This is a genomic window from Streptococcus sp. ELY_137 (assembly GCF_058314515.1).
This window is the reverse complement of sequence record NZ_JBZFUL010000004.1, coordinates 1-57,671: the sequence shown is the minus strand read 5'-3', so window position 1 is coordinate 57,671 and position 57,671 is coordinate 1. Positions and strand designations below refer to the sequence as shown.

At 42.2% G+C, this 57,671-nt stretch carries 56 protein-coding genes, 1 tRNA gene and 1 other RNA gene (1 of these 58 running past the window's edge); 17 read left to right on the top strand and 41 right to left on the bottom strand.

Features of this window, described 5'->3' with window-relative positions; genetic code table 11:
* The 6 genes from AC4HAO_RS04340 to AC4HAO_RS04315 all read right to left on the bottom strand — a co-directional run.
* Window positions 1-2,576, bottom strand: partial view of a glycoside hydrolase family 66 protein gene (locus tag AC4HAO_RS04340; protein WP_491134758.1) — the 5' portion only. 1,042 nt of this gene lie to the left of the window's left edge; the window shows 2,576 of its 3,618 coding nt (coding positions 1-2,576); it begins with the start codon at window positions 2,574-2,576; the stop codon falls past the left edge of the window.
* Between the two features lie 355 nt (window positions 2,577-2,931).
* A complete protein-coding gene (dtd, locus tag AC4HAO_RS04335; protein ID WP_491093514.1) occupies window positions 2,932-3,375 on the bottom strand; it encodes a D-aminoacyl-tRNA deacylase in 444 nt (147 codons plus the stop codon).
* Window positions 3,376-3,440: 65 nt separating this feature from the next.
* On the bottom strand, window positions 3,441-5,663 hold the full coding sequence (locus tag AC4HAO_RS04330) for a RelA/SpoT family protein (RefSeq protein WP_491134687.1): 2,223 nt from the start codon (window positions 5,661-5,663) through the stop codon (window positions 3,441-3,443).
* 285 nt (window positions 5,664-5,948) lie between these two features.
* Window positions 5,949-6,692 carry a 16S rRNA (uracil(1498)-N(3))-methyltransferase gene (locus AC4HAO_RS04325; protein ID WP_491093516.1) on the bottom strand — a complete coding sequence of 248 codons (744 nt, stop codon included), beginning with the start codon at window positions 6,690-6,692 and terminating at the stop codon, window positions 5,949-5,951.
* A complete protein-coding gene (gene prmA, locus AC4HAO_RS04320) occupies window positions 6,693-7,646 on the bottom strand; it encodes a 50S ribosomal protein L11 methyltransferase (protein WP_491093517.1) in 954 nt (317 codons plus the stop codon).
* 31 nt (window positions 7,647-7,677) lie between these two features.
* Window positions 7,678-8,148, bottom strand: a complete 471-nt coding sequence (locus AC4HAO_RS04315; protein ID WP_491093518.1) for a DUF3013 family protein — start codon at window positions 8,146-8,148, stop codon at window positions 7,678-7,680.
* 150 nt (window positions 8,149-8,298) lie between these two features.
* On the opposite strand from AC4HAO_RS04315, the gene AC4HAO_RS04310 reads away from it, so the two are divergent.
* From AC4HAO_RS04310 to yaaA, 9 genes are all read left to right on the top strand, one after another.
* The gene (locus AC4HAO_RS04310) at window positions 8,299-9,567 is read left to right on the top strand and encodes a replication-associated recombination protein A (RefSeq protein ID WP_491134686.1); all 1,269 of its coding nucleotides are present in this window, start codon (window positions 8,299-8,301) and stop codon (window positions 9,565-9,567) included.
* A 72-nt stretch (window positions 9,568-9,639) separates the two neighbouring features.
* Window positions 9,640-9,831, top strand: a non-coding RNA gene (gene ssrS / locus AC4HAO_RS04305) — 6S RNA.
* Window positions 9,832-9,904: transfer RNA gene (locus tag AC4HAO_RS04300), tRNA-Lys, on the top strand.
* A 59-nt stretch (window positions 9,905-9,963) separates the two neighbouring features.
* Window positions 9,964-10,572 carry a DUF4947 domain-containing protein gene (locus tag AC4HAO_RS04295; RefSeq protein WP_491134685.1) on the top strand — a complete coding sequence of 203 codons (609 nt, stop codon included), beginning with the start codon at window positions 9,964-9,966 and terminating at the stop codon, window positions 10,570-10,572.
* Window positions 10,573-10,864: 292 nt separating this feature from the next.
* Window positions 10,865-11,563 carry a 2,3,4,5-tetrahydropyridine-2,6-dicarboxylate N-acetyltransferase gene (gene dapD / locus AC4HAO_RS04290; protein WP_491134684.1) on the top strand — a complete coding sequence of 233 codons (699 nt, stop codon included), beginning with the start codon at window positions 10,865-10,867 and terminating at the stop codon, window positions 11,561-11,563.
* Between the two features lie 90 nt (window positions 11,564-11,653).
* Window positions 11,654-12,790 carry an N-acetyldiaminopimelate deacetylase gene (locus tag AC4HAO_RS04285; protein WP_491093522.1) on the top strand — a complete coding sequence of 379 codons (1,137 nt, stop codon included), beginning with the start codon at window positions 11,654-11,656 and terminating at the stop codon, window positions 12,788-12,790.
* A gap of 100 nt (window positions 12,791-12,890) precedes the next feature.
* On the top strand, window positions 12,891-13,430 hold the full coding sequence (locus AC4HAO_RS04280; protein ID WP_491134683.1) for a 5-formyltetrahydrofolate cyclo-ligase: 540 nt from the start codon (window positions 12,891-12,893) through the stop codon (window positions 13,428-13,430).
* Window positions 13,414-14,100 (top strand): rhomboid family intramembrane serine protease, encoded by a 687-nt coding sequence (locus AC4HAO_RS04275; RefSeq protein WP_491134682.1) that lies wholly within the window; start codon window positions 13,414-13,416, stop codon window positions 14,098-14,100. The genes AC4HAO_RS04280 and AC4HAO_RS04275 overlap by 17 nt, the downstream gene beginning before the upstream one ends.
* A 34-nt stretch (window positions 14,101-14,134) precedes the next feature.
* On the top strand, window positions 14,135-14,869 hold the full coding sequence (gene yaaA / locus AC4HAO_RS04270) for a peroxide stress protein YaaA (RefSeq protein ID WP_491134681.1): 735 nt from the start codon (window positions 14,135-14,137) through the stop codon (window positions 14,867-14,869).
* A gap of 146 nt (window positions 14,870-15,015) precedes the next feature.
* Here the strand turns inward: yaaA and nrdG are convergent, their stop codons facing one another.
* The 13 genes from nrdG to AC4HAO_RS04205 all read right to left on the bottom strand — a co-directional run bounded on the left by nrdG (window position 15,016) and on the right by AC4HAO_RS04205 (window position 25,998).
* Window positions 15,016-15,615 carry an anaerobic ribonucleoside-triphosphate reductase activating protein gene (gene nrdG, locus AC4HAO_RS04265; protein WP_491093526.1) on the bottom strand — a complete coding sequence of 200 codons (600 nt, stop codon included), beginning with the start codon at window positions 15,613-15,615 and terminating at the stop codon, window positions 15,016-15,018.
* Window positions 15,608-16,129: a GNAT family N-acetyltransferase gene (locus AC4HAO_RS04260; RefSeq protein WP_491093527.1), complete on the bottom strand. Its 522-nt coding sequence runs from the start codon at window positions 16,127-16,129 to the stop codon at window positions 15,608-15,610. The genes nrdG and AC4HAO_RS04260 overlap by 8 nt, the downstream gene beginning before the upstream one ends.
* A gap of 233 nt (window positions 16,130-16,362) precedes the next feature.
* Window positions 16,363-16,503 (bottom strand): hypothetical protein, encoded by a 141-nt coding sequence (locus tag AC4HAO_RS04255; RefSeq protein WP_491093528.1) that lies wholly within the window; start codon window positions 16,501-16,503, stop codon window positions 16,363-16,365.
* A 42-nt stretch (window positions 16,504-16,545) separates the two neighbouring features.
* Window positions 16,546-16,827, bottom strand: coding sequence for an IreB family regulatory phosphoprotein (locus tag AC4HAO_RS04250; RefSeq protein ID WP_491134680.1), 282 nt, complete (start codon window positions 16,825-16,827; stop codon window positions 16,546-16,548).
* Between the two features lie 26 nt (window positions 16,828-16,853).
* Window positions 16,854-19,055 (bottom strand): anaerobic ribonucleoside-triphosphate reductase, encoded by a 2,202-nt coding sequence (gene nrdD / locus AC4HAO_RS04245; protein ID WP_491134679.1) that lies wholly within the window; start codon window positions 19,053-19,055, stop codon window positions 16,854-16,856.
* 101 nt (window positions 19,056-19,156) lie between these two features.
* Window positions 19,157-20,755, bottom strand: a complete 1,599-nt coding sequence (locus AC4HAO_RS04240; RefSeq protein ID WP_491134678.1) for a DUF2079 domain-containing protein — start codon at window positions 20,753-20,755, stop codon at window positions 19,157-19,159.
* 337 nt (window positions 20,756-21,092) lie between these two features.
* Entirely contained in the window at window positions 21,093-21,392 is a 300-nt protein-coding gene (locus AC4HAO_RS04235) for a DUF1292 domain-containing protein (RefSeq protein WP_447452584.1), read from the bottom strand.
* 91 nt (window positions 21,393-21,483) lie between these two features.
* Window positions 21,484-21,903: a Holliday junction resolvase RuvX gene (ruvX, locus tag AC4HAO_RS04230; RefSeq protein WP_447452585.1), complete on the bottom strand. Its 420-nt coding sequence runs from the start codon at window positions 21,901-21,903 to the stop codon at window positions 21,484-21,486.
* Window positions 21,903-22,169, bottom strand: a complete 267-nt coding sequence (locus AC4HAO_RS04225; protein ID WP_447452586.1) for an IreB family regulatory phosphoprotein — start codon at window positions 22,167-22,169, stop codon at window positions 21,903-21,905. Before AC4HAO_RS04225 ends, ruvX begins: the two co-directional genes overlap by 1 nt.
* A gap of 81 nt (window positions 22,170-22,250) precedes the next feature.
* Window positions 22,251-22,832: an SP0191 family lipoprotein gene (locus AC4HAO_RS04220; RefSeq protein WP_491093531.1), complete on the bottom strand. Its 582-nt coding sequence runs from the start codon at window positions 22,830-22,832 to the stop codon at window positions 22,251-22,253.
* 90 nt (window positions 22,833-22,922) lie between these two features.
* The gene (gene spx, locus AC4HAO_RS04215) at window positions 22,923-23,321 is read right to left on the bottom strand and encodes a transcriptional regulator Spx (RefSeq protein WP_447452588.1); all 399 of its coding nucleotides are present in this window, start codon (window positions 23,319-23,321) and stop codon (window positions 22,923-22,925) included.
* 224 nt (window positions 23,322-23,545) lie between these two features.
* Window positions 23,546-24,691 (bottom strand): recombinase RecA, encoded by a 1,146-nt coding sequence (gene recA, locus AC4HAO_RS04210; RefSeq protein WP_447452589.1) that lies wholly within the window; start codon window positions 24,689-24,691, stop codon window positions 23,546-23,548.
* Window positions 24,692-24,726: 35 nt separating this feature from the next.
* Window positions 24,727-25,998 (bottom strand): competence/damage-inducible protein A, encoded by a 1,272-nt coding sequence (locus AC4HAO_RS04205; protein ID WP_491134677.1) that lies wholly within the window; start codon window positions 25,996-25,998, stop codon window positions 24,727-24,729.
* Between the two features lie 388 nt (window positions 25,999-26,386).
* Between AC4HAO_RS04205 and AC4HAO_RS04200 the strand changes: the two genes are divergently transcribed.
* Window positions 26,387-28,300 (top strand): ABC transporter ATP-binding protein/permease, encoded by a 1,914-nt coding sequence (locus AC4HAO_RS04200; protein WP_491134676.1) that lies wholly within the window; start codon window positions 26,387-26,389, stop codon window positions 28,298-28,300.
* 488 nt (window positions 28,301-28,788) lie between these two features.
* Here the strand turns inward: AC4HAO_RS04200 and AC4HAO_RS04195 are convergent, their stop codons facing one another.
* The 15 genes from AC4HAO_RS04195 to AC4HAO_RS04125 all read right to left on the bottom strand — a co-directional run bounded on the left by AC4HAO_RS04195 (window position 28,789) and on the right by AC4HAO_RS04125 (window position 43,127).
* Entirely contained in the window at window positions 28,789-29,361 is a 573-nt protein-coding gene (locus AC4HAO_RS04195) for a DNA-3-methyladenine glycosylase I (RefSeq protein WP_491094169.1), read from the bottom strand.
* Window positions 29,362-29,584: 223 nt separating this feature from the next.
* The gene (gene ruvA / locus AC4HAO_RS04190) at window positions 29,585-30,178 is read right to left on the bottom strand and encodes a Holliday junction branch migration protein RuvA (RefSeq protein ID WP_491094168.1); all 594 of its coding nucleotides are present in this window, start codon (window positions 30,176-30,178) and stop codon (window positions 29,585-29,587) included.
* Window positions 30,179-30,526: 348 nt separating this feature from the next.
* Entirely contained in the window at window positions 30,527-32,491 is a 1,965-nt protein-coding gene (mutL, locus tag AC4HAO_RS04185) for a DNA mismatch repair endonuclease MutL (protein WP_491134675.1), read from the bottom strand.
* Window positions 32,492-32,545: 54 nt separating this feature from the next.
* Window positions 32,546-35,110, bottom strand: a complete 2,565-nt coding sequence (mutS, locus tag AC4HAO_RS04180) for a DNA mismatch repair protein MutS (protein WP_491134674.1) — start codon at window positions 35,108-35,110, stop codon at window positions 32,546-32,548.
* Entirely contained in the window at window positions 35,097-35,450 is a 354-nt protein-coding gene (locus AC4HAO_RS04175) for a YlbF family regulator (RefSeq protein ID WP_447452596.1), read from the bottom strand. The genes mutS and AC4HAO_RS04175 overlap by 14 nt, the downstream gene beginning before the upstream one ends.
* Window positions 35,450-35,878, bottom strand: coding sequence for an arginine repressor (argR, locus tag AC4HAO_RS04170; RefSeq protein ID WP_447452597.1), 429 nt, complete (start codon window positions 35,876-35,878; stop codon window positions 35,450-35,452). Before argR ends, AC4HAO_RS04175 begins: the two co-directional genes overlap by 1 nt.
* 344 nt (window positions 35,879-36,222) lie before the next feature.
* On the bottom strand, window positions 36,223-37,614 hold the full coding sequence (locus tag AC4HAO_RS04165) for an oxaloacetate decarboxylase subunit alpha (RefSeq protein WP_491093066.1): 1,392 nt from the start codon (window positions 37,612-37,614) through the stop codon (window positions 36,223-36,225).
* 116 nt (window positions 37,615-37,730) lie between these two features.
* Window positions 37,731-38,279 carry a citrate lyase holo-[acyl-carrier protein] synthase gene (gene citX / locus AC4HAO_RS04160; protein ID WP_491134673.1) on the bottom strand — a complete coding sequence of 183 codons (549 nt, stop codon included), beginning with the start codon at window positions 38,277-38,279 and terminating at the stop codon, window positions 37,731-37,733.
* On the bottom strand, window positions 38,272-39,807 hold the full coding sequence (citF, locus tag AC4HAO_RS04155) for a citrate lyase subunit alpha (RefSeq protein WP_491093068.1): 1,536 nt from the start codon (window positions 39,805-39,807) through the stop codon (window positions 38,272-38,274). Before citF ends, citX begins: the two co-directional genes overlap by 8 nt.
* Before the next feature lies 1 nt (window position 39,808).
* The gene (citE, locus tag AC4HAO_RS04150; protein WP_491093069.1) at window positions 39,809-40,696 is read right to left on the bottom strand and encodes a citrate (pro-3S)-lyase subunit beta; all 888 of its coding nucleotides are present in this window, start codon (window positions 40,694-40,696) and stop codon (window positions 39,809-39,811) included.
* Window positions 40,684-40,989 (bottom strand): citrate lyase acyl carrier protein, encoded by a 306-nt coding sequence (gene citD / locus AC4HAO_RS04145; protein WP_491093070.1) that lies wholly within the window; start codon window positions 40,987-40,989, stop codon window positions 40,684-40,686. Before citD ends, citE begins: the two co-directional genes overlap by 13 nt.
* A gap of 78 nt (window positions 40,990-41,067) precedes the next feature.
* On the bottom strand, window positions 41,068-41,196 hold the full coding sequence (locus AC4HAO_RS04140; protein ID WP_491093071.1) for an OadG-related small transporter subunit: 129 nt from the start codon (window positions 41,194-41,196) through the stop codon (window positions 41,068-41,070).
* A 21-nt stretch (window positions 41,197-41,217) separates the two neighbouring features.
* A complete protein-coding gene (locus AC4HAO_RS04135) occupies window positions 41,218-42,339 on the bottom strand; it encodes a sodium ion-translocating decarboxylase subunit beta (protein WP_447452603.1) in 1,122 nt (373 codons plus the stop codon).
* 29 nt (window positions 42,340-42,368) lie between these two features.
* Entirely contained in the window at window positions 42,369-42,764 is a 396-nt protein-coding gene (locus tag AC4HAO_RS04130) for an acetyl-CoA carboxylase biotin carboxyl carrier protein subunit (protein ID WP_491134672.1), read from the bottom strand.
* Between the two features lie 18 nt (window positions 42,765-42,782).
* Complete coding sequence (locus AC4HAO_RS04125; RefSeq protein ID WP_491134671.1) at window positions 42,783-43,127, bottom strand: hypothetical protein; 345 nt, start codon at window positions 43,125-43,127, stop codon at window positions 42,783-42,785.
* A 255-nt stretch (window positions 43,128-43,382) separates the two neighbouring features.
* On the opposite strand from AC4HAO_RS04125, the gene AC4HAO_RS04120 reads away from it, so the two are divergent.
* The 3 genes from AC4HAO_RS04120 (at window position 43,383) to citG (ending at window position 46,691) form a co-directional block, all read left to right on the top strand.
* On the top strand, window positions 43,383-44,786 hold the full coding sequence (locus AC4HAO_RS04120; protein WP_491093074.1) for a CitMHS family transporter: 1,404 nt from the start codon (window positions 43,383-43,385) through the stop codon (window positions 44,784-44,786).
* Between the two features lie 322 nt (window positions 44,787-45,108).
* Window positions 45,109-45,801: a GntR family transcriptional regulator gene (locus AC4HAO_RS04115; RefSeq protein ID WP_447452607.1), complete on the top strand. Its 693-nt coding sequence runs from the start codon at window positions 45,109-45,111 to the stop codon at window positions 45,799-45,801.
* Window positions 45,798-46,691, top strand: coding sequence for a triphosphoribosyl-dephospho-CoA synthase CitG (gene citG, locus AC4HAO_RS04110; protein WP_491093075.1), 894 nt, complete (start codon window positions 45,798-45,800; stop codon window positions 46,689-46,691). Before AC4HAO_RS04115 ends, citG begins: the two co-directional genes overlap by 4 nt.
* 102 nt (window positions 46,692-46,793) lie before the next feature.
* Here the strand turns inward: citG and AC4HAO_RS04105 are convergent, their stop codons facing one another.
* Window positions 46,794-47,876, bottom strand: a complete 1,083-nt coding sequence (locus AC4HAO_RS04105) for an AbrB family transcriptional regulator (protein WP_491093076.1) — start codon at window positions 47,874-47,876, stop codon at window positions 46,794-46,796.
* Between the two features lie 172 nt (window positions 47,877-48,048).
* Here AC4HAO_RS04105 and citC point away from each other — a divergent pair, with 172 nt between their 5' ends.
* Complete coding sequence (gene citC, locus AC4HAO_RS04100) at window positions 48,049-49,095, top strand: [citrate (pro-3S)-lyase] ligase (protein ID WP_491134670.1); 1,047 nt, start codon at window positions 48,049-48,051, stop codon at window positions 49,093-49,095.
* A gap of 112 nt (window positions 49,096-49,207) precedes the next feature.
* Complete coding sequence (gene argS / locus AC4HAO_RS04095) at window positions 49,208-50,899, top strand: arginine--tRNA ligase (protein ID WP_491134669.1); 1,692 nt, start codon at window positions 49,208-49,210, stop codon at window positions 50,897-50,899.
* A gap of 293 nt (window positions 50,900-51,192) precedes the next feature.
* On the opposite strand, the gene AC4HAO_RS04090 is transcribed toward argS, so the two are convergent.
* From AC4HAO_RS04090 to hisS, 5 genes are all read right to left on the bottom strand, one after another.
* On the bottom strand, window positions 51,193-51,549 hold the full coding sequence (locus tag AC4HAO_RS04090) for a hypothetical protein (RefSeq protein WP_491093079.1): 357 nt from the start codon (window positions 51,547-51,549) through the stop codon (window positions 51,193-51,195).
* Window positions 51,550-51,749: 200 nt separating this feature from the next.
* Window positions 51,750-52,691 carry a YitT family protein gene (locus AC4HAO_RS04085; protein WP_447452613.1) on the bottom strand — a complete coding sequence of 314 codons (942 nt, stop codon included), beginning with the start codon at window positions 52,689-52,691 and terminating at the stop codon, window positions 51,750-51,752.
* Window positions 52,684-54,432 carry an aspartate--tRNA ligase gene (gene aspS, locus AC4HAO_RS04080; protein ID WP_491134668.1) on the bottom strand — a complete coding sequence of 583 codons (1,749 nt, stop codon included), beginning with the start codon at window positions 54,430-54,432 and terminating at the stop codon, window positions 52,684-52,686. The genes AC4HAO_RS04085 and aspS overlap by 8 nt, the downstream gene beginning before the upstream one ends.
* Window positions 54,433-54,548: 116 nt before the next feature.
* Entirely contained in the window at window positions 54,549-54,965 is a 417-nt protein-coding gene (locus AC4HAO_RS04075) for a hypothetical protein (protein ID WP_491134667.1), read from the bottom strand.
* Window positions 54,966-54,999: 34 nt separating this feature from the next.
* Entirely contained in the window at window positions 55,000-56,280 is a 1,281-nt protein-coding gene (gene hisS, locus AC4HAO_RS04070; protein ID WP_491134666.1) for a histidine--tRNA ligase, read from the bottom strand.
* A gap of 313 nt (window positions 56,281-56,593) precedes the next feature.
* Here hisS and rpmF point away from each other — a divergent pair, with 313 nt between their 5' ends.
* Window positions 56,594-56,776 (top strand): 50S ribosomal protein L32, encoded by a 183-nt coding sequence (rpmF, locus tag AC4HAO_RS04065; RefSeq protein WP_491093083.1) that lies wholly within the window; start codon window positions 56,594-56,596, stop codon window positions 56,774-56,776.
* Between the two features lie 15 nt (window positions 56,777-56,791).
* Window positions 56,792-56,941, top strand: a complete 150-nt coding sequence (gene rpmG, locus AC4HAO_RS04060) for a 50S ribosomal protein L33 (RefSeq protein ID WP_002262412.1) — start codon at window positions 56,792-56,794, stop codon at window positions 56,939-56,941.
* 244 nt (window positions 56,942-57,185) lie between these two features.
* Here rpmG and AC4HAO_RS04055 read toward each other — a convergent pair.
* On the bottom strand, window positions 57,186-57,671 hold a 486-nt coding region (locus AC4HAO_RS04055; protein ID WP_491134665.1), incomplete at its 5' end, for an IS30 family transposase.

Genomic DNA, 57,671 nt, shown 5'->3' with positions numbered 1-57,671 from the left:
GGAGTGGCTGGAGTTCCTGATTCTGACAGTGCCTCACTGTTTTCTGGTCGTGATGGTTCACTTGGAACTGACTGTTCAGGTTCTGCAGCTGGCTCTACAGGGCTAACTTCAGCTTCACCAGATGGGGACTGGTCAGCCTCAATTGGAGCTGATTCATCAGTTTGCGGAGCGACTTCTGTTTCAGGCTCTGCCGGGTTCGTTTCTTCTGAAAGATCTGGCTGAGCTGGAGTTTGTTGCGCACTTGAGATGTAAATGACATTCCAAAGTGTTAATTTAGGGACATTGATGACGAGAACGGGTTCACCGTTTTCGTCAGTTTCTACAGAAGCAGAAACCTTTTGCATATTAGATTTAGACCAATCGTCTGGAGAAACAAGATAAGTTTGATTGGCCATACGTTGTGCTTCTTCCATAGATACATCACCTAGATTATATCTAACAGTCAGATTGGTTTGTTCATCTGGTGTCTTTTTAGCTGCAGTACCATCTTCATTCTTCCAGTCAGAATTAATTCCCATTAGGTTGATCATTTGCACGGTTCTAAAGTTATTACCCTTTTTACCGTAAGTCCACACTTGATGACCATTTAGGCCTTTAATGTCTGTTGAAAGAAGATTGTTATCCGAGTTATAGGTATTTACGATTGCATTATCGTTTTCAATACCATCACGCAGGATATTTTCATAAGCTGTGATGAACTGCTGATAATCATTGTTTTTGCGAGTTAATTCACTTGAGGTTTTCAAGGCTTGATTAGGGTAATAAGCATTTTGGAGAACCCCAATACCTTGACCATCATCATTTTGAGAATTAGCCAAAGCGGCCAAAGACATATGGTAGCCACCTGCAGCCGCAATAGAGGCTGTTGTCAGAAGTACGGCATCTGTCTGCAGGGGCCTGCCTGCTTCTGCATCGTTTCTAGCACCCTCTTTTTCGTCACCTGTCATGTAGGCGCCGACGATTAGAGATTTTCCTGTCTCGCTTCGAACTTGGTCTATACGAGCTTTAAGGTCGCCGTATTCTGTTTGGCTACGGCCATCTAGGTAAGCTGAACCGCCACCAAAAGGCCAAATTTCATTGTAGATAACGTCTTGATTGCCATCTTTTAGACGTTGGATTTGCTCACCGTTAACATCATTAACAGTTAAGTAGTAGTTGGGTAATTTTTCCTTGATGGCACGAAGGAACTCTGCGTAACCTTCTGTCATCCAGAATTTCTTGCTGTCGTCAGCACTGTCTTTGTTAGAATAGTCGTAGATTTGGTTATCACCGATGGTATCACCTTGCCAGCCGTCGAAGCCACCATTTTTCATAGCTTCGCCCATACGCTGAGCAATCAGTTCTTGCCATCTGCTACTCTTTGGATTGTAGTAACGCTGGGAAGCTGGTGCATAAGACATCACTTCGCCTTTTCTACCAGAAAACTCCGTATCGTTAGCATTATAAGCATACTCTACTTCTGCATCATCAAGGACAGGAGCTTCATTTGCATTTTCAGCCAAAATCATATTATAGAGCATAGCGACTGCTCCACCATCATGAAGTTGGTTGACAATATCTTTTATAACTTTAGTATCAATTTTAGGGTGGGGAGCCCAGCTCGTCCACGTCTGTTCAAATACTTGATCATCACTTGGAAAGGGATCCGTAGCTGATTTATAAACATCATAGAAGAAATACGAGTTAATATTCATATTCTTCATTTTTTCCAAAGCAGCACGGTATCTCTCAGCATCCTGTGCTAGGACACCATTTTCGCTGTCTTGTGAACCACCTACAACGCCATAGCGTGGGAATTTGGTCCAGTCAGTTTCATAAGCAATAGCACGGTTGATTTCACCGAGCGTATTGTTCTGGCTATCGGCCACCTTGATTTTTACAAGGTAACCACGATCATTTTCAAATTGGGAAGCTGGAATTTTTAAATCGCCAGCCTGCATAGCATAGCTATCACCGGCAGCGAGGTTCTTGGTAAACTTGTAAGATCCAATCTTGTTTTCGAGATAGTAAACATCAGCATAGACTGTGATATCTTGAGTTGTGTCTGTTGTGTTTGTGAAATCAACAGACAGATTGACATCTTGGCCTGGTCTATAGCTGGCCTTATCACTTGATAAGTCCGTAATAGCATTGCCTGACCTAGAAGCTACAATGGAGCGGGTATTAACAACTTGAGCGCTGGAAGCACGGACGATGTTAGAACCTGACACCCTATTTTGACTATCTTGAGCTTGAACTAGATAGCTAGAAGCTGGGGCAGCTGTTTCAGCTGTCTCCGGAGGGGTCTGCTCTGCAGAATTTTGTAATTCTGTACTGGCCTCAGTAGTGATAGAAACTTGCTGAGGATTAGCTTCAAGACGCACATCAGCAGGAGGTTCTTTCACTGGCGGGGCCAGAGCTTGCGTCTGTTCTGCACCAACAGTCGAATTCGTTGATACATCTACAGAGGTGGAGGAGGTCTCTTCAGCAACTGACGGAAGATTGTTTACAGTATCTTCAGCATAAGCAGTTTGAACTGATAGGCAGAGTACCATCCCGAAGGCAAGTAGAAATAACATGCTGGGGAGAGTTAGCATTTTATTTTTCACAACCATATTCTCCTTCTAATAAAATTTAAGCAGCTTTTCATTGGGGATATTCCCTTTCAGAAAAACTCGCAGCTTATATTCTATTGAAAATTTATGAAAATACAACCCATATTCTTACAAAAAACATTTACATAAAAACCCCAAAACCGCACAATTTCTTTTGCTTATTTAAAACAAAAAAATAAGCAGAGTCCTTTTGACCTCTGCTTTTTTACATTTCCATAAAACTTAGGCATTTGCGATTATTTCTTTTTTGTTACAATTCTGAATCATTTTGTTGATTAAAATATTTCGATGATCAAACAATCGATATCATCAAATCTTTTCTTAGTGCCACATTATCCTAACGATTTTTTGTATCTAAAATTATCGTAACAGGTCCGTCATTGATTAAACTAACTTTCATGTCTGCACCAAACTTACCCGTAACAACCGGAAGAGTTTGCGACAATATTTGGTTAAAATCTTGGTAAAGTTTTTGGGCAGTTTGTGGGTGTGCAGCTTCAGTAAAAGCCGGTCGATTTCCCTTTTTCGTATTTGCAAATAAGGTAAACTGCGATACTGAAAGAATCTGCCCCTTGATATCCTGAATGGATAAGTTCATTTTGCCATCAGTGTCTGAAAAAATACGCATATTCACAATTTTATGAGCAGCATAATCTAAATCTTCCTGACCATCTTCTGGCCCAATACCAACTAGCAATAGCAATCCCTGATCAATAGCAGATACAGTTTTATCGGCAATAACAACTTGTGCTTTTCTTACTCGCTGGATAACAATTTTCATAATACTTAGCTGACCTTTTTTCTGTTTCTTTTAGGGCTGTACCTTCCAAGCCTATTGAGGTAACATTAGCCATTTGTTCGTTTCACGGAATAAACATCTGGCACAATTTTAATCTTATCAACCACCGTTGTCAGGGCTGTCAGATTAGGAATTTGGAAGCTAATATGGATATTGGCAAATTTCATATCTTTAGTTGGTTGGGCATTGACTGTAGAAATACTTTTAGTTTGGTTTGAGACTATCTGAAGAACGTCATTAAGCAGACCGGAACGATTGAGGCCATAAATATCAATTTCTGCCAAATAGTCCCGACCGACCTTACTGCTTTCATCCCACTCGACCTCAATTAGGCGTTGCTCATAACCTTCTTGGCTCTTGATATTATGACAGTCCGCCCGATGAATAGCAACCCCTCGTCCCTTCGTAATATAGCCTTCTATTTCATCACCCGGAACAGGATTACAGCATTTGGCAATTCTCATCAAAAGACCTGATGACCCTTGGATAATGACCCCATTTTCGCTTTTAACCTTGAGCACGTCCTTGTTTTCATGCTTAACCTCACCGCCATTTATTAACTCATCCGCCTCGGCCTTAGCTTTGGCACGTTCTTCCTCACGGCGTTCCTTTTCGGTCAAACGATTGAAAACAGCAGCAGGGTTCATTTCTCCAAAGCCAATCGCGGCATAAAGGGCCTCTTCGCTACGAACACTTAAACGCGGTAAAATCTCTTCAATGTGCTTCTTATCTAGGTACTTATTGGCCACATACCCTTGTTCTTGAAAATAATCAACTAATAGTTCACGTCCCTTACTGATGGACATTTCCTTATCTTGATTTTTAAAAAACTGACGAATTTTATTACGGGCTTTGGTCGTTTTGACTAATTTAATCCAGTCACGGCTAGGACCGAATGAATTAGTGTTGGTGACAATTTCAACAACATCACCTGTTTTAAGCTTGGCTGTCAGCGGCACCATCCGTCCATTAACCTTAGCACCGACAGCTCTTTCTCCAACCTGAGTGTGGATAGCATAAGCAAAATCAATTGGTCCTGAATCCCTAGGTAATTCCTGTACATCACCAGATGGGGTAAAGACATAAATCCGCTCAGAGAAGATATCTTCTTTAACAGAGTCTACAAATTCTTGAGCATCACCATTGGAACCGGCTTGCAATTCAACCAAGTCTTGAATCCAGTTCATGCCAATAGCAGATTCTTTCGCATCAACCTTGCCTTTAATTCCCTTTTTATAGGCCCAGTGAGCAGCAACCCCATATTCCGCCACTTCATGCATTTCTTGGGTGCGAATTTGAATTTCAATCGGACCTTTGGGACCGTAAACGGTTGTATGGATAGATTGATAGCCATTAGATTTTGGATTGGCGATATAATCCTTGAAACGCCCAGGCATAGGGCGCCAAAGTTCATGAATATATCCCAGCATGGCATAAACATCACTCGGTGTATCCATGATACAGCGAATAGCGATTAGATCGTAAATCTGGTCAAACCGTTTTTTCTTATCGCGCATTTTACGGTAAATAGAATAAATATGTTTAGGGCGACCGTAAATTTTGCCTTCTAGACCCTGCTCACTGGTGTAATCCTTAATCTTGTTGACAATCTCATCTACCAGAGTTTCACGTTCACGACGCTTTTCTTTCATCATGTGGGAAATTTTATAGAACTCTGCTTCATTAAGATACCTAAAGGCTAAATCTTCTAATTCCCATTTGATAGCGCTGATCCCTAAACGATGCGCCAGCGGAGCATAAATCTCCATGGTTTCACGGGATATACGTTTTTGTTTATCTGGCCGCAAATGTTTTAGGGTCCGCATATTGTGCAACCTATCGGCCAACTTTACCAATATAACCCGTATATCTTTGGACATTGCCATCAGCATTTTGCGGTGGTTTTCAGCTAATTGTTCTGCATGAGATTTATATTCAACCTTACCAAGTTTTGTGACCCCATCTACAATCTGACGAACATTTAGGCCAAATTCTTTTTCTAAATCATCAAGGCTGGCGTCTGTATCTTCAACAACATCGTGCAAAAAACCACAAGCAACGGTTACAGAATCCAATTTTAGTCCTGCTAATATTCCTGCAACTTGAATTGGGTGAATGATATAGGGTTCTCCAGATTGTCTGCGCTGCTCCTTATGAGCCTCTGTCGCATAATTTAAGGCCTTCTGTACAAAGGCAACATCATCTGGGTTCATATAATTTTGGACTAAGTTGACAACTTCTCCACCTGATAAATTAGGTTTCTCTGCCATACACTTTCCCCTTACTAAAACTTGAACTAGTTGCCTTAATTTTAACACTTTTTATATAGGAAGAAAAGTTGCCAAATTTCAATTTTGGCCTATATAAAATTTCGAACTGCCAGTTGTTCAGAGTTCTACTCTATAAAGAGAAGAGAATTTAAACAATTCATGGGTTGAACGCAGGATTTTGAACTTTTTCAGCCATTCCCTTATCTACTTTTATAGTCGGTCCTTTTTAAATGATAAATAAAGCTTACCACAAATAGGTAAGCCATTAATAGTCTCAACTTTTTCTTATCTCTCCATCTCTAAGGCATAACTGACTGCACTCAAAGCGTATAGCGGGGCAGTTTCAGTCCGCATGATACGAGGACCAAGTCCAATCTTGATTCCACCTAGTTCTTCAAAGGCTGCAATTTCTGAAGGAGAAATGCCGCCTTCAGGACCAAAGATAAAGAGCAAATTCATACCTGCTTCAAGATTAGACAGCTCTCGCGCTAAAGCTGACAGTTTTCCTTGTTTAGCTGTTTCTTCATAAGCGATGAAGATCTTATCAAAAGCTGCGAATTGATCTAGAAAATCAGCCTTTTTTTCAAACAATTTGACTTCTGGTACACGATTGCGTTTAGATTGCTCGGCAGCTCCTAGGGCAATCTTATTTAATTTTTCCTCTTTTTTGGCTAATTTCCTACCATCCCATTTAACAACTGACCAGTCAGCAGGGTAAGCCCAGATGCAGTTAGCTCCAAGTTCTGTAGCCTTTTGTGTCACGAGATCCAGTTTATCCCCTTTGGGAAAACCAGAGGCTATCGTTACATGGATGGGTAATTCTACATTGTCCGCGAGTTCTTCTACCAACTCGAGCTGATGAATAGAGCTATCCACTACCCTAGCCAAGTGTTTCACACCATCTTCAAAAACCAAGACAAGCTCGTCACCATCCGCCAAACGCATTACCTGAAACATGTGCTTGATGGTCCCCTTATCTGTGATAGTAACAGGATTTATCGCTGATCCTTTTATAAAATACTGCTGCATCTAGCCTCCAATTACACCTGAGATTGCATTTGTTTTCTTGAATACCAAAGCATTCCACTCACCTTGGATTATCTGAGTTTCTAGGAAAAAGCCTGCGCTGTAGGCCGCTTCCAAAACTACCTCTAATTTATCCGTAATAATACCAGACATGATGAGATAGCCTTCATCCTCTAGCAGGCGGTAGGCATCATCAGTTAGGTGGACCAGGATATCCGCCAAGATATTGGCTACTACGACATTCGCTCGTTTTTCAACGCCTCGCAACAAATCACCTTCTCTTACACGAATATTTTCAGTCCCTGGATTGAGATTAATATTCTCCTGAGCCACGCGCACCGCTACATCGTCCAAATCATAGGCGTAAATCTCTTTAGCACCAAGGAGTGAGCTGGCAATAGAAAGGACACCAGAACCCGTTCCCACATCTAACACTGTTTCACCTCCCCGCAGAACTTGTTCTAAGGCGTAAAGGCTCATCTTAGTTGTTGGGTGGGTTCCTGTTCCAAAGGCCATCCCTGGATCCAGCTTGATGATTTTTTCATCAGCACGAGCATTATAGTCTGTCCAGCTAGGGACAATGGTTAAGTCACGGGTGATACGAGCTGGTTCGTAGTACTGTTTCCAGTTCTCTGCCCAGTCCTCTTCAGCTAGTTCCTGAGTGAAGAGCTCTACCTGACCTGTCTCTAGACCAAAGTCAGCAAGCTCTGCCAAACGCTGACTGACCTCTTTTTCGATGTCTGCCATATTGACAGTTTCGGGATAATAGGCCGTAATTTTGACAGTTTCAACCTGCTCAACCTCCGGAAATAGTTCACCATACTTACCGATCGGACCGAGATAGTCTGCACTGTCATCAATCGCTACTCCTTGGCTGCCTGATTCAACCAAAATATTGGAAGCTGCTTCTTCTGCTTCACGTTTGACTGTTATGGTTAGTTCTTGCCAGTTATTCATAAGCTAAAATACTACTCCTTTTTTCTATCTATTAGTATCTCGGATAAGGATAAAATTCCTTTTCTTTTAACTCTGCTCTGCCTTTTTCAAAAGCTATATCATCCCAGGCAATAGCAAATTCCTCTGCATCTTCATCGGCTAAAAAATCCATGAGACTACTAAGTCCGTCTGTTGCAGTATCATTGAGGAAGTCTGCAAAATAGGCAACAAACTCACGTGATAAGCCCTTTTTAGGCTCATAGGGAATGCTCACCAAGTAATCTTGCGCATCAAACTGTGATTTAGCTGGATTGTAAAAGAGAACATAGTCTTCAAAGACGATGTCTTCGCTGCTTTCTTCTCCCTTGTCATCAACTGTTGTAACACCAGCCGTATTCTGTGCCTCAAGCACAAAAGTTACTTCGATCGCATGATTCTTCTTATCCCAGTCCATGGCAAAGTCAAAATCAAAGCGCTTTTCCAACTCCTCCTCTAAAACTGATAAAAATCCATACTTAGCCATCAGCTGCTCCCTTTTTGCATTTTTTCCTATTATATCATTTTACAGAGAAGAAAAACGTCTATCGTTTGCATCTTTACATAGCGTTTTTATATGAAGTTGTTCTAAGTGCTTTTATGTTACAATAAAGTTAGTAAGGTCAAGGAGGGAGTCATGCCAGAAAATCTTGCACTTCGTATGCGTCCGACGAATATTGATCAGATTATCGGTCAGAACCACTTAGTTGGTGAAGGTAAGATCATCCGCCGGATGGTCGAAGCCAACATGTTGTCGTCCATGATTCTCTATGGTCTGCCTGGGATCGGCAAAACCTCGATTGCCAGCGCCATTGCAGGAACCAGTCAATATGCTTTTCGTACTTTTAACGCAACTACTGATACTAAAAAGCGCCTGCAGGAAATCGCTGAGGAGGCTAAATTTTCTGGTGGGCTTGTGCTCATGTTGGATGAGATTCACCGCCTAGACAAGACCAAACAGGATTTTCTTTTGCCTCTGTTAGAAAATGGGAATATTACTATGATTGGGGCAACTACGGAGAATCCCTTTTTCTCAGTGACACCAGCCATTCGCAGCAGGGTACAGATTTTTGAGCTAGAACCCTTGTCTAATAAGGATATCAAAGAAGCTATAGACTGGGCTATTTCTGATAAAGAGCGAGGCTTTGACTTTGAGATTCTGCTGGATGATGACGCCAGAAATTTTATCGCTACAGCGACTAACGGGGATCTACGTTCCGCTTTTAATTCTTTGGAACTGGCTGTCATGTCTACTCAGCCCGATGAGGTGGGAAAGCGCCACATCACTCTAGACACAGTTGAAAATAGTCTGCAGCGATCTTATATTACCATGGACAAAGATGGAGACGGCCACTATGATACCTTATCAGCCCTACAGAAGTCTATCCGTGGTTCTGACGTCGATGCCAGCCTCCACTATGCAGCTCGTTTGGTTGAAGCGGGCGATCTCCCCAGTCTGGCTCGGCGATTGATTGTCATTGCTTATGAGGATATCGGTCTGGCTAATCCTGAGGCTCAGGTTCATACTGTCACAGCCTTAGACGCTGCTCAAAAAATCGGTTTCCCTGAAGCCCGTATCTTAATTGCCAATATTGTCATTGACCTAGCACTCTCGCCCAAGTCCAACTCAGCTTACACGGCTATGGATGCCGCCTTAGCTGATTTACGGAAATCTGGCAATCTTCCGATTCCCCGTCATTTACGTGATGGACATTATGCTGGTAGTAAAGAATTAGGTAATGCTCAAGACTATCTTTATCCCCATGCTTACCCGGAAAAATGGGTTAAGCAGCAGTATTTACCTGATAAACTTTTGGGTGTTAATTATTTTCAAGCCAATGAGACGGGCAAATATGAACGGGCTCTTAGGGCAAATAAGGAAAGAATTGATAAACTTTCTGAGTAAACCGCCTAAATTTCATAAAAACTCGTGTTTACCTCTTGAAAAAATTTTCAAAAATGGTATTATAAGATCATAAAACTGCTGTGGTATACGAGTCCACATCACTGTGTTGACCGACTAAATCTTTGTATTTTGGGAAACATAAGTCTTTTTACAGTATGCAAGCCGTTTCACGCGGAAGCAGCTAAGTAAAAGCGAGTTGCCCACCTGCTTTATCTTGCGGGTTCAATACAAAACGTGGACCACCGGTACCAATACAGCTCTTCTCCTTCCTTAGCTCAGTTGGTAGAGCAGCGGACTCTTAATCCGTGGGTCGTAGGTTCGAGCCCTACAGGGAGGATAAACTTAAGGAGTAAAAGCCTATGTTTAATAGGTCTTTTTATTTGCTAGGAGTTTATGATGGGAAGAAAAAGATTATTTTTACTGCTGTGCCTCTTAGCAGCCTGTGCTGTTTTAGCAGCCTGTAGTTCTAAGAGACAGACCAACACTGACAAGTCAGTATCAACCTCCAATTCTGCTCAAAGTATAAATGACGGAAAAATCGGTGGCAAGAAAAATTTTAGCAGCAAGCGTCATCCAGAGGATTTACCAGAAGATGCGGGCTCTGCTAAGACAGATAAGATTTATGCCACTGACGGTAGTGAGATTTACTATGAGTCTTATGAATCAGGCTTTTCAGCCTCTACTCCAGAGTATAAGGGGTATACTAATGACAATGTCAAGGATATTTTAGGCGAACCTAATCGAACCATTACAAATAGATCTGATATGTCTTTAATATTACAAAAAGAGGAACAAGAACGCATTGTCAGTTTATTTAAGTCAGATAAAATTTCGCGTGAAGAGGCAAGGGCATTCTACGCTGTTGCAACTGATTATTCTCTCGATGATCTGAGTCATTATTATATTTATGAGTATAGTGATAAGAATATCATTCTCCTCTTTGCTAAGGGAAGCAATAAGTTGTCTTATATGACCCCAGATCCTGACTACGCTTATTGGCGTTAACCTAAGGCTGGGTGCTCGTCCAGTCTCTTTGTTTTGGAATAAACTCTTAACGCAGTTGTTGGGATAAAACTAAGCTGGCTAGGTCGGTCAATTTAGTTTTATCCCCAACATCCAAAGTTTGGGAAGGGACCGCTTCAGATCGCCACCTAAAAACTAGGACGTGGGATCAACCAAAATTTTCAATTTTTGGTTGATCCCACTCTTTTTTACTATCTTTTTTCTGAAAGTTCTCTCGCGATTTTCTGAATTTTTGGTATAATAAGGGCTAAATAAGAAAGGAATGGAGACACTTATGACTGCACAAAAGATGAGCGCACAAGAAATTATTGCCTACATTGGTAATGCTGAAAAAAAGACTAATGTTAAGGTGACTTTTGAGGGAGATTTGTCTGGGGCTATTCCTGCCCAAGTAACCAAATTAGGAAATGTGCTCTTTGGCGATTGGCAGGCTATTGAGCCTTTACTTGTCAATCTGACTGAAAACAAAGATTATGTCGTTGAACAAGATGGCCGTAATTCTGCAGTCCCTCTGTTGGATAAACGCCATGTCAATGCTCGTATTGAACCCGGGGCTATTATCCGTGATCAAGTTACTATTGAGGATAACGCTGTTGTCATGATGGGGGCTGTCATTAACATTGGCGCTGAAATCGGAGCTGGTACGATGATTGATATGGGAGCTATTCTAGGTGGTCGTGCTACCGTTGGTAAAAACAGCCATATTGGAGCTGGTGCAGTTCTAGCTGGTGTGATTGAGCCTGCCAGTGCTGAGCCTGTTCGTATAGGCGACAATGTACTTGTCGGTGCCAATGCAGTCGTTATCGAGGGAGTTCAAGTTGGTAATGGTTCTGTTATTGCAGCTGGTGCTATTGTGACTCAAGATGTTCCAGAGAATGTTGTTGTTGCTGGTGTTCCTGCTCGTGTCATCAAAAAAATTGATGAGAAGACACAGCAAAAGACTGCCCTAGAAGACGCCTTGCGTAATCTCTAATTTCAATCAGCTTTATATCAGAGTGAGACGGGGTAATCAGCTGGAAAGCCACTCATTGTCTCACTCTATTTTATTAGGAGAAAAAGATAAATGACTTTAGACCTCATTAAAATTCGCCGTGACCTCCACCAAATTCCTGAAATTGGTCTGGACGAGTATGAAACACAAGCCTATCTCTTGGCTCGTATTGCTGAAATCAGCGCAGGTAAAGACTTTGTTTCCCAGCGAACTTGGCGGACTGGTGTTTTGGTTTTTCTGCAGGGGTGTAGCCCTGAAAAAACGGTCGGCTGGCGGACAGATATCGATGGTTTGCCTGTTCAGGAAGATACTGGTCTCGATTTTGCTAGCAAACACAAAGGACGGATGCATGCTTGCGGCCATGACATTCATATGACGACCGCACTTGGTCTACTTGATGCGCTTGTGCAGGTACAGCCTAAGCACAATGTTCTCTTCCTATTCCAGCCTGCAGAAGAAAATTTTGCTGGTGGTAAACTGATGTATGACGAGGATGCTTTTGGCGATTGGAAGCCCGACGAATTTTATGGTCTTCATGTCCGACCTGATTTGAAAGTCGGTGATATCGCTACGAATACTAGCACTTTATTTGCGGGGACCTGTGAAACCTTAGTAACCTTCAAGGGAACCGGTGGTCATGCTGCATTCCCCCATGAAGCTAATGATGCCTTGGTTGCTGCTGCTCACTTTATCACTCAAGTTCAGACTATTGTCAGTCGTAATGTAGATCCTATTGAAGGGGCTGTTGTAACCTTTGGATCCATGCATGCTGGAACTACCAACAATGTCATTGCAGAAGAGGCTAAACTCCATGGTACTATTCGTACCTTGACTCAGGAGATGAATCTTTTAACCCAAAAGCGGCTGAAAGAAATTGCTCAAGGAGTAGCTGCAGCTTTTAACTTAAAAGTGGAAGTCGAATTGATTCAGGGAGGCTATCTACCAGTCGAAAATGACCCCGAACTTGCTAAAGATTTAATGCGTTTCTTTGACCAGAAAACAGAGGCCAATCTTATTGATATCTTGCCAGCTATGACTGGAGAAGACTTTGGTTACCTCTTGCATAAAATTCCAGGTGCTATGTTCTGGTTGGGTATCGATTCGGCAGCTCCGCTCCACAGTCCTAAGATGAATCCCAAGGAAGAAGTTCTGGCTTTTGCTGTTAATACTATCTCTAAATTTTTGTTCTATCGTGCACATGTTCAGTAAAAAGGTAAAGACCTGCATTCTTCGGCAGGTCTTTAGTATTATTTTGTTCAAATGAGTATTCCCTAAGGCTGGTTTAGCCAAAAAATGGTAAGATACTAGTATGTTAAAATCTGAATTGCGCCGTAGCGTCCTTCTCTCTCTTAGGCAGCAGGACCGTGTTAAAAAAGCAGAAATAGACTCTTTTTTGTACCGAAAATTAATTAAAACACAAGAGTACCAAAAAGCACAAATCATTGCGACCTACTTGCCCTTTGACTTTGAATACGATACTCGTTTTCTGATTAGTCGGGCACAAGAAGACCGTAAAACCGTTTTAATCCCCAAAACCTACCCTAATAGTCGTATGATCTTTACGGAATACAACCCTAACAGCCTTAAAAAGACACATTTTGGGCTACTTGAACCCATTAATGGAGAAGCTATTGATAAAGAGCATATCGATCTTATCCATGTCCCAGGGGTAGCCTTTAATCCTCAAGGCTACCGTATTGGCTACGGTGCCGGTTTCTATGATCGCTATTTGAAGGATTTTCAAGGAGCAACTATTAGTACTATTTACCCTTGTCAAGAGGCAAACTTTTTGCCCGATAAACATGATATTCCTGTTAGAAAGATATTAACCTATGCTAAAAGATTTTAAAAAATACCCTGCCACTTATATCTTACTTTCTGTCACAGTTTTAATTTTCCTAGCTATGAACATTATCTATTTTGGTAGGGCTACATCAAGCGCAGCTATCTATCGCTTTGGTGGTATGTATGGACAAGTTGTTCAGTATGATAACCGACAACTTTGGCGCCTAGTATCTCCTATTTTTGTTCACATTGGTTGGGAACACCTCATTATCAATGGTATTTCTTTATACTTTGTTGGTCGTATTGCCGAAGAACTTTGGGGAACAGTCAAATTTTTTATCCTTTATCTACTAGCAGGTATCATGGGAAATATAGCAACCCTCTTTTTCACCCCAGACGTACTAGCAGCAGGGGCTTCTACTTCACTCTTTGGTCTATTTGCAGCTATTGTCACTATCAGCTATATTGGCAGTAATGCTGTTCTCAAGCAGATTGGTAATCAGTTTCTCATCTTAATAGCCCTCAATTTGGTCTTCAATATTATGGATCTACTGTCTGGTCATCCAAGTGTCAGTTTCGTCGGTCATCTAGGCGGAGCTTGGGGGGGCGCTCTGGTGGCGCTCTGGTTGCCTATGAACCGCTTTAAGTCTAATATCCCTAAGGGACTTAAGCTGTTGGCTCTATTTGCCTATTTATTTTTCGCATTTGGTATGCTTGGCTTGGCACTCTCGTAATTGTTTTTTCTATTCACTAAAGGGAAATTTGTCTATGAAATTTTTAATTCCACCGGCTAAAGAACTGCAGTCCAATTTCACATCAGCCCCGCATCAACTCCCACCTGTTAGCCTCCCTATTCTTGAGGTACTAGCTCAAGCGAGTGTTCCTGAGCTTGAAAAGATTTACGGTGTTAAAACTCAATCCGCTCTAATTGAAGCACAACGTATTGCTGATCTGGAGCAAGGAACGGCATCTGGTTATCCCGCTTTAGAACTGTTCAATGGGCTTATGTATCGTAATATTGACAGAAACTTGACAGAAGCGCAACGACTCTTTACAAAAAAGCACGTCTACATTACTTCTGCTTTTTATGGTATTATTAGTGCTTTGGATCTCATTGCACCATATCGATTGGATTTCCAGTGTAAAGTTAAAATTGACACACAATCTCTTAAAAACTACTGGCGACCTATCTTTGATAATTTTTGCTCTGAGACTGATGAGATAATTGTTTCCTTGCTTTCTAATGAATTTGAGGCAGTCTTTTCACCAAGCTGTGCCAAAAATTTTATTAGAGTTACTTTTCATGAGGAACAGAACGGTCAGCTAAAAACACATTCAACGATTTCTAAAAAGGCTCGCGGCCGCTTTTTAAGTCAGGTTATCAAAAAACAAATTCAAGCGCTAGAGGATATTAAGAACCTTAGGGTTGATGGATTTGATTATCGATCTGATCTCTCTAATGAACAAAATCTTATATTTGTAAAACCTAATACATTTAAATAAACAAAACAAAAGCATAAAACTCAAAATAAAGTTTTATGCTTAACGTTTCCTTGTACGGTATTAGTCTCTTATATCCTTTATTTGATAGTAAAGCAATTGTACATGACTACTCTCAGGCGGGGCTAATATAATTTACCTAAGGTAATCTATATGAGATTGTCACGACTAACTTGCTCATAGGTTGCCTGCCCATCATTGAGTTTATCCCAAATTACAACCTCTTTCTTGGCTAGAGATTTTTTGACATCAATGATCCGCTGGTTAGAAGAGCCCCTGAATTGCAGCATCAGATTTTTCTTAGTGATATCAAAGCGACCATCTACTAAAATATCGACCAAATGTAATAATTCAAGTTTATCAGGTGTTTCTAGCATAAGCTCTTCCCAAGTGTAACCTGTCCATGACCAAATGTCCTTTTGGGGCAGCTCTTGGCGAATACGCTTAACTAAGGGTAAAAGAATACCTGTATTTAGGAAGGGTTCCCCGCCCAGCAGGGTCAGCCCTTGGACATAGGGCTGAGATAAATCAGCCATTATTTGCTCTTCCAATTCTTGAGTATAGGGGATACCAGCCTTGAAAGACCAAGTAGCTGCATTATAGCAGCCCTCACAATGAAACATGCAACCGCTGACATAGAGGGAATTACGTACGCCTTCTCCGTCAACAAAATTGAAGGCTTTATAATCAATGATACGTCCTTGGCTAAGCTCCTCTGATTTCCACTCCTGTGGTTTGGGATTATTCATCTTTTTTCTCCACTTCTATCCAATAGCGTTCAATTCCGCCTCTAATATCTTCTAGTTTTCCTCCATTAGCCAGCACAACTGCACGGCTAGCGGGATTGTTATCGTGACAGGTCACTAAAACTTGCTGTATATTTTTGACTTGACAGATATGTAAAGCCTTTGTCAACATAGTTTTTGCTATTCCCTTGTTACGCTGACTTGGTCTAACCCAATAACCAATATGACCACCTGCCTGACGTAAATAATCGTTAAGACGCAGGCGTAAATTGAGAAAACCAAGAGCTAAGCCATTATTTTCAGCAAAGGCTACAAATTGGATCGACGGAACCCACCCCTCAGGTAGGTTTAAGCCTAATTCCGCATCTTGATTCTGTAATAGCCAGTCTTCATAGTCAAAGTTTTCTGACGGTGCCGACCAAAAGCTGCTATCATGCGAACTGCCTTCTCTTTCAAATTCTTCTATCATATCCAGAATATTTGCTTTATCTCCTAACGACGGACGACGCAATTCCATAACCTTCTCCTTTTTTGTTTGGTAAGAAAGAGTCTGAGACAAAAGTCCAGACTCTTTAGTATTGTTCTAGATTTACGCAGTGATTGGCTTTCTGTAACTGGACATTTCTAGTTTTTAAGTGCCCCTTAAACAAGAAAGAAGCAGAGATCTGAGCCTTAAAATGGGAGAGTGAAGAAAATCAGAATTGTGATTTTATCACGATTTACTGATTGAGTCCCTCTCTCCTTTTTATATTATCTATTCTTTCCAATCCTAGTTTGTTTTAAGAGCTCTCGAACACGCGCTTTTTGATCATTTTGAATATACATTGACTGCTTTTCGTGATAGCGGTTAACTTGTGCCTTTCCCTTATCATCCAATTGATACTTTCCCATCCTACTACCTCTTATCTAACCAATATATTGTATTAATCGTTATTAACTATTTGCAGCCAATCCCTTCTCATGCAAATAATATCGAACCAATTCATCAACAATTTCGTCAGGATGATGTCGGCGAATGTGGTTGCGAGCATTATTGTGACGAGGAACATAGGCTGGGTCTCCGCTGAGAATATAACCGACAATCTGGTTAACAGGATCATAACCAATCTCACTTAAAGACTGAGATACTGTTATTAAATCATTGACCAACTCATTAGAGTCCTCATCTAAGTTAAAGAGAACTGTATCACCCACAAAATTTTTCTCTTCTGACATCCTTTCTCCTTCCGCTAAATTTTATCTCATTCTTTCCCAGGATTTTTTATAGTTGAACCATTCATATGCTTAACACGGGCTGAAATTTCCTTATGGCGCCCATTAACCATAGGACGTGCTTGAGGGTTGCCAAGATAACCACAAGTCCGTTTGACAACATCAACCGTTTTAGGGTCTGTATTTCCACAGTTGGGACACATAAAGCCACGTTCAGTCGGCGTAAAATCTCCCTCAAATCCGCATTCATAACATTTGTCAATCGGAGTATTAGTTCCTAGATAACCGACCTTATCATATGCGTAGTCCCACACAGCCTCAAGGGCCTTAGGATTTTGTTGCAAGACAGGATATTCACAATAGTGGATAAATCCACCACTAGCCCCTAGTTCAGGGTAATCCTTTTCAAAATCTAATTTTTCAAATGGTGTCGGATTCTTACGCACATCATAGTGGAAGGAGTTGGTGTAGTACTCCTTGTCCGTAATGTCCTTAACCTTGCCAAACTTCTCCGTATCTAAACGACAGAATCGGTCAGTTAGGCTCTCAGATGGTGTTGAATAGATAGAAAAATGGTAGTCATATTCATCTGACCAAGCTTCAACCATTTTCTTCATCTGGCGGATGATATCTTTTGTAAATCCCTTAGCCTCTGGATTGTTTTCCCATTCACCGCCATAGAAGACAGTAGCAACTTCGTAAAGACCAATATAGCCTAGAGAAACTGTTGCCCGACGATGTCTAAAGAGCGTATCAACATTGCCTGTTTTTGGCAGACGCTTACCAAAAGCCCCATATTGATAGAGGATAGGAGCATTAGCGGGACTAGCTTCCTTTACGCGTTCAACGCGATAGACTAGGGCATCCTTAGCAATTTGCATGCGTTCAGCAAAAAGTGACCAAAACTTCTCCTTATCACCATCGGATTCCATAGCGATACGTGGTAAATTAACTGTTACCACCCCAAGATTCATCCGTCCAGAGTTTACTTCCTGACCATTTTCATTTCTCCATCCCTGAAGGAAAGAGCGACATCCCATTGGTGCTTTAAAGGAACCCGTCAAATCAATAATCTTATCATAGGATAAAACATCTGGGTACATACGCTTGGTTGCACATTCTAAGGCTAACTGTTTTATATCGTAATTTGGAGTATTAGGCTCTAAATTAAGTCCACGCTTGAGCGTAAAAATTAATTTAGGGAAAATGGCTGTTCGGTGTTCACTTCCTAAACCCTTAATTCGGATCTCTAAGATGGCCTTTTGAATTTCCCGTTCAAACCATGATGTTCCCAAACCAAAACCCAAAGAGGTAAAAGGAGTCTGTCCATTCGAGGTAAAGAGTGTGTTAATCTCATACTCCAAAGACTGCATGGCATCATAGATGTCCTTTTTTGTTTTGGCACGCGCATAATCTTCCCACTTATCCTCAGCAACCCACTTTTTAGCATCAGCCAAGTGCTTTTGATAATTAAGTTCAGCGTAAGGGGCTAAAAATTCATCAATCCGATCAGCCGTACAACCGCCATATTGACTGGAAGCCACATTGGCAATAATTTGGGAGATCTGGGCAGTTGCTGTCTGAATTGATTTGGGACTTTCAACATCAGCATTACCAATTTTAAAACCGTTAGCCAGCATCCCCTTAAAGTCAATCAGGCAGCAGTTCGTCATAGGCGTGTAGGGGCTATAATCCAAATCGTGGAAATGGATATCTCCCTTTTGGTGAGCGTTAGCAACATGAGGTGGCAGCATTTTCAAGCCAATCGATTTCCCCACAATACCGGCGGTCAAATCACGCTGAGTATTAAAAACGTCACTGTCTTTATTAGCATTTTCATTGACCACAGTTTGATCTTTGTTAAGCAAGCGATCAATGGTGAAGTTGATGTCTGTCGCTTGTGAACGGGCGAAATCTCGTTTAGTACGGTAATTAATATATTCCTGCGCAATAGCATATTCATTAGCATTGAGCAATTCATGTTCAACGATACTTTGGATCTCATAAATTTTGACATCGGCTGTAAAACGATCGGCGATTTCTGCTACGATACGATCAGTAATACCCTTTAATTTCGTTTCCATCAAGGGAGACAGCTCTGAAACTTCTTGACTTGCCCGCAGTAAGGCCTGATAAATTTTATCACTGTCAAACTTTGTTCGACGGCCATCGCGTTTGATAACTGTAATTTCTGGATTTGTGATAACGAAGTTTTTTTCTAATGTGATCATTTTTCCACCTCGGTCTCCATTATAGCACAAGGCCAAAAAAAATCAATATGTTGTGGTGAGTTTTTTATTAAACCACAACATATTGATTTTGATAGCTGAAATTATTTCTTTTGATAAATCGTGAAATGACTGGCATCATCTAAGGATTTCTTATCGTAAGCCCCCTTAAGATTATGTAACACTTCTGACGGTAACTTTTCATCATTGTTAACAATAATATACTCAGCGCTGTCTTGAATCAGGTCATCGCTCAGTTTTTGGCTGTTGGCAGCATTAGCTATATTAACAGACGGTAGCGGAAATTGTGAAACCGACTGGCGAGCTGTCCCCAAATAAATTTTTGACGAGTGATCCCAGACATAGATCTGAGAGTCCTCACTTGTATTTTCCCTAAGATAATTAGCAATGCTACTGCGTTCGCGATTGAGTCCCAGGGAGGCGATTCCTAAGAAGATTGGTATACCTATCCCTACCACTATGACTAAGATGGGGAGCTGAAAATGCTTCCGAGCGAAGACCGCCCAGTAATTATCCTTGACCTCACGGCTGCGTTTACGCCGGTGGGCAGCATGGCTAGCCCGCCCCTCTTTTTTCCCATTTTCCATACCATCGTTAATTACCAAGGCTGTCAAAATCAGTCCAAAGGGTAGAGGTAACAGAAGTTGATAAAGGTAATAACTTTGTGAAAAAACTCCCATTAATAGAGTTAAAACTAGGGTAAGAAAAATAAGCCATTTAGGTATTTTGAATTTTGTTTCCTGGCTGCGGTGCCCAAAGAAACCAAACAGTCCCAAGAGTAGACCAGAAGCTGCTGCTATTAAAATTTGGTAGGGAAGGGTAATGAGCAAGGATTCCTTAGCAATAGCAAAGACAGTAAAATTATAGGTGAGGGCCTGATTGATATAATCCTCTAAATTTCCCATATTAAAGACAAAGTAGCCAACCGTATAATAAACCACAATAGCACCAAAAATCATGCACAAAAGCTGATAAAAGCCTCTGGCAAAGTGACGTTGGCTAAAATTATAGAGACCGATAGCTACGAAAGACAGGATCCAGAAGATGAGACTGCGGGGTTCCAACAAGGCAGCGAGGGTTCCAAAAAATCCATAAATCACAAAGGCCTCATCATTGATATAGCCTGTAAAATACTTAGTCAAAAACCATAAAGCATTTAAGATGAAAGGAAAGGCCCATTGGATAGGGTAAAGATTGCCAAAACCGAATCCGAGATTGAGTAGATAAAAGACAAGGGTAAAGGTCATACCCATCCCAGACTTATCAGTCAAGAAACTAATAATTTTATAGAGGTAAATCCCTGACATATAAAAAGCCAAAAATTCTACCAACATCAACCACAGGCTAGATCCTAAAAGATAGCTGAGCGCAATAATTCCGTAAAAAAGGAAACCACCTGTCGCAAAAATATCTTGATAAGGAACATGTCCTTGGCTCATGATCTGTCCTGTATATAGGTTAGTGGTTTGGGCAGCATTCCCAAAGTCTGTCAGTAGAGGGTTGGCCACTGAGGTCAGAGCTAAAACCAAACTAAACAGAAGAATATAAAATCTGTGTGAGCCGTCTACCTCAACTTTATGAAAGGATGATTCTTCATGCGGTGTTTTTTCCTCAACTCCCTCGGCCTCACTCTTCCTGCGGCTGTATGTTGGAAGTTCTTCATCTTGTCTATAATCTGCCATCCGTTCTCCTCATTAAAATGATAAAGCTGATACGCTTGGTTTGTTAGATTTTTCTGTTTACATTATCCTCTCTAGTATATCAGAATTTAGTCTTTAGTCAATTTTCTAAGGATTATGCTATAGGTCAGAATCTCCTTGAAGCGGTGATGGGAACGTCTTAGGTAGCTCTCTAAAAATTCCTGTTCTTCGGGTGATAAATTTTCTTTCTTCATAAATAGAATCCTCTATCTATTTATTCGAAAAAGTCAAAGATATCTCTTATTGGGCTACATTAGAGTTTAGTTTAGCAAGACCCAAATAAAAAGAGCTGGAATGATGAAACCTGCTCCTCTACATTCTATTCTTCATCTAAAAAGCTGTTAAAGACTTCTTCTATCATGTCCCACTCAGCATTAGAGTCTTCCGGTATTGGCTGTAAATCTCCTTCTGTACCATCCTCATTCTCCGTGAACGAGTATGCCTGAATTTCGATTTCTCCGTTATCGTCTTCCTGAGCGCCAGCTGGCACCAGCAATACATAGTTTTTGCCAAATTCTTCACGACCGTCAATAGTCAAAAGAATTTCAAATAAGGTCTCGTTTCCTTGCTCATCAACAAGGGTAATCACTTCATGATCATGGTTGTGTTCGTGTGCCATAATTCTTCTCTCCTCTTTATATAACTCCAAAAGTCCAGCTATTCCCAAATCAGAACTTGTATTGAAATGGCTTAACTTCAGAGATAACTTGCTAAAATAAACGATCTAAATAATTTTGCAAAATCAGCTGAGCGGCTAACTTATCAATAACTTTCTTACGCTTACCGCGGCTAACATCAGCCTGCTCTACCAACATACGCTCAGCTTGGACAGTCGTCAGTCGTTCGTCCTGATAATCAACAGGCAACTGAAAGAGCTCGGAGATTTTTTCCCCATAATTTCGGCTAGCTTCCACACGTGGGCCGCTAGTATTGTTCATATTTTTAGGCAAGCCGACAACAAATTTCTCGACCCTATATTCCTTAATCAACTCACCTAAACGTTCAAAGCCAAATTCTTCTCTCTCTTCGTTTATCTGAATAATCTCAAGGCCTTGGGCTGTAAAACCAAGTGGATCACTAATCGCGACACCAACCGTTTTCGAGCCTACATCTAGTCCCATTATCCTCATTAAACGTCGATTCCATTTCCTTTAAGATAAAAGCGAACGAGCTCCTCGACAATTTCATCACGTTCATATTTGCGAATCTTATTACGAGCGTCATTATAACGAGGCACATAGGCAGGATCCCCACTTAATACGTAGCCAACGATTTGGTTAATCGGATTGTATCCTTTATCATTAAGTGAGCGATAGACAGCGGTCAAGGTATCACTAATTTCCTGCTTATTTCCATCATCTAAATTGAAACGAACGGTTTCATCTGTAAATCCCATACTTGCACCTTCTTTCTGAATGCCAACAACTTCCTGTTATTATACCTTATTTTCCTTATCTTTTCAATGAAAAGTCACTCTTTAAGCAGGGTCTACCTTGGTAGCACCGCGCTGGGCTAAATACAAGATGTACTCCAATGGTGTATTCTCTTTTGTTACATCAAGAAAGAAGCCCACATCGTCGAGAGAGTCACTATCAATACTTTTCATATCGATATTAATATTAGCTTTTAGCTCATAATTATTTGTAATATCCAAGTTTACTGTTACACCTTTGGTATTTTTTAACTCTTGGATCGTGCTAGTTTTCTCCCATTCAGGAAGCACAGCACCCTTGACCTCATTCATATCCCTTCCTTGAGCCGCTTGCTTGATGTCTTCAGGCATAGGTTGTAAAACAGTGATCTTGATAGCTTTATACTCATCCCCATCATAATCAACAGTTTCAGTAACTGTTAGTTGTCCATCACTATCTGACACTTTAAACTGCATAGCCTTGGTTCCAGAAACTTTTTTTACCTTCTGAGAAGCTGAGCTCTTTTTAGCTGTCTTACCAATTGTATCAGAGTTCGAAGATGATTTCTCAGTAAGACTGTTTGAGCAGGCCGCCAAGCTTAAAACCAAAACTAGGGCTGTTAATGTCATATAAATTTTTCTTTTCATTTTTTCTCCTTATCTAAAGCACTAACATTAGTATTATAGCGTACTTTAAGGCAAAAAAGAAGGGCGATTGCCCTCCTTTTCGATATTTTATTACAAGACAGCCCGCATGCGCGCCTGATTATTTTCAACCTCACGAATAGCACGCGGCAAGAAGGCGCGTATATCATCCTCCTTGTAACCAACTTGCAAACGCTTATCGTCAATTAAAATCGGACTTTTCAAAATACGTGGATTTTCTTGAATCAAATCAACCACCTGACTAAGGCTTAGCTCATCGATATCAAAATCGAGCGCTCTAGCATAGCGATTTTTAGATGAGACAATACTCTCAACTCCATCTTCCGTCTTGGACAAGATATTGAGAATTTCCTCTTTTGTTAATCCCTCTTTTCCGAGATTTTGTTCCTTGTATGGTAATTGGTGGTTATTTAACCAAGTTTTTGCTTTTTTACAGCTAGTACAGCTAGAAATTGTATAAATCTTAATCATGTCACTTCTCTCTTTCTATCACATGATAGTTACATTCTAGCACAGATATCCTAAACTGAACATAGGTCTTGCGACCTATTTTCAAATTGTCAACTAAAAAACTTCATTTTTTAATATTTTAAGCATTTGTTAAGGTGTTCGTCATATTTCAAGATATAATAGCACATAAAAGAAGCTGACCAATAAAAGCCAGCTTCTTGTTCCAATTACTTAATTCTTAAACATTATTCTTCGATTTCAATCGTATCTAGATCTAAGGATAGGTCCTCTGACTGATCTTTAGCCTCTTCCTGTTGAGGGGAGGCGGCAGTTTCTGCTTCGTCAGTATCGATCAGACCATATTTAATGCGGACCTGGCGGTCAATTTCCTCAAAAATTTCTGGATTATCTGCCAGATATTTTTTAGCATTTTCTGAACCTTGGCCAATCTTTTCACCATTATAAGAGTACCAAGCGCCAGATTTCTGGATGATATCCATATCCGTAGCAATCTTAACTAACTCGCCGGTTCGAGAAATCCCTTCGCCATACATAATTTCAACTTCCGCAACTTTGAATGGTGGGGCAACCTTATTTTTAACTACCTTAATCTTCGTTTCTTTACCAATACTGCTGTCCTTTTGTTCACCTGTTCCTTTAATTTGTGTATTACCGCGAACATCTAAACGGACAGAAGAGTAGAATTTGAGGGCACGGCCACCTGGTGTGGTTTCTGGATTACCAAACATGACACCGACTTTCTCGCGGAGTTGGTTGATAAAGATGGCAATGGTTTTAGTCTTATTGATAGAAGCCGATAGCTTGCGCATAGCCTGACTCATCATACGAGCTTGCAGACCAACGTGGCTGTCACCGATATCACCATCAATTTCTGCACGCGGTACCAAGGCTGCGACAGAGTCTACTACAACCAAATCAACGGCCCCAGAATCAATCAGCTTACCTGCAATCTCTAAACCTTGTTCGCCAGAATCGGGCTGGGATAAGAGCAACTCATCGATATTAACTCCCAGAGCCGCGGCATAGCTGGGATCAAGGGCATGCTCAGCATCGATAAAAGCGGCAATTCCACCTTCTTTTTGAGCCTGAGCCACAGCATGAAGAGCTACGGTTGTCTTACCTGAGGATTCAGGACCATAGATTTCAATGATACGGCCTTTAGGATAACCGCCCGCTCCTAGGGCAATATCCAAGGCTAGGCTGCCAGAACTCATTACTTGAACCTTTTGCTCTGCTCGCTCACCTAGCTTCATAATCGCGCCTTTACCAAAATCTTTTTCAATATTTTTTAAGGCATCGTCTAAGGCCTTTTTGCGCTCATCACCGAATTTTTTAGTAACTTCTTCTGATTTCTTTGTTTTTTTCGCCAATTCTTTTCTCCTATTTTTCTAGTTAGCATTAGTTATTATACTAAATTTCCATCATTTAATAAAGCGTTTCGTACAAGATTAAAAGCGTGTAAAACTGCGATCTCGCGGACATCTGAGCGAGAGCGACCGCTGATTTTTAACTGACGCGATATAATTCCTTGTTGAGTAGATAAGCCGATAAAAACAGTACCCGCTGGATGGCCTTCTAGGCTGTCAGGACCTGCGACCCCAGTCAAAGAAACAGCAATATCTGCACCTGTTTGCCGACGAGCTCCCTGTGCCATCTGCTCAGCCGTAAAGGCGCTGACAACACCATGGGTTCGCAATTCAGATAAGGATAAGTCCAACATTCTAGCCTTTTCTTCTATACTATAGGTGATAAAACCACCATTGAAAACACTAGAGACCCCCGAAAATTCTGCTAAGGTCGATTGGAAGAGACCCGCGGTCAGGCTTTCAGCCGCTGTAATTGTCTTCCCCTTAGACCTGAGCAATTCAAAAACGACTTCAGGGAGTGAATTATCATCTCCATAGCCGTAAAAGTAGCTGGAAAGGGAGCGATTTTCCAAAGAGGTTGCCTTCAACAGCTGGCTTTCGAGAGCTTCTAGCTTTTGATCAGCTTCAGATTGTGTTTTAGCTTTGGTAGACAGACGAAGTGTAACTTCACCTGTTTTAGCATAGGGAGCTAGGGTAGGGTCCGTTTGATTTTTGATGAAATCATCAAGGACTGTAACCAGTTGACTCTCTCCAATACCAAAAAATCGGAGTACACGCGAAAAAAGCTGCTGGTGATCTTTATTGAGCAAGGGGATAAGCTGTTCCTGCACCATAGGCTTAAGCTCGCTCGGCGGGCCAGGTAGAACAATATATGTGGCTGCTTCCGCTTCTAACATCCCTCCTACAGCTAGGCCTGTCCTATTTTGCAAGGGATAGGATCCTTCAATAATCTGGGCCTGCCGCTCATTATTGGACGTCTGCAAAACTGCAGGGCGGGCAGCAAAAAAAGTATTAATCTTTTGTTTCGCTGTTTCATCAAAAATTAGGTCTCGCTTAAGAAATTTGGCTAAGGTTTGTTTGGTTAAATCATCTTCAGTAGGCCCCAGGCCGCCGCAAAGCACAACCATATCGCTGCGCTGGCTGGCCAAATCAATAACTGATAAAAGTCGCTCTTCATTATCACCGACAGCTGTCTGAAAATAAACATCAATTCCCAACTCTGCAAATTTTTCCGATAAAAATTGAGCATTGGTGTTGACAATCTGACCCGTTAAAATCTCCGTTCCGACCGCAATAATTTCTGCTTTCATGATGTCACCCACTTATCTATTCGTAAATTCATTTTAATTTTAACAAAAAAAACAGACCAGCGGGCTCTTTTTTCACGGGTTTAAAAATAGGTGAATGATACAGGGAGTTTTCAATTGTCAGACGGGCTGCCGAAAACAGGAAATAGGTCAACAAATAACTCACTTTGTCAATCTAGCCATTATTATATTTCTCGATACCAGCGAGGCTACATGAAGCTCTTTTCGCCTGTAAAGCAAGAAGAACCTCAGTCAGTACATTACTTTTGTAGTGATTCTATCAGGAGTTGCATAAAATATCACAACTTGTATTGATTGATTTTACAGTTAACTCTTGACTTTAGCCTTTGAAAACTGTATTATTTCCATATTACAAAATAGGAGATTTTATATGAGTTCATTAGAATTGCAAAATATTCATAAATCCTACTACCTTGGCAGAGAGGAATTCCCTGTCTTAAAAGGGATCAACCTTTCCTTTGATCAGGGAGATTTTATCAGCATATTAGGAGAATCTGGAGGGGGAAAAACCACCTTGATGAATATTATTGGAGGGCTGGATCGCAAATATTCTGGAGAGGTCCTGGTCAATGGCGAGCGTCAAAAGGACAAGCGCGAGAAAGCTATGGATGAGTATCGCCGTCAGACAATTGGCTTTATTTTTCAATCCTTCAATCTAGTGAATTACCTCAATGTTCTGGATAATGTTCTTACTAGCTTAAAAATGACAAAACTGTCTCATAAAGAACAGCTGGCACATGCTGAAAAACTTTTGAAGCAGGTTGGTCTTTACGAACATCGCAAGAAAAAGCCAGCTCAACTCTCTGGAGGACAAAAACAAAGAGTCGCTATCGCACGCGCGCTCGCCAGCAACCCTGAAATAATTATTGCTGATGAGCCGACAGGAGCTTTGGATAGCAAGAATACCAAGGAAGTTCTGGCTATTTTGCAAGACATTGCCAAGTCAGGAAAAACAGTTATCGTCGTCACCCACTCACAAGAAGTAGCTAATGCAGGGACACGTATTGTCTCGCTGACTGACGGACAGGTTACAGACGACCAACGCTTACGAGAGCCTTTTTCAACGCAGAAAGAGCAGGCAGAACTGGAGTCTAAAGCACTAACAAGAACTGCCAGCTGGAAGATGGCTTGGGCACATTTTAAAAATGCTTGGAAGCAAAATTTGATTATTACTATCGGAATGGCGATCGGACTTTTTTCAGTCATGTTCTTCCTCGGTTTAGGGAATGGAGCCAGAAATTACATGGATAGTTTTATCGGTGATATTGCTAATCCCAAGGCCTTCCAAGTAACGCTAAAGGACGTAGATGCTGCTACTAGTACAGGAGTGAGCGCGGCTGATAAGAAAAAAATAAGTAAGGTAGATCATGTTACAAAGACTGAGTACGGCTACTATGCCGCTACCTTCAGCCTATCTTATCAAGGTAAGACGGTACAATCTAACATCTTACAGAGCGCTAATGCTACTATCCCTAAAGAGACTCTTTCTAACAAAAAGATGCCTAAGGGGAATGAAATCGTCATTGATAAGGCTTATGCTAAGAAAAACATCAATAAAGATACTAAAAAAGCCATTGGTAAAACCGTTACTTTGAGCATCACAGCTCTAGGAGAGAACAAACAGCCCGTCACTATCACCAAGGATTATAAAGTAGTTGGTACCTCAGATCAAATGACTGTTGTCTCCTATCACAGTTTAAAAGAAGCAGCTGCTAAACAAAAGGCCCAACTCAATCCTAACTTTATAACAGCCAGCGTGGATGACCTCAATCATACTAAAGCTGCTCAAAATACAATCAAGGGGATGAAAAAAGATGGTAAAGCTCTTTACGGTATCACTGGCATCGGTGAGACCCTTGATTCTATCCGAGAAATCACCTACATTGTCGGTGTCGTCCTTGCTTTGATTGCCGGTATCTCACTTCTAGTTAGCATTCTCATGATTGTAGCGACAACTTATATGAGTGTGACTGAACGTACCAAGGAAATCGGTGTGCTGCGAGCTATGGGAGCTAGACGTAAGGACATTCGGCGACTCTTTGTTAATGAAAGCCTGCTTCTGGGACTCTCAGCTAATATTCTTGCTATTGTGACGGCACTCTTAATACAAACTTTGGTCAATAAACTCGTCTACTCAACTATTAAATTTGACATTATTCAGGTTTCTTTGACTACTACTATTGGAACCGTCAGCATCGGTTTGCTTATTGCTCTTATTGCTAGCTTGGCACCGTCGGGTAAGGCAGCTCGCCTCAACCCTATTGATGCACTTGCTTCAGAATAGAAAATGGGATAGAAATCAATAATTCGAAGAATTTGATTTCGTTGTCCCACCTCCGCACAGCTCCAAAGATCCGGTGGATCTTTGGAGGTTGGTGATAAGATGAACATCGTTCGTCACATTAGATAACCTCCAACAGTTCCCCAAACTGTGGGAGCTATCACTTGGGTGGTAGTTAAACAGTCCACTGGACTGTTTAAGGGGGCGCCTAAAGATAGGAAAGCACCCCAAGATAAGGATATCTGACTAACTACTGCGTCAAACTGTCATAATTCAAATAATTACGGAGGCAGGTCTTTTGTCCCAGTCCCTTTCTACGAGCTGAAAAAATGATGAACGAGTAGCAAGTCTGGTGAAGTGTTTTACCCCGATCCTTGAAATTAAAAAGCTAGGCGGGTAAACCTGCTTGATCTTAGGAGAGGCTGCAAAAAACAAACTGCACTATAAACTGTAGCCATAGACCTTATAAAAGCACCGCCTGAGCGGTGCTTTTATTTGACTTGGGTATTAGGATTCCAGTCGCAGTCTATTTCGTGGTCATTAATCAAGCCAGCAGCTTGCAAAAAAGAATAAACCGCAACCGGACCTACAAATTTAAAGCCCTGTTTTTTCAGTTCTTTGGATACCTGTTCAGACAAGAGAGTTTTAGCTGGTGCTTGGCGATAATCTTCAACGTGGTTATTGATGGTGTGACGGTCAACGAAAGACCAAATATAAGTATCAAAAGAACCATAGATCTCTTGAATCCGGCGAAAAGCTTGAGCATTGGCACGGGTGGCGTAAATTTTTAAACGATTGCGGACAACCGCAGGATTCTGCAAAATATCTTCCAATTCAGTATCACTCATGGCCGCAACGGTATCGATCTGGTAATCGTGAAAAGCCTCCTTGAAAGCTGTCCGTTTATTGAGGATGGTTTCCCAAGAAAGGCCTGCTTGATAAGTCTCCAAGCAGAGCAGCTCAAAAAGGGCTCGCTCATCATGTAGAGGACGCCCCCATTCTTTATCATGGTAATCAACATACAAAGGGTTAGTCATCTTAACCCAACCGCAGCGCTTGGTCATATTAGTCTCCTTTTATAGTTATAAGGGCTGATTGAACAGCTTAGTATCTTGTGTCATTAACTTGGTTTAAAAACAGGGATAGATCTGATTTATTAATGCTCAAAAATCCTTTTTGTATGCGTTTGTCGTCGTTTAGCGGCATTGATCAAAAGATAAAGTGTCTTGCCGCAAACATGTAGCTTAAGTCTTCCATTTACTCTTTTTTGGCGCTCCTAGTATCTTGTTATTTCATTAACATTTTGAGAGCCTGCTTGATATAATTCTCAGCTGTCTCACTAGTGCCTTCGAAAAAGGCTCGAATTTTTTTAAGTTCGCTAGCCTTATAACCTAAAGCTAAAAGAGCCTCCATAGCTTCATCGAGAGCTTGATTAGCTGATAATGGTGCCGATTTGACTGCAATTCCACCAGTTTGTGGAAGGTCTACAAATTTGCCTGCCAAGTCCAAGACCATTTGCTGAGCGGTCTTCTTACCGATTTTAGGAAACTTGGTGAGATACTTGATATCGCTGTTCTCAATGGCTGTTACTAGACCTTCATTATCATTAACAGCAACGATGGCTAGGGCGGTTGTCGGACCGATCCCTGAAACGGAAATCAATTTAAGAAAAACATCTTTCTCATCTTCATTGTGAAAACCATAGAAAAGCTGAGCATCCTCACGAACTACGTGATGGAGAAAGATTTGAATTGACTGATTCATCTGATTAGAAAAAGAGTAAGGATTGGCAACATTGATCATATAACCGATGCCGCCTGTTTCGACTACTATATAAGTTGCTGTAATTTTGGTCAGCTGACCTTTGAGGTAATCGTACATGTTTAGTACCTTTCTGGATAGATATTTTTCTATAAAATTTTACCAAAAAAGTCTGAGCAAAAACTCGTCCCATCCTCATGTTTTTGAACAAACTCTTTACGCGGTGGAGAAGATTAGATCCGCTACTTTTATCAACAATCTTCAACTATTTCTCAAACAGTTGAAAGAAATTCTTTGCACAAGACCAAAGTGTAGACTTTAACATCTGGGAGGCTGCCTGAGGTACGACCCCTGAAACAGGAGGGTGAAGTAGATATTAGGAATTAAGCCCTTCTAGATCACAGGCTAAAAACACAGGAGAGGTACTAAAATTAAAGCGATTTGAGCCGAGCTATTCCCCTATCTGGTCTAGTATTTCCCCAGTTCTCGTAAGCTAGTGTGATTTTCTTGAATACGGCGGAACATTTTTTCCATATCCGACTTGGTAAAGTTGACAAGAACTGGACGCCCATGCGGGCAGTTATAAGGATTTTTACACTGGGCTAGCTGAACAAGGAGGTTTCTTGCTGAGTAGTCATCCAAGGCGTGATTGGCCTTGATTGAGCGTTTACAGCTCATCATAATAGCTAACTCAGCACGATATTCCTTAACTGAAACCTGATCTGTCAGCAAAAGCATATCACACATCTCATAGACACCCGATTCAATTTCCTCTTCCTTCATCCAGATTGGGTGCTCCCGTAGGATAAAAGTATTGTGCCCATAGGGCTCCAGATTGATACCAACCTCATTAAGCAGAGAATTTTTTTCCTGTAAATTGATAAAATCATCAGCCATAAACTCAAAGAGGTAGGGAACAAGCAACTGCTGTAAAGAACTGTCAACCTCTCCGATTTTTTCTCGGTAATACTCATATTTAACGCGCTCTTGGGCCGCATGCTGGTCAATGATATAGAGGCCGCCATTACCTTGGGCAAAGAGATAGGTGCCCTGCATCTGTCCAAAATAGTCCAACTCAGGAAATTGGGAGGTTTCTTCGTTTTCTAAGCGATTGAGTAGACGTTTGGTTTGAGATTTTTTGGAAAAATCAATATCTGGATGCTCATGATCATCTTCTAGGTCTGTCTGACGCTGAGCTAGCTTAACGGCAGATGATTCAGTAGCTTCAGATACCTGCTTATCAGGTCTGTCAACTTGTTTGACATTACTAATTTCTTCAGGGGCACGTGTCTCAGCAACTTGATTATCATTCTTAATGAAGAAATCTTGAGCTTCCTTATCGTAATAAAGATTAGTCCGCTTGAGGGGCAGGCTGGTCTGAACTGGAACCTGGCTTCGGCGGACACTCGACTTAGCTAAATTTTCTAAGGCATCTGGTATTAGATCTTGTTCTCTCAAGCTCTCTGCAATCGCATCTTTTATCAACTGCATCAGTTCTTTTTCTTTTGAAATTCGTACCTCCTGCTTAGTTGGGTGAACATTGACATCTGCTAGATAAGGATCAATTTGAATATCAATGACGGCAAGAGGAAAACGACCAACCATAAGTTTGGAACCGTAACCATCTAAGATGGCACGATTAAGGAGAAAGTTTTTGATATAACGGCCATTAATTAAAATCGTAATATAGTTGCGGTTAGCCCGTGTCAATTCGGGCAAGCTGACATAGCCCGAAACCTCAAAATCCAGATCAGACGCTGAAATTTCCACCATCTTTTTGGCCGTATTAAGACCATAAATTCCCGCGATGGCTTGTCGCAAATCACCTGTCCCCGCAGTTTTGGTCAGCTCTCGACCATCATTAATCAGACTAAAGGCAATCTCTGGATGGGCCAGACTCTGACGGTTGACCACATCCACAATATGGCCCAACTCCGCTTGCAGTGATTTCATGTACTTTAGGCGAGCGGGTGTATTGAAGAAGAGGTCTTCCACTGTGATTTTGGTTCCAACGGGTGTACTGATTGGTTCTTGCGACACAATATCCCCACCCTTAGCGACTAATAAGGTTCCATATTTTGCACCTGCAGTCGCAGTTTTGAGACTTATATTACTAATAGAAGCTATCGAGGGTAGAGCCTCTCCACGAAAACCCAAGGTTCTGATGCGGAAGAGATCAGCTTGATTTTTAATTTTACTAGTTGCGTGGCGACGCAGACTCAAGGGTACATCTTCCCCTTCAATCCCCTGACCATTATCTGTTACCTGAATTTTTTTTAAGCCGGATTCTTCAATTTCGATGGTAATTTGTGTACTACCTGCATCAATAGCGTTTTCTATCAATTCTTTAACAACGCTGCTGGGACGCTCAACCACTTCACCAGCTGCAATCTGATTGGCCAGAACCTCAGGTAATTCTATAATTTTTGACATAAAATCCTCACTTTGTGCAATTGTTCAAGTCGCCGGCTGATAGGGGCTTAGGAATTATACTAGTTTTTTGAGTTCATAAAGAGCATTCATTGCTTCCATCGGGGTCATATTGACCACATCAATCTCTCTTAACGCTTGAAGGAGTTGGCTATCACTTCCTGACTCCTCAAACAGGGATACCTGATGAGGTATCGGCTCTTCCTTGACGGTCTTGTCAAGGCTGTCAACTCTGGATTGCTCCTCTATTAGATCGACCGAGTGGGCTTCTAGGTCTGCTAAAATATGATCAGCCCGCTCCAATAAAGTCTTCGGAAGACCAGCTATCTTAGCAACATGGATACCATAAGACTTATCAGCCGGCCCATCAGTAATTTTATGCAAGAAGGTGACATCCCCGTCCTTTTCCAAGGTAGATACATGCACGTTGACAAGATGTGGCAAGCTAATTGACAGATCTGTCAACTCATGATAATGAGTTGCAAATAAAGTTTTGGCTCCAACTTCATTGTGAATATACTCAATAATCGACTGGGCGAGAGCCATCCCATCATAGGTCGCTGTTCCTCGGCCCAGTTCATCAAAAAGGATGAGTGAACGGGCACTGGCTCTTTGAATAGCTGTATTAGCTTCCATCATTTCCACCATAAAGGTTGACTGACCTGAAATCAGATCATCTGCAGCACCAATACGGGTGTAGATAGCATCAAAAATCGGCAGATTAGCTGACTGGGAGGAAACAAAGGCACCAATTTGTGCCATGACAACAATCAAGGCTAACTGACGCATATAGGTCGATTTACCGCTCATATTAGGCCCTGTAATGAGCTGGATCATAGTCTCTTGATCTAATTGAATCGTATTAGGGATGTATTCCTGACTGCCCATTACCTTTTCGACGGCGGCATGGCGGCCTTCTTGGATATTAATTACACCATCAGTATTGAAAACAGGGCGGACATAGTGATTGATTTCAGCTACAGTCGCAAGGCTCTGGAGGACATCAACGGTGGCGATGTTTTTGGCTAAATCCTGCAGTCGCTGGATATACTTTTCAACTTGATTGCGGATACTAATAAAAATATCATATTCTAAGTCAGCGGATTGTTCCCGTGCCTCCAGCATATCCCCCTCTATTTTGGCTAACTCCGCCGTACCAAAACGCTCTGAATTTTTCAGTGTGGCCTTACGAAAGAAATGTTTTGGAACCAGAGATAGGTTAGAATTGGTCACATGAAAATAATAGCCATCCTTGCGATTATAATCAATTTTGAGGGTAGTAATGCCGCTGGCTTCCCTCTCTTTGGCCTCGATTTCAGCAATCCACCGAGTACCTTCGCGCATGACCTGACGGTAGTGGTCAAGGCGCTCGTCGAACCCCGCTTTGATAATACTGCCTTCTGTAATCGTTGCTGAAGCATCTGAATCAATCGCTGCATCAATAAGAGTAGACAGATCTGGCAATGCGTCAATATCAGCATTTAAGGCGGCTAGTTCTGGATTATCAAACTCTGTTAGAATTGTCTTGATTCGAGGGACCTGCGCAAGAGTTTGACCTAACTGCAATAAATCCTTGGGGTTGGCCTTACCAAATGAAACACGGCTTGCTAGCCGCTCAATATCATATACCCCCTTAAGACTGTCGGTTAAATCACTGCGTTCAAAGAAATGGTCAAGAAAGGTTTGAACAATCTCCTGACGTTCTAAAATGCGCTCCGGACTGACTAAAGGGCGGTCTATCCAGGTTCGCAAGAGCCGCATCCCCATAGCAGTCTTTGTCTCGTCCAAAAGCCAGAACAGACTCCCATGCTTCTTGCCAGTTCGAGCGTTTTCCAGTAAATCCAGACTCGTTTTAGTTGCATAGGACATCTGCAAGAAATCCTTGATTTCATAGTGAATCAAGGTTTGTAGATGACTGAGTTCACGTTTTTGCGTCGTGTGCACATACTGTAAAAGCTTGCCTGCCGCTTGGGCCTCTACAGCTGACAAGTCACTACCAATTAGATGAACGTCATCATAAACTTGAAATTCCGGTGATAGCAACAGGTTCATCTGCTTGGTTAAGATTTCCTCTTGTCTTTGATCGAGTTCATAGCCAACTACTATTTCACGCGCCTTGAGATTCTGAACTTCACTGCGAACGGCTGTAAAATCGCTCAGGCTGGTGGCGTAAAACTCTCCCGTTGCAACATCCATATAAGATAGCCCATAGCTGCCGCTAAGATAATCAACCGCTACCAAAAAATTATTGGCATTGTCAGGCTTAGTTGAGTCAACTACCGTTCCAGGAGTGATAACTTGTACTACCTCGCGTTTAACAACACCGACAGCCTGCTTGGGGTCTTCCATCTGCTCAGCAATAGCCACCTTGTAACCCAAATCAACAAGGACATCGATGTATTGCTGGGCTGAATGGTAGGGGACTCCTGCCATGGGAATGGGGGTATCCGCATTTTTATTACGACTGGTTAAACTAATCTCCAAAATCTGAGCCGCTTTGATGGCATCATCGTAGAATAGTTCATAAAAATCTCCCATCCTAAAAAGCAAAAAAGCATCCGGATAGGATTCTTTGATGTCTAAATACTGCTGCATACCGGGAGAAATTTTATCTTTTGCCATTCCCTAATTCCTCATTTATCTTTTCTTCTATACTGCTGGTGACATATTGCAGAAGATCACTGGCATCCTGCATTTTTTCACGATAATCCTGAACCAGTGGGAGCTGAGCTAATTCTTGTTCCAACTGATCAGCTGTCTGCCCTGACTGGTTGGCCGCCCGTCTTTTTTCTAGTTTTTCAAAAAGCACGGCCTCCTGCTGGTAAGCCTTCATGGCATGAGCTTGTTTACGGAGTTCTGGCAGTTGTTCCACCTTATTTTGAACAGCATGAAAAGCTTGGACACTTTCATGCTGAGCTAACAATCTTTGTAAAGCCTTAGTGGCCTCTTCTAAATTTGCCATCAGCTTAACTCATCTTCAATAGCCTTGGCCCTGTCCTCGTCTTGGCAAATAACAAGGAGGGTATCTGCTCCTGCAACCGTTCCTAAAATATCACTGCGTTTCTCTTGGTCAATAATATTGGCCAGAACATCTGCCTCGCCTAGCTCTGTCTTTAAGACTAGGATAAAACCAGCTCTGGAAAGATGCTTAAGATAATCTTGAACCGCATCAGCTAGATGAGAGAACTCATCTGTGGAGAGACTGTAGTAGAGCTTGCCTGAGTCATCGCGGCGCTTCAAAAGGCCAATCTCCCGCAAATCCCGCGACAGGGTCGCCTGAGTCACCGCAATTCCTTGCTTAGCGAGACTGTCTTTGATCTCTTCCTGTGTTCCGACGCGCTCTTCTTGGATAATCATTTTAATCTTGTGTTGACGTTCTGTTTTATTCATTGTTTTTTTCTGTTATCTCCCAATTTATACCTTAAGTATTATAACAAAAAGAGCTATATTTTTCATTAGTTTCAGTATAGCCGAGCGATATCAGAATGTACCAAATCAGCTAATGCTCTGTGGTGGATTTATAAAAATGAGGCCGAGACAAAAAGTTCTCAACCTCATTCTATAAACTAATTATAACGGCTTGACACAGGGTTCTTAGAGCACTTCCTAATTTTTAGACTAAAACTATAGCAGCCCCCAGTCTGCGATAGTTCAAACACTATCTTAGACTGGTTGAGATGAGTAGAGACGAAGGAAGCTATCATGATTGGTTACCTCGCCCTCAAATGTATGGACTAATCAAAATCAATCTGTACAGATACCGACTGTACAGGAACGTCATAAAAGGGATCCTCACGACGCCCCAAGAAATCTCTAGCCTGCTGAGGGAAAGAAGCGTAACTGAGCACATCTTCTTCGCTCTTAGCATAATCCGCGATTTCTTGACGCAAATCTGGCAATTGCGGTTCAATCAGATCGGCGGGGCGGACAGTAATGACTTCTTCATCGCCGATAATAAGCTGTTTAATCTTGTCATCAATGGCTGCTGGTGGACGCCCATAAAGTCCACGGACATAATCTTTAATCTCGTTTGGAATGACTTTATAGCGTTCCCCCGAAATAATATTCATGAGCGACTGGGTCCCAACCATTTGAGACAGTGGGGTTACTAGCGGTGGGTAGCCCAGATCCGCTCTGACACGAGGAACTTCAGCCAGAACTTCTTCATAGCGATCGGCTAGACCTTGCTCTGTTAGCTGACTGAGCAGATTCGATAACATACCGCCTGGAACCTGATAAATCAAGGTCTTAGGTTCAACATCCTTGACTTTAGGATTTAGGAGACCTTCTTTGCGGTAATGATCACGTACTGTATTAAAGTGAGCCGCTGCTGTTTCGACTTTTTTAAGGTCAACACCTGTTTCAAAGCCAAGTTCTTCGAGAGCGATAACCAAGGACTCCGTAGCTGGCTGGCTAGTTCCACCGGCAAAAGAAGAAACTGCCGTATCAATAATATCTGCTCCCGCCTCAGCTACTTTGAGGTAGGTCATTTCTGAGATTCCACTAGTAGCATGTGTGTGTACTTCAAGAGGGAGGTCTACTGCTTCCTTGATTTGTTTTACTAGCTCATAACCAGTCTGCGGCGTTAAAACGCCAGCCATGTCCTTTATACAAAGCGAATCTGCTCCGATTTCAGCATACTGCCTAGATAGATTAACAAAGTAATCTACCGTATGGACGGGACTGGTGGTGTAGGAAATAGCAACTTGGGCATGACCTCCGGCTGTTTTAGTAGCTGCTACAGCTGTTTGCAGATTGCGAGGATCATTGAGAGCATCAAAAATACGAACAATATCTATTCCATTTTCAACTGATTTTTGGATAAAGGATTCTACAACATCATCAGCATAATTGCGATAACCAAGCAGATTTTGCCCACGCAATAACATCTGGAGTTTGGTGTTTTTCACATGCTTACGGATGGTGCGCAGCCTTTCCCAAGGGTCTTCATCCAAAAAACGCAGACAGGAATCAAAAGTAGCTCCCCCCCACATTTCTAGGGCATGATAACCGGCTTCATCTAAAGTTTTTAAAACAGGGAGCATCTCTTGGGTAGTCATGCGCGTTGCAATCTGACTTTGCTGACCATCTCTTAGTACGGTTTCCGTAATACGGACTTTTGTCATTTCAATCTTCCTTTCATAAGGTATAAAGGACGCCTGCGGATTAAGCAAAATAGGAGATTTGACGAAGATGCTGGCATCTGGGAAAATCTTTTTGCCCAATCCTAGCTTGATTTTATTTACTTTTGATTGAGTAGGTTAACAATGGCACTTTGCACCTCTTGAATACTGTGCTTGCGAGAACGTCCACAGACCTTGGCGTCTTCTCTACAAATATAACAGCTTCTCGTAGGCAGCCCTAATTCTGTGCGACTTATGGCCTGGGCGCGATTGGTCTGTAAACTGAGCACATCCAAATCTAGTAAGCGTCCGATGGGAAGCTGGATCTCAAGAGCAACCATCCTTTGCTTTAGTTGCTCTGGCTCTAGATTGCTGACGAGATAGTATTCCCAGCCGGTCACTGATGTCCTAAGTTCCTCATAGACAGCTTGTAAACCGCTTTTTTCTTGCTGAAGGTGCTCGACCAGCTGAGTAAAAGCTCGGTTTAAAACCTGAGAGGTTTTAATTGGACCGGGGATATTCATAGTGGCGCAAAGCAGAGAGTGAGACTTATAAGTTTTCAGCAGTTCTGTCTGTTTACGGCTGCGGTCTTCACGCGCAGCCAGCATATCCTCCAAGCCTACTTGTGGTCCATCGAAGACTCTTTCGATACTTAGCTTTTCAGACATTGCGGACTACATCAATCAAGCTGCCATCGCGATACTCAATAAGGGCTACAACCTTGTCCCCATATTGGATAGGATCTGGATTACCAACAATCGCATAAGCCTTTTCTTTCAATTCTTCGATTGTGAATTGCGGTACTTTCAGGTCCTTAAAGTGTTCTATTAAATCGGGACGATTAGGATTGATGGCAATGCCCACTTCTGTCACAATGACATCAACACTGGTTCCGGGTGTAATGACGGTGTTAACCTTATCAACAAAGGTAGGAATGCGTCCGCGCACAAGAGGTGAAATGACTAAACTCATTTTGGCTGCGAAGGCCGTGTCACAATGGCCGCCTGATGCCCCGCGGATAACGCCATCTGATCCAGTCATAACATTGACATTAAAGTCTGTATCTACTTCTAAGGCCGAGAGCACACAGGTATCCAATTGATTGATCACAGAACCTTTGCTAAGCGGAGAGGCATACATATTAGCATCGATTTCATAATGCTTTTCAGCATTGCTGTCAAGCGATACGGCCGAAGGATGGTCAAAGTCCTGAACGTCCATAATTTTATCAACAAGACCTTCTTCCAGCAATTCTACCATGGCATTGGTGATACCACCGAGAGCAAAATTGGCTTTGATACCATCTTTAAGCATCTGCTCACGCATAAAACGCGTAACAGCTAATGAAGCTCCACCCGTTCCTGTTTGGAAGGAGAACCCTTCTTTATAGTAAGGAGAACCGGTGATAACCTTAGCCGCATACTCGGCAATGAGCAATTCTTTAGGATTTTTGGTGTAACGAGTTGCACCCTTAGCGATACCTTCGGGATCCCCAATCGCATCTACAACAACGACGTAATCGACATCTGTTTGCGGAATACTGATTGGCGTATTAGGGTAAGATACTAAGGTATCTGTAATGATAACAACCTGATCTGCGTACTTAGCGTCAATCATGGCGTAGCCCAGTGAACCACAGGTTGCCTTTCCTTTTGTTCCGTTGGCATTACCATAAGCGTCAGAGCTCGGAGCTCCTAAGAAAGCGACATCAATATGAATATCATCAGCTGCAATCGCACGGGCACGTCCTCCATGGGAGCGGATGACAACAGGGTTCTCCATGATTCCTTCTGAAATTGCGGCCCCAACCTTATCGCGCAGACCACTGGACGTGATATTAGTAACAACGCCATTTTTGATGTGATCGATCAAGGGAGCATGAACATTGGCGATAGAACTTGGGGCGATAGAGATATCTTTAATCCCCATCTTAGCAATTTCATCCAAAACCATGTTCATCACATAGTCACCTTCACGAAAATGGTGGTGGAAAGAGATAGTCATGCCATCTTTTAGTCCTGTTTTTTCAATCGCTTCACGGACAGAAGACAAGAGCTTGTCATCAGCGGGCTTCACTGGTTTCACCCGCCGACTGGATTCTTGATAATCTTTAATATGTGCCAATTCCCCTTCAAATACGCCGTAGCGCTCAGCATATTCTTGAGGAATATCACGACCTAATTTATTTTCTACCATTTTAAATATCCTCCTCGCTTAACACTCCAGCAGCCTTGGCCAAGGTAATAACACGTTCGGCGCGCTCAACAATCGGTTTATCAACCATCTTACCCTTGAGCGAAATAACACCAGAACCCTTGCTTTCTGCCTCACGAATTGCCCAAACAACTTCTTTGGCATTTTGAATTTCTTTTTCTGTTGGCGTATAGATTTCGTTAACCAAAGGAATTTGGCGAGGGTTGATAACGGATTTTCCATCGAATCCCAGTTGCTTAATTAAGCGCACTTCGTTTTGGAAGCCTTCGGGATTATTGACATCTGAGTAGACCGTATCAATCGCTGCAATGCCAGCTGCACGGGCAGCATGGAGAATCATGCTGCGAGCAAAGAAGAGCTCTTGACCGTCGGGATAGCGACGGGTCTTCATGTTGGTTACATAATCTTCTGCACCTAAGGCAATACCGATTAGACGATCAGAAGCCTTGGCAATGGCTGGGGCATTGAGGACACCTTCGGCAGACTCGATAGCAGCCATCATCTTAGTACGGCCGATTTCAATACCGTTGTCACGTTCCACTTTCTCAATAACTGTTTCGACATCAATAATGTCTTGGGCTGTTTCCGTTTTAGGTAGACGGACTACATCGACGCCAGCAAGAACGACAGCCTCAACATCCAGTGCGCCGCAGGTATCCAGACCATTCACCCGGACAACTGTCTCTACCTGACTGTAGTCAAAAGTCTTAAGAGCAAAGTGTACCAATGCTCTGGATGTATCTTTTTCTTTTAAGGAGACCGAGTCTTCTAAATCAAACATAATGGAGTCTGCGCCATACAGCGGAGCATCCCTAAGCATGGCTGCATTGGCTCCGGGGACAAACATCATTGTTCTTCTTAAGCGTTCCATGCGTCAATCTCCTTCCAGTTGTACTGCTCTACTCCTGCTGCTCTGTGAACTGCAGCAAGCGTACGCGCCTGAATGGTACAATCCAAAGCTCCCTTATCAACCGCTTGAACAGCAGCTGACTGGACATCTAGCTTGTTCAGTGTTTCTTGGATAACTGTCCTAATCTGCTGACCAAATTGCTTTTCAACACTGCTTTCCAATTCAATAGAAATACCATCATTACTCGGACTGACCGTTACCATAATATCACTGGATTCCAGTGAACCGGCAACAGCTGTTTGTTTAATATTCATAATTCACCTCATATTACTATAATATTAATATGCGGCGCAGGTGAGACAATCCCACGAGTGTCGCGTATGATAACTAAGCTATTTTTTTACTGGAAAAATTTTGAGCAGCAATTCCGCAGCAGCATACAAAATTCCCAACACAATGAAAACTCCAGCCATACCTAAGCCCATCAGTTCAAAGGCTTGAATTAAATCATCTATTGACATAATAATCTCTCCTCACCTTTTTTAACTAAAGAATGACAGCAGCAAACCACCTGCAATTACAGAGGCAATTTGCCCTGATACATTGGCACCAACTGCGTACATCAAAATAAAGTTCTGTGGATCTTCATCCGTTGCCATTTTTTGGATAACCCGACTGGACATGGGGAAGGCGGAAATCCCGGCAGCACCAATCATCGGATTGATTTTCTTGCGGCGGAAAATATTCAAAATCTTAGCAAAAATAACCCCTCCGACAGAGTCCATAATGAAAGCGACTAGGCCAAAAAGAATAATCATGAGGGTTTGCACATTTAAGAACTGATCGGCCTGCATTTTAACTGAAATCGTTAGCCCCAAGAGAATGCTGACAATATTAACCAACTCATTTTGGGCTGTTTGCGATAAACGATCTAAAACACCACATTCACGCAAGAGATTACCAAACATCAGAAAACCAACAAGCGGTAGAGAGATAGGTGCGATAAAACCTGCAACAATGGTAATAACAATTGGAAATAGAATTTTAGTTAATTTAGAAACATCTTCTGCCTTATAGGTCATACGGATGCGACGTTCCTTTTTAGTCGTAACCAGCTTAATGGCAAAAGGCTGGATAATAGGAACCAAGGCCATATAAGAGTAGGCCGCGACCGTTATCGGCCCCAGTAATTTAGGGGCCAGCTGGTTGGCGACAAAGATTGAAGTTGGCCCATCAGCAGCCCCGATAATTCCGATAGAAGCGGCTTCTTTAATATCGAAACCGGCCATGACAGCGACAACGACAACAAAGAAAATCCCAAACTGAGCTGCCGCGCCAAAGAGCAGCATAAATGGATTCTGTAGCAAGGGGCCAAAGTCAATCATGGCTCCGATACCGATAAAAATCAAAAGAGGAAAGAGTTCCGTGTTAATCCCTATCTTAAAGAGGATATCAAATACACCTTCCTGTTTAACCCCGTTAACCACCTGAGTTAGAACCCCAGTTCCCGGGAAATTAACCAGCAAGGTACCAAGTCCCATGGGGACTAAGAGGGTTGGTTCATATTCTTTCTTGATCCCCAAATACATCAAGATGGCTCCAATAACCATCATAATGATTTGAGGAAGAGTGATGGAGGTAATTCCTGAAATTAAAGTGTCCACAAATCCACTTCCTTTCTTGTTATAGGTATTTAGGCAATCGTAATAAGACCGTCACCGGCATTAACGACTTGCCCTTCTTTTACATGAACGGCAGAGACAGTGCCCGAAGCATTAGCCACAATTTCATTCTCCATTTTCATGGCTTCCAGAATCATGAGGGGTTGATTTTCTGAAACGGTATCACCTGGGTTAACCAAAATTTTGAGGATTGTTCCCGGCATTGGCGCTGGCATGGCATCTGCCCCCGCTGGTGATGAAGCAACTGGATTTGGAGCAGGTGCGGCTGGAGCGGGTTCAGCCGGCTGAGGCGCGGCTACAGTTGGTGCTGGAGCAGGTGCGGCTGGGGCTGCTGGACTAGCGCCAATTTCTTCCATTTCAACCAGATACTCTTTCCCATCTACAGAGATCTTAAATTTACGTAACATAAGCAATGTTCTCCTTTATTATTGGTTTTGGTTTTTCTTTTGGTAAATCGCTTTAATAGCGAGCTGACTGTCTGTCCGTTCACCGGCAGCGATACTGGCGGCAATCAAAGATAGCGTCTTAACTTCTGGATTGCGCTGCCAAACTTTCTTGACCACAAATTGACTATCAGGATAATCACCAGCAGCAATGGCTGATGCTAATATACTGATCAGTTCGATATCTTCTGGGGCAGCTGGAATAAAAGCTGGCAAAGGCTCCCAGCACGACTCCTCCCCTGACTGACTCGTGCTGTCATAGACTTGTTCACCGCTGGGGTTAGGATTATCCGCCTTGCTGTGAAATAAACGCTGAAAAATGCCCATGACCGTCCTCCTTTCTCCTTAAGTATAAAATGAGAGGGGCAGTGCCCATTAAGGCTTCTATACATTTTGATTATATAATGATTTAGCGCTTTCGCATGCTTTTTTTGTGTTTTTTCTAGCAGATTTTTATGTTTTTTTTGTGTTTTTTCAGAATAATAGGTCTTTGTTTCTGAAGCGCTTTCATATATACTAGAATTGTTTAAGAAATTTCTACATCGTAAATAATTATATTAATCAAATAAAAGGAGCACTGCCATGTTACTCACAATTTTAGCTTATGCTATGATTATCGTTTTCATGTATGTTGTTATGAGGAAAAAAATGTCCCCGCTAACAGCATTGATTATGATTCCACTTGTCGCAGCAGTTATTGCTATTCTGACAGGGGTCGTTGATTTACAGGCCGACAAAGCCTTCGTCGAATTTCTCGGTGATGATAGCATTTCCAAAAATCTAACGGCCATCGGTCCAATGGTTATGTACGGGATTAATAATACGGCACAAACTGGTATCATGCTGCTATTTGCCATTCTGTATTTCTCTATCATGCTTGATGCCGGCTTGTTCGATCCCATTACAGAAAAAATGATTCGCTTTGCCAAAGGGGATCCATTGAAGGTCCTGATTGCAACTGCTGTCGTTGCCGCTGCTGTATCCCTCAATGGTGACGGTACAACAACAACACTGATTTGCTGTTCAGCCTTTTTGCCAATCTATAAAAAGCTGGACATGCGGATTATGAATTTGGCTGTTTTGATCATCCTGCAAAATACAATCATGAACCTTCTGCCTTGGGGCGGACCAACAGCACGCGCTATGTCAGTGCTCAATGTCGGAGCTGAAATCCTCAGCTACTTAGCACCAGGTATGATCCTGTCTGTCCTCTATGTTATCTTCTTTGTTGCTAGAAGCATGGGTAAAAAGGAACGTAAACGGTTAGGAATTTCCGAATTATCAGATGAAGAAATTTCTGAACTGACCAAGGTCACAGACCCAGAGGTTCTAAAGATTCGCCGTCCCAAGAACTTTATTTTCAATGCCCTCCTGACCGTTATCCTTATCGCTTGGCTGGTTGCCAGTTCATTTGTCCCTGCAATTGAGATGCCATCACTTATGCTCTTTGCAGTTGGTACCTGTATCGCATTGATGGTTAACTACCCTAACTTAAAAGATCAATCTAAACGTATTAGTGAAAATGCCGGAGACGCTGTTCAAGTTGTTATTCTGGTCTTTGCTGCTGGTATCTTTATGGGACTTTTCCAAGGTACTGGTATGGCTAACGCCTTAGCTACAAGCTTTACAGCCATCATTCCAAAACAATTAGCCGGCTTCTGGGGCTTAGTGATTGCCTTTATCTCCGCTCCTGGTACCTTCTTTATATCCAACGATGGCTTCTACTATGGTATCATGCCAATCTTGGCACAAGCGGGTGCTCAGTACGGCTTTAGCAATATGGCTATGGCCTTGGCATCGCTGATGGGACAAGCTTTCCACTTGCTCAGTCCTCTGGTAGCCTTTATCTACTTGCTCCTTCGCCTAACAGGACTGGATATGGGGGAATGGCAAAGAGAATCGGCTAAATATGCTGTGGTTATCTTTGTTATCTTTGTGGTGACTATTCTGGTAATGGGCCATATGCCTCTCTACATCCCTCAGTAAGAAGCTTGAAGCTAAGTCTCTCACCTGTTTGTGTTCCCTCTTGTTTTCAGCCGTGAAAAAACGCTCCAGTGGAGCGTTTTTTGAGTGCTTATAAATAGTTCGGAAATTGGTTAAGATTTTGTCTTAATAACTCTAATATCGCTTACTCTTTATTCTTGGCTATTGGCAGTCCCAGTAAAAATATTTATTCTCTAAATGCTCCCCTTGCTATGCTTCCTATCTTTCCTCGAATTACTTAAGAGCTCCCTAGGGGTAGGAAAGGAAAAGCATTTTTCTATAAATTTCGTTATAATAGAGAAATAACACCTTACAAGGAGAAAGAATGTCTCAAATTATTGAAGCCATAAAAAACAATTTGGATTTAACCAAAAATGTTCCCTTGAAAATCTCATTTTATGAGGCTTTAAAAAAGACTATTATTATGAGTGAGATTCCTGCGGGTGCACGCATCAATGAAAAAGAGCTCTCAGCGGCTCTCAACATCAGCAGGACACCAATTCGCTATGCCTTAAGCGTCTTGGAGGAGGAAAAGCTGGTCGAACATATTCCCAAAAAAGGCATCATTGTGCGCGGTATCAGTCTTAAGGATGCCATAGAAATTTTCGATATCCGAAAGGCTCTTGATACCTTGGCAGCTACCAAAGCTATGTACTTAATGACCGAGGCCGATTTTGCAGACATGGAAAAGATTCTAACCGACTGTGAGGGCTTTATTGACGATGGGGACGTGGAACAAATCCTACAGAACTTCAATCAGTTTAATGAGCTCATCTATCAAAAGAGTCAAATGCTCCGCCTGCGCGAGATTGTGCTGGAACTGCAGACCTACCTTAGATATTTCCGAGAAATCTCAATCGGTTCTCTGGAACGACGTAAGCAGGCGTTAGCTGAACATTGGATTATCTACCGCGGGATGAGAAATAAGGACGTTGAGCAGATTACCTTAATCACGCACGAACACCTTAATTCTTCCCTGAATTTTATCATGAAGGAAATGGAAAGCAGAAAAACATGACTGATACAGATTTAGCTGTTTATGCCTATGCAGCTAGGCAAGCGCTGCTTTACGAGCTAAATTTGAGCCCTAAACCCGGACTGGTAGACCGCTTTGATAATGGAGCTCACAAGGATATGACCTATGCTAGTTTTATCGCGAGTATAGAAGCTCTGTTTCCCTTTTTCGAGCGCTATATTCAGACTGGTTGGCACTATGCCTCTGATAAGCCTCAGTTTATCTTTGAGCGTTTACGTTCCATCGGTATAGAAGCAGAAAAAGCCATGTTTCAAGCTACAAATGGGGTCAATACCCATAAAGGAGTCAATTTTTCTCTGGCCTTGCTGCTGGGAGCAACCGGTATTTATCTGGCTAAGAATGACTCTAAGACCAAATGTGTTACTTTTACCCCTCAGACAAGCCAAGATCTTGCCCAACTAGTTCAAACGATATCCGCTCAGGCTATACAGGCCGATTGGGAGCAGTTAGATACAAAGACCAAGCTTAGTTATGGGGAGCGTCTGTTTCTTGATTACGGCATTAAGGGACCTCGCGGGGAAGCTGCAGCAGGCTTCCCAACCCTGATTGATAGAGCCCTGCCTTTTTTTCGACAGGAGCTAAAAGCAAAGCAGGATCCGGAATGGAGTCAGCTAAGACTGCTGCTTTACTTAATGTCTCAACTTGAAGATGGCAATATCATCCATCGAGGCGGGCTTGAAGCTTGGCAGCTGGTCAAAAAAGAATCCCGTCTTTTATTGCTTAGCGAAGACTTGAAAACTTCAAAAAAGCTCTTAAGACAAGAATTATCGGACTATAACCAAACACTGATTGAGCGCAATCTCAGTCCCGGAGGCAGCGCTGATCTGCTAGCCTTAACACTTTATTTTGCTTTTTTAGAACGATTATTGTAACCCTATACAAAATAATGAGCCCTTTCACTGCGTGAAGCATCCTCCAAAAGTTAAATTTTCTATCTAACTTTTGGAGTGCACTTCAGCGTTAAAAGAGCTCTTTTATAAAACGGTCACAAGCCATCTGACAATAAAAGGCATGATAAGAGTCGTGTAAATAGTTCGGCTAATTTGCATACCGGCTATTTTAGGCATATCTCCGCCCAGTTCTCCAGCTAACAGGGAAATATCTGTTGCCCCCGCAGGAGAGGAGGCAAATAAGGCCGACTGTAGATCAAGCAAACCAGTTTTATAAACAAGAAAACCAAATAGACCATTAATAAGCAGATAACTGGCTAATAGAAGAAGGATAGGAATCAATAAATGAAACATTCTAAATAAGCTGGTCTGGGTAAAATTAACCCCTATCAGCGCACCTGCAACAATCTGCGCTAGGTAACGAATAGAAATGGAGAGCTGCTTGGTGTCCCGCAGTATTTTCAAGACACAAGAAAAAATCAGGGAGAAAATTAAGGCGCCTACAGGAATGCCAAGCCACCACCCTAGCAGGCCTCCCAAGCTAGCGATGCAGAGAATTAAGGCATTATTTTTCCACTGCTGGCTCTTGGTCAGCTCGGTTCTTATGTGTGTTGACAACTGTTGGGGAGGAGCGGAGATATCTGCTTTAGAAGCAGTCGGCGAGATGGGCGTTATTTTTTTAGTCAACCAGGCTACCCAAAGCGGTAAAATAATTAGAATGCCGATCAGCCTAGCTGACTGCAAGGTAGCTACAATGTCTGACTGAGCCCCCATATCAATACTCATCAAGGAGACATCAACAATCCCTCCCGGTAAACAGCTCAAAAAGGCTGTTACTGGATCTAGCTGAAAGAAGGCTATAAATACTAGTCCTACAAATACCATGTTAAGTGTGAATAAGCCCATCAAGCCAGCAATAGGTTTAGCCAGATGCGGAAGGTTGCGCAGGTCTGATTTAGAGACTTGCTGGCCGATATAGGCACCGCTGACAATTTGGGCAAAGATTTTTGCGCCAGAAGCAATAACCATCTGTCCCGTTATGATAGAAACAGTAGCGACGGCTATCATGCTCCCCACCATAAAGGGGGCTGGAAGGCCAATTTTTTTCGCCAGTACACCACCAAGAAGTCCTACTGTCACTGTTAAAAAAAGGTGCCCTATCATCATTTTCGCCTTCCCATCATTTGATTCTGTATCTTTATCTGTCTCAATTATGACATATTTTGAAGGACTTATAAAGTTAGCTGTGTACTAAAAGTGTTTTAAAAAGAACTAGCATTGAAAAGCTGTTTTTAATAGTGGTACAATAAGGCAAAAGCCAATAGAGGAGGATAGGCTGATGTCAACTGATACCATTTCGAAGATTTTTCCCTGGGACACTGCTAGCCTCAAAAAGGTCGATGAACTGTTAGAGCGAGAAGGACTTAAGCGAGACGCTCATCTCGATTATACCTGCGCTATTTTTAATGAGAACCTTGAAGTAATTGCGACGGGGAGCTGTTTTGGAAATACACTGCGCTGTCTCAGCGTCGATCATCGTTATCAGGGAGCTGGCCTGCTGAATAAAATCGTCACCCATTTGGTTCAGGTTCAATGGGAACGCGGAAACACCCATTTATTTCTCTATACTAAACCCTGCACAGCTAAATACTTTGCGGATCTGGGCTTCCATGATATCGTTAGATTGCCTCAGGTAGTTTTTATGGAAAATAAAAAGACAGGGTTCAAAAACTATCTGTCAAGCTTAGAATCATCTCCTAACCCAGAAGCACAGACAGCTGCCTTAGTCTTAAATGCCAATCCTTTTACACTGGGGCACCAGTATCTGATTGAGCGGGCTGCAGCCGAGAATGACTACCTGCATGTCTTTATCGTCAGTGAAGATACCAGCCTGATTCCCTTTAAAATCCGTAAGGACTTGATTAAACGGGGAACTGCCCATCTGGACAATATTATTTACCATGACACAGGGGATTACATCATCAGTCGTGCCACCTTTCCCAGCTACTTTTTGCAGGAAGAAGAAGCGGTTATCAGAGGACAGGCCTTGATCGATGTTAATATTTTTATCCAGATTGCTAAAGGACTAGGTATTTCTAAACGCTATGTCGGAGAGGAACCTCGGAGTTTTGTGACTAATATTTATAATCAAATTATGCAGGAGGAGTTGCCCAAGGCTGACATTGACTGCCTGCTTGTCCCAAGAAAAACAACTGCTGACGGACAAGTCATCAGTGCTTCTACAGCTCGCCAAGTTATCAAAGAAGGACAACTGGAGCGCCTAAAGGATCTGCTGCCAGAAACTAGTCTCCATTACTTTTTGAGCGCTGAAGCGCAGCCTTTGATTTCAAGCATTCAAAAGGCTGAGGAAGTCATTCATTATTGAGATCAAACTATTTTTGACTCGTAGGGGGAGATAAAAGCTTTAGCGATAAGCTAGCTTAAAAAACTAGGCTAATTATGTTACAATAAAATGAATACTTTCACAGGAGAAAATCATGGATAACAAACTTACTATCGCCCGAGAAATCAAGGCTGTCCTGCCTGATTTAGCGGTTGAAGATATTATTAGTCTACTGGAAACCCCTAAGAATTCGACCATGGGAGACTTAGCTTTTCCTGCTTTTTCTCTGGCTAAAGCCCTGCGCAAGGCACCGCAGATAATTGCCAGTGATATTGCTGAAAAAATCGATAACCGACCATTTGATAAAGTTCAGGCTGTCGGCCCTTACGTTAATTTCTTTCTTAACAAGAAGGACACTTCTCAGGCAGTCTTGGCTGAAGTTTTGCAAAAGGGAAAGGGCTATGCCGCCCAAAATATCGGTCAGGGACGTCATATTACTCTTGATATGTCTAGTCCTAATATTGCTAAGCCCTTCTCCATCGGACATTTGCGTTCAACAGTTATCGGGGACAGTCTTGCTAAGATTTTTGAAAAGATTGGTTATCGGCCTGTTAAAATCAATCATTTGGGTGACTGGGGCAAACAGTTTGGTTTATTAATCGTTGCTTATAAAAAATGGGGAGATGAGGAAGCTGTCAGAGCCAATCCCATCAATGAACTGCTGCAGCTCTATGTTCGTATCAATAAGGAAGCCAAGGAGCACACTGAGCTCGATGAGGAAGCTCGTGAGTGGTTCCGCAAATTAGAGGCTGGAGATTCGGAGGCTATTGAACTCTGGCAATGGTTTCGCGATGAAAGTTTAGTTGAATTCAACCGCCTCTACGATGAACTCCAAGTCAGCTTTGACAGCTACAATGGGGAGGCTTTCTACAATGATAAAATGGACGAAGTGGTTTCTCTCCTAGAAGAGAAAGGGCTCTTGCAGGAGTCTCAGGGGGCTCAGGTTGTCAATCTTGAAAAATATGGCATCGAACACCCTGCCTTGATTAAAAAATCTGACGGCGCCACCCTTTATATCACTCGTGATATCGCCGCAGCACTTTACCGCAATCGTACCTATGATTTCGCCAAATCTGTCTATGTCGTTGGAAACGAGCAGGCAAGCCATTTCAAACAACTCAAGGCGGTTTTAACAGAGATGGGTTACGATTGGGCAGACGATATTGTTCATGTGCCTTTTGGCCTAGTCACAAAAGATGGGAAGAAGCTATCAACTCGTAAGGGCAACGTTATCCTTTTAGAACCAACGATTGCAGAGGCTATCAAGCGGGCCCAAGAACAAATCAACGCTAAAAATCCTAACCTGCCTAATAAATCGGAGGTCGCTCACGCTGTTGGTGTGGGAGCTATCAAATTTTATGATCTTAAAACAGATCGTCTCAACGGTTATGACTTTGATCTAGATGCTATGGTTTCGTTTGAAGGAGAGACCGGCCCTTATGTCCAATATGCCTATGCTCGGATTCAATCCATCCTTCGCAAAACGGACTTCAAGGTTGATCCAGCAGCTGACTATTCCTTAGATGATGCTGAAAGCTGGGAAATTGTCAAATTAATTCAAAATTTCCCAGCCACTATCAAGCGAGCGGCCGATAATTTTGAACCATCTGTCATTGCAAAATTTGCTATTAATCTGGCTCAAGCCTTCAATAAATATTACGCTCATACCCGTATTTTAGATGACAGTTCAGAACGCGCCAGTCGTCTAGCCCTCAGCCACGCGACAGCCACTGTCCTCAAAGAAGCTCTGCGCCTCTTGGGGGTTGAAGCGCCTGAAGAGATGTAAATTGATGGTCATTGCCCTCATCCATAAAATGCTGTGAGCTCTTACAGTTACGATATAATGAAGCTCAAAAATACTATTAACCTAGAAGGAGCATATTTCTCCTCCTAGGCTTTTCTTTACTTTCTCGCATTAAACAGACTTTAAAAGATAAAAAAGAGCCTGACCAAGTGAACAGCTCCCTAAAAGTTAGACAAAAAATCTAGTGATTGGGGGCAGGTCAGTTTAGTTTGGTCAGGTTCTATGATTTTGAATAAACGAATAAACTCCTAACACCATTTTAAGCTCTCGATCACTCACTCCTTCTTTTTAGTCACCCATCTGGCAATTCCAGCAACTAACAGTACTGTTATTAGGATAAAGGCAACAATAGCTACCGTAGCACCTACCGCATCAGGTAAAGGACTAAGTCTATTTATTAACCGAAGAACGGAAAGAGTGGCGATAAGGAATAAGGTAGAGGATTCAATCCTAATCAGTGAAACTATCTCATTATCAATTGCCCATAAAAACCCAGGGAAGCACAGCAGGGTTATTGCCATTATAAACAGGTTTGAGAGTTTCTCTTCACCATTGTTAAGCAATGTCATCATAAGGACATTTGATATAACGATAAGGATCGTACAAATCGTAAAAGAACTTTTTCTTTTCATGATAGCCACCCCAGCTTTTGGATAAATTTAACGCTACCTTGTATTGCGTGATAGCCAGTATATAAACAGAACAGTTTCACTCAAATCGATCGGCCTGTTATTGTAAATGACTTTACTAGAATCCTCAAGCTAGTTCAAAGTCATTTGACAGCAGGCAAAAATTATTTGGCAAAAGCAACAGGCACTTGATTTGAACTATACTAATCTTCCTCAGCAAAACGGCCTAGGATGTGGACATCTTCAGCAATGGAAACAAAGGCTTCAGGATCGCTCTTATGCATAACCTCTTTAAAGTCACTAAACTCTTCACGAGTAATAATTGTAATCAAGACAGCTTTCTTTTCATGATTATAGGTGCCTTCAGCATCGTTAATCAAAGTAACACCGCGATGGAGCTGCTTATGGATTTTTTTGATAACGCGCTCAGGCTGGTTGGTTACTATCGTTGCTTGCATTTTCTTTTGCTTTGTGAAAAGAGCATCAGTCATCCGACTGGAAACAAAAATGGTAACCATTGAATATAAAGCATACTGCCAACCAAATAAAATACCAGCAAAAACCATGATAAAACCATTAACAATCAACGAAATGGAACCAACATCACGGCCTGTTTTCTTGCGAATATAAAGGCTGACAATGTCAGTACCCCCGCTAGAAATGCGCGAGCGCAAACCATAGCCTATCCCAATTCCCATAATTAAACCGCCAAAAATAGCATTGATTAGGGGATCTTTGGTCAATGTAACCTGGGGCATTATCTGGATAAAGAAGGAACTGACGGTTACTGTGATAAAGGTAAATATTGTGAAACGGTGGCCAATCTTAAACCAGGCTAGTAACATTAGAGGAATATTGATGGCATAAAAGGTGATCCCTACAGGAATGACAAAGCCGACAAAACGCTCACTGAGTGCAGATAAGACTTGAGCTAGACCAGTCGCCCCACTTGAGTACACATGTCCCGGTTGAAAAAAGAAGTTTACCGCAATACTAGAAAGAATTCCGTAAAAGAGCGAGGCCGAGATTTTCTCAGCATACTTCTCACGGGAAATACTGCGGGCCGCATGAAGCAGACCGACCTTTTTAGCTGCCTTACCAACAGCATATTTAAATTGTCGTTTAGGCTGTGTTTTTTTATTCATGGTCTTGCACTTGCAGAGCTAGTTCTTCCAATTGTTTATCTGCTACAGGGCTCGGTGCCTGAGTCATCGGGTCTGAAGCTTTGTTGTTTTTAGGGAAGGCAATAACTTCACGAATATTGTCTTCGCCAGCTAAAATCATGACAAAGCGATCGAGTCCAATCGCTAAGCCACCATGCGGTGGGAAACCGTAATCCATAGCTTCCAACAAAAAGCCAAATTGCTCCTTAGCTGATTCTTGGCTGAAGCCAAGAGCCTTGAGCATACGCTCTTGCAAGTCTTTTTGATTGATACGCAGACTACCGCCGCCTAGTTCGTAACCATTTAAGACAATATCGTAAGCTACCGCACGAACCCTGGATAGATCACCTTCCAATTCATAAACCGATTCTTCCGTTGGCAGTGTAAAAGGATGGTGAGCTGACATATAACGCCCTTCTTCTTCTGACCACTCAAACATTGGCCAGTCAACTACCCAAAGGAAATTGAAGGCAGAGTTGTCAATCATGTCAAGAACCTTGGCTAGACGTGTACGCAGACCACCCAGCGTTGCGTTGGCAACCTCAAGCCTATCTGCAACAAAGAGAACCAAGTCGTTGTCAACTAATTGTAAACGATCTGTCAATGCGCCTGCAATATCTGTTAGAAACTTAGCAACTGGACCTGTCACTTCACCATTTACAAGTTTAATCCAAGCTAGACCTTTAGCGCCGTACTGCTTAGCCACTTCTGTTAATTTATCGATGTCTTTACGGGAGTATTTATCAGCGGCATCTTTCACTACGATAGCTTTTACAACAGGTGCTTGAGAGAAGACCTTGAATTCAATGTCCTTAACAAGATCTGTCAAGTCTTGTAAAAGCATGTCAAAACGTGTATCGGGCTTGTCTGAACCATAGTTGTTCAGAGCATCATCGTAGCTCATACGAGGGAAAGGAAGCGCTACATCAACACCTTTGGTCTCCTTCATGACACGTGCGATCAAGCCTTCAGTAATATCTTGGATTTCTTGCTCATCAAGAAAGGAAGTTTCCAAATCAATCTGTGTAAACTCAGGTTGACGGTCCCCACGCAAGTCTTCATCACGGAAACACTTAACTATCTGATAGTAACGGTCAAGCCCAGCGTTCATTAACAGCTGCTTAGTAATTTGTGGGCTTTGCGGCAGGGCATAAAAGTGACCTTGGCTGACACGAGAAGGCACCAAGTAGTCACGCGCTCCTTCTGGTGTTGACTTGGTCAGCATCGGTGTTTCCACATCGATGAATTCCAACTCATCAAGGTAGTTACGCACACTGTGAGTTACCTTGGCGCGCAGCTTGAGGTTACCCAGCATATTAGGGCGGCGGAGATCCAGATAACGGTAACGTAAACGATTTTCATCGGTCATTTCCGCATCATCTTTAATTTCAAAAGGTGTTGTCTTAGCCGTATTGAGGATAGTCAGTTCACTGACTTGGAGTTCAACCTGACCAGTTGCAATCTTATCATTAGCCTGCTCACGGCTTTGAACAGTCCCTGTTACCTCAATAACAAATTCACTGCGCAGACTTTCAGCCTTAGTCATAACGTCGCTAGACACTTGTTCAGGATTGATGACCAACTGCATGATTCCTTCACGATCACGCAAATCAATAAAGATCAAACCACCAAGGTCACGGCGGCGGGCAACCCACCCTTTAAGGGTAATCTGACTTCCAATATGGTCACTGCGAACATGACCAGCATACATACTACGTTTCATACTTTGAGACACCAAGCCCAAAACGGCTTTATCCTTTCTCCATCTGAGTTTTTACATTCTTATCTATTATAGCAAAAAGCATACTAAAACCCCACCCATCAGGCGGAGTTTTTCACTTATTTCCCAAATGCAGCAATCAGAGCGCTGGTATCAACAAACTCATCCTGAAACTCTTCAATCTCGTCAAATTGGTACTCTGCCTCATCTGTCAGATGATTCCAACGAAAGCCATAGACGTCCTCAATCGTGACACCCCACTCATCTGTTTCCTCATCGTATTGCCAGCCTAGATAACGCTCGGCTGGCTTGAAGACCAGAATAACCTTTTGGTAGTCATGGTCCCACTGCTGTCCTAAAAACTGCTGACACATAGCGTGATCGCCGGCTCTCTCGCCATTGAACCATGGGATATCGTGTTTATCCAAATAAGCAATCATCTTCCAAAACTGTTCCTGAAAGCGGATAGGCAGACTGCGATCGAAGCCTAGGCTAAAGGTCTGCTCTTCTTTTAACAACTGTTCAATACTTGTCACTGAATTCTCCTATAGGGTTGCCCTTTTTTCTCTCTTATTCTTGGAGTTTAGCCAGAATGCCAGCAAAGTCTGTAGTAATTTCTTCAAAACTGGCAACAACTTCTTGACGTGTTTGGTTGTTTTTAATCGCAACTTTACCCGTCTCAACTTCGCTCTCACCTAAAGTAATGACAGTCTTAGACTTGAAAGCATCTGCTGATTTGAATTGTGCTTTAATCTTGCGTCCCAGATAATCACGCTCAGCCTTAAAGCCTTGCTGACGAAGGGCCTCTACCAACTCAAGCGCCTTAAGATTGGCACCATCACCAAGAACAGCCATATAAACGTCCAAGCCTTCATCAATAGGAAGCTCAACACCTTGTTTTTCAAGAACGAGCAGGAGACGCTCAAGCCCCAGACCAAATCCGAATCCCGGTGTTGCTGGTCCGCCAAAATATTCAACCAAGCCATCGTAGCGACCGCCCGCACAGATGGTTAGCTCTGATTTATCAATGGTTGTGATGAACTCAAAAATCGTATGATTGTAGTAGTCGAGTCCGCGCACCATGTTGGTGTCAATGACATAAGGGATAGCTAGAGTCTCTAACATCTGGCGCACCGTATCAAAATGCGTTTGACTTTCTTCATCCAGATAGTCGAGGATGGAGGGCGCATTCTCAACAGCTAACTTGTCTTCCTTCTCCTTAGAATCCAGCACGCGCAAAGGATTTTCTTCTAAGCGACGCTGACTGTCTTTAGACAGACTCTCACGCATGGGGGTTAGATAATCGATAAGTGCTTGACGGTAAACCATACGGCTTTCAGTGTTGCCAAGACTGTTGAGATGGAGGGTTACATTCTTGATACCAAGCTGTTTAAACAATTGATAAGCCATAGCGATGGTCTCCACATCAGTTGCTGGATTGCTGGACCCAAAACATTCTACTCCAATCTGGTGGAACTCACGCAAGCGCCCGGCTTGTGGACGCTCGTAACGAAACATGGATCCGATATAATACATCTTAACAGGCTTTTGCACCTCAGGCGCAAAGAGTTTGTTTTCCACAAAAGAACGCACAACTGGGGCCGTTCCTTCCGGACGCAGAGTAATATGGCGGTCTCCCTTGTCATGGAAGTCATACATCTCCTTGGTTACGATATCGGTCGTATCTCCGACTGAACGGCTGATTACCTCATAGTGCTCAAACATGGGGGTTCGGATCTCGCCATAGTTGTATTTTTTAAATGTTTCACGTGCAACATTCTCTAGATACTGCCACTTACTACTCTCAACTGGCAGAATATCCTGCGTTCCCTTAGGTTTTTGAAGTTTCATATTTTATGATACAAAGGTCGAAAAGAAAGCGACTGAAAGAAAATTAGGAAGACAATCAGCCTTATGACTAGACTGGCTTGTCGATTTTCTGGGCTTTCCGACCGTGTTCAATTCCTTTTTCACAGTCTTTGGACCTTTTCCTTTCTGTACAGACTAAAATCCCTATCATTTTATCATTTTTTAGAGGATTTTGGGTTGGATATCAGAATTTTTTTCAAAACTTCTGTCAAGTAACTTTACTTTACAGAAATCTTATGATAAACTGTTAGAGTTGATTTAAAATCAAGATTAATCTATTGGAGGAAACATACAAATGGCAGTACCTGCTCGTCGCACGTCAAAAGCGAAAAAAAACAAACGCCGCACACACTACAATTTGACAGCTCCAGCTGTTAAGTTTGACGAAACTACTGGAGATTACTCACGTTCTCACCGTGTATCCCTCAAAGGCTACTACAAAGGACGTAAAATCGCTAAAGCTAACGCAGCTGAATAATAGAAGGGAGATACCATGCGCGTAAATATTACACTTGAACACAAAGAATCTGGTGAACGCTTGTACCTTACTTCAAAAAACAAACGTAACACTCCAGACCGTCTTCAGTTGAAAAAGTACTCACCAAAATTGCGTAAACACGTAATTTTTACTGAGGTGAAATAACACAAAGAAAGCCTATGAAATCAACGCTTCAAAGGCTTTTTTCTTACTTAAAATGTGGTTTTGTCTGATTAAAAAGTGAGAGCAAACATAAGAAAGATTGTGATATACTGTTCATAGTAGTTGTATCCCAAAAAAGAGATTGTTGAAAAGGCAAAACTTAGAGAACTGTTTGATAAGCTATTAACAAAAATTTAAGCGCCTTTTTATTATAAGTCTTATGAGGCTTTTTGTATATCTTAAATTGTCAAATTAAGTTGGACAGTTTCACCTGACTCAGAAAAACATGATAAGGGGTTTGATAGTTTAAAGATTTTCTAGGAATTCTATTTCTCTTATCAGCTATAGCTGATAAGGTGTTTTGTGAAACACCTTTAAAATCCATTTGCTTAGGTAGTCCATATCTCCTTAAAAGACCGTTAGAATGCTCATTAAGGCCTCGTTGCCCAGGACAACCAGGGTCCGCAAAGAAGATATCAATATCATGTTGATTTGAAATGGATTTCCAGTTAGAAAATTCTTTTCCACAGTCAAATGTGATGGACCTGAACAGATGTTTGGGAAATCGGGAGAGCCAGCGATTGATTGAGTATTCAATATCACTAGCCTTTCTTCCTGCGGTTTGAAGCGTGATAATAGCTTTGGATTGTTTCTCAACTAGAGTAATCACCGCACTCTTGTGATTCTTACCAACGATGGTATCACCCTCAAGATGACCAAACTCAGTGTCAAA

Coding starts and splice junctions, on each gene's coding strand:
- dtd (WP_491093514.1), bottom strand. CDS start 3,375: ATGAAAATTGTTATCCAGCGAGTAAGAAAAGCACAAGTTGTTATTGCC.
- AC4HAO_RS04330 (WP_491134687.1), bottom strand. CDS start 5,663: ATGGCAGAGAAACCTAATTTATCAGGTGGAGAAGTTGTCAACTTAGTC.
- AC4HAO_RS04325 (WP_491093516.1), bottom strand. CDS start 6,692: ATGCAGCAGTATTTTATAAAAGGATCAGCGATAAATCCTGTTACTATC.
- prmA (WP_491093517.1), bottom strand. CDS start 7,646: ATGAATAACTGGCAAGAACTAACCATAACAGTCAAACGTGAAGCAGAA.
- AC4HAO_RS04315 (WP_491093518.1), bottom strand. CDS start 8,148: ATGGCTAAGTATGGATTTTTATCAGTTTTAGAGGAGGAGTTGGAAAAG.
- AC4HAO_RS04310 (WP_491134686.1), top strand. CDS start 8,299: ATGCCAGAAAATCTTGCACTTCGTATGCGTCCGACGAATATTGATCAG.
- AC4HAO_RS04295 (WP_491134685.1), top strand. CDS start 9,964: ATGGGAAGAAAAAGATTATTTTTACTGCTGTGCCTCTTAGCAGCCTGT.
- dapD (WP_491134684.1), top strand. CDS start 10,865: ATGACTGCACAAAAGATGAGCGCACAAGAAATTATTGCCTACATTGGT.
- AC4HAO_RS04285 (WP_491093522.1), top strand. CDS start 11,654: ATGACTTTAGACCTCATTAAAATTCGCCGTGACCTCCACCAAATTCCT.
- AC4HAO_RS04280 (WP_491134683.1), top strand. CDS start 12,891: ATGTTAAAATCTGAATTGCGCCGTAGCGTCCTTCTCTCTCTTAGGCAG.
- AC4HAO_RS04275 (WP_491134682.1), top strand. CDS start 13,414: ATGCTAAAAGATTTTAAAAAATACCCTGCCACTTATATCTTACTTTCT.
- yaaA (WP_491134681.1), top strand. CDS start 14,135: ATGAAATTTTTAATTCCACCGGCTAAAGAACTGCAGTCCAATTTCACA.
- nrdG (WP_491093526.1), bottom strand. CDS start 15,615: ATGAATAATCCCAAACCACAGGAGTGGAAATCAGAGGAGCTTAGCCAA.
- AC4HAO_RS04260 (WP_491093527.1), bottom strand. CDS start 16,129: ATGGAATTGCGTCGTCCGTCGTTAGGAGATAAAGCAAATATTCTGGAT.
- AC4HAO_RS04255 (WP_491093528.1), bottom strand. CDS start 16,503: ATGGGAAAGTATCAATTGGATGATAAGGGAAAGGCACAAGTTAACCGC.
- AC4HAO_RS04250 (WP_491134680.1), bottom strand. CDS start 16,827: ATGTCAGAAGAGAAAAATTTTGTGGGTGATACAGTTCTCTTTAACTTA.
- nrdD (WP_491134679.1), bottom strand. CDS start 19,055: ATGATCACATTAGAAAAAAACTTCGTTATCACAAATCCAGAAATTACA.
- AC4HAO_RS04240 (WP_491134678.1), bottom strand. CDS start 20,755: ATGGCAGATTATAGACAAGATGAAGAACTTCCAACATACAGCCGCAGG.
- AC4HAO_RS04235 (WP_447452584.1), bottom strand. CDS start 21,392: ATGGCACACGAACACAACCATGATCATGAAGTGATTACCCTTGTTGAT.
- ruvX (WP_447452585.1), bottom strand. CDS start 21,903: ATGAGGATAATGGGACTAGATGTAGGCTCGAAAACGGTTGGTGTCGCG.
- AC4HAO_RS04225 (WP_447452586.1), bottom strand. CDS start 22,169: ATGGGATTTACAGATGAAACCGTTCGTTTCAATTTAGATGATGGAAAT.
- AC4HAO_RS04220 (WP_491093531.1), bottom strand. CDS start 22,832: ATGAAAAGAAAAATTTATATGACATTAACAGCCCTAGTTTTGGTTTTA.
- spx (WP_447452588.1), bottom strand. CDS start 23,321: ATGATTAAGATTTATACAATTTCTAGCTGTACTAGCTGTAAAAAAGCA.
- AC4HAO_RS04205 (WP_491134677.1), bottom strand. CDS start 25,998: ATGAAAGCAGAAATTATTGCGGTCGGAACGGAGATTTTAACGGGTCAG.
- AC4HAO_RS04200 (WP_491134676.1), top strand. CDS start 26,387: ATGAGTTCATTAGAATTGCAAAATATTCATAAATCCTACTACCTTGGC.
- AC4HAO_RS04195 (WP_491094169.1), bottom strand. CDS start 29,361: ATGACCAAGCGCTGCGGTTGGGTTAAGATGACTAACCCTTTGTATGTT.
- ruvA (WP_491094168.1), bottom strand. CDS start 30,178: ATGTACGATTACCTCAAAGGTCAGCTGACCAAAATTACAGCAACTTAT.
- mutL (WP_491134675.1), bottom strand. CDS start 32,491: ATGTCAAAAATTATAGAATTACCTGAGGTTCTGGCCAATCAGATTGCA.
- mutS (WP_491134674.1), bottom strand. CDS start 35,110: ATGGCAAAAGATAAAATTTCTCCCGGTATGCAGCAGTATTTAGACATC.
- AC4HAO_RS04175 (WP_447452596.1), bottom strand. CDS start 35,450: ATGGCAAATTTAGAAGAGGCCACTAAGGCTTTACAAAGATTGTTAGCT.
- argR (WP_447452597.1), bottom strand. CDS start 35,878: ATGAATAAAACAGAACGTCAACACAAGATTAAAATGATTATCCAAGAA.
- AC4HAO_RS04165 (WP_491093066.1), bottom strand. CDS start 37,614: ATGACAAAAGTCCGTATTACGGAAACCGTACTAAGAGATGGTCAGCAA.
- citX (WP_491134673.1), bottom strand. CDS start 38,279: ATGTCTGAAAAGCTAAGTATCGAAAGAGTCTTCGATGGACCACAAGTA.
- citF (WP_491093068.1), bottom strand. CDS start 39,807: ATGGTAGAAAATAAATTAGGTCGTGATATTCCTCAAGAATATGCTGAG.
- citE (WP_491093069.1), bottom strand. CDS start 40,696: ATGGAACGCTTAAGAAGAACAATGATGTTTGTCCCCGGAGCCAATGCA.
- citD (WP_491093070.1), bottom strand. CDS start 40,989: ATGAATATTAAACAAACAGCTGTTGCCGGTTCACTGGAATCCAGTGAT.
- AC4HAO_RS04140 (WP_491093071.1), bottom strand. CDS start 41,196: ATGTCAATAGATGATTTAATTCAAGCCTTTGAACTGATGGGCTTAGGT.
- AC4HAO_RS04130 (WP_491134672.1), bottom strand. CDS start 42,764: ATGTTACGTAAATTTAAGATCTCTGTAGATGGGAAAGAGTATCTGGTT.
- AC4HAO_RS04125 (WP_491134671.1), bottom strand. CDS start 43,127: ATGGGCATTTTTCAGCGTTTATTTCACAGCAAGGCGGATAATCCTAAC.
- AC4HAO_RS04120 (WP_491093074.1), top strand. CDS start 43,383: ATGTTACTCACAATTTTAGCTTATGCTATGATTATCGTTTTCATGTAT.
- AC4HAO_RS04115 (WP_447452607.1), top strand. CDS start 45,109: ATGTCTCAAATTATTGAAGCCATAAAAAACAATTTGGATTTAACCAAA.
- citG (WP_491093075.1), top strand. CDS start 45,798: ATGACTGATACAGATTTAGCTGTTTATGCCTATGCAGCTAGGCAAGCG.
- AC4HAO_RS04105 (WP_491093076.1), bottom strand. CDS start 47,876: ATGATGATAGGGCACCTTTTTTTAACAGTGACAGTAGGACTTCTTGGT.
- citC (WP_491134670.1), top strand. CDS start 48,049: ATGTCAACTGATACCATTTCGAAGATTTTTCCCTGGGACACTGCTAGC.
- argS (WP_491134669.1), top strand. CDS start 49,208: ATGGATAACAAACTTACTATCGCCCGAGAAATCAAGGCTGTCCTGCCT.
- AC4HAO_RS04090 (WP_491093079.1), bottom strand. CDS start 51,549: ATGAAAAGAAAAAGTTCTTTTACGATTTGTACGATCCTTATCGTTATA.
- AC4HAO_RS04085 (WP_447452613.1), bottom strand. CDS start 52,691: ATGAATAAAAAAACACAGCCTAAACGACAATTTAAATATGCTGTTGGT.
- aspS (WP_491134668.1), bottom strand. CDS start 54,432: ATGAAACGTAGTATGTATGCTGGTCATGTTCGCAGTGACCATATTGGA.
- hisS (WP_491134666.1), bottom strand. CDS start 56,280: ATGAAACTTCAAAAACCTAAGGGAACGCAGGATATTCTGCCAGTTGAG.
- rpmF (WP_491093083.1), top strand. CDS start 56,594: ATGGCAGTACCTGCTCGTCGCACGTCAAAAGCGAAAAAAAACAAACGC.
- rpmG (WP_002262412.1), top strand. CDS start 56,792: ATGCGCGTAAATATTACACTTGAACACAAAGAATCTGGTGAACGCTTG.